49 protein-coding genes are annotated in these 57,203 nt (G+C 72.0%); 19 read left to right on the top strand and 30 right to left on the bottom strand.

Annotated features, from left to right (window positions below):
* Both ABZU32_RS24865 and ABZU32_RS24870 read left to right on the top strand, forming a co-directional pair.
* On the top strand, nt 1-1,089 hold a 1,089-nt coding region (locus tag ABZU32_RS24865), incomplete at its 5' end, for a MoxR family ATPase (RefSeq protein ID WP_354925514.1).
* Nucleotides 1,089-2,534, top strand: a complete 1,446-nt coding sequence (locus ABZU32_RS24870; protein ID WP_354925517.1) for a DUF58 domain-containing protein — start codon at nt 1,089-1,091, stop codon at nt 2,532-2,534. The genes ABZU32_RS24865 and ABZU32_RS24870, both read left to right, overlap by 1 nt.
* Before the next feature lie 143 nt (nt 2,535-2,677).
* Here ABZU32_RS24870 and ABZU32_RS24875 read toward each other — a convergent pair whose 3' ends face one another.
* A complete protein-coding gene (locus ABZU32_RS24875; protein ID WP_354925519.1) occupies nt 2,678-6,508 on the bottom strand; it encodes a protein kinase in 3,831 nt (1,276 codons plus the stop codon).
* Nucleotides 6,509-6,576: 68 nt separating this feature from the next.
* Between ABZU32_RS24875 and ABZU32_RS24880 the strand changes: the two genes are divergently transcribed.
* Together ABZU32_RS24880 and ABZU32_RS24885 are read left to right on the top strand one after the other, a co-directional pair.
* Nucleotides 6,577-9,393: a BTAD domain-containing putative transcriptional regulator gene (locus tag ABZU32_RS24880; protein WP_354925522.1), complete on the top strand. Its 2,817-nt coding sequence runs from the start codon at nt 6,577-6,579 to the stop codon at nt 9,391-9,393.
* A 233-nt stretch (nt 9,394-9,626) separates the two neighbouring features.
* A complete protein-coding gene (locus ABZU32_RS24885; RefSeq protein WP_354925525.1) occupies nt 9,627-10,229 on the top strand; it encodes a hypothetical protein in 603 nt (200 codons plus the stop codon).
* Nucleotides 10,230-10,442: 213 nt separating this feature from the next.
* Here the strand turns inward: ABZU32_RS24885 and ABZU32_RS24890 are convergent, their stop codons facing one another.
* Complete coding sequence (locus ABZU32_RS24890) at nt 10,443-10,958, bottom strand: XdhC family protein (protein WP_354925529.1); 516 nt, start codon at nt 10,956-10,958, stop codon at nt 10,443-10,445.
* A 21-nt stretch (nt 10,959-10,979) separates the two neighbouring features.
* On the opposite strand from ABZU32_RS24890, the gene ABZU32_RS24895 reads away from it, so the two are divergent.
* A complete protein-coding gene (locus ABZU32_RS24895; protein ID WP_354925531.1) occupies nt 10,980-11,132 on the top strand; it encodes a hypothetical protein in 153 nt (50 codons plus the stop codon).
* A gap of 209 nt (nt 11,133-11,341) precedes the next feature.
* Here the strand turns inward: ABZU32_RS24895 and ABZU32_RS24900 are convergent, their stop codons facing one another.
* Nucleotides 11,342-12,325, bottom strand: a complete 984-nt coding sequence (locus ABZU32_RS24900; RefSeq protein ID WP_354925534.1) for a nitrilase-related carbon-nitrogen hydrolase — start codon at nt 12,323-12,325, stop codon at nt 11,342-11,344.
* A 396-nt stretch (nt 12,326-12,721) separates the two neighbouring features.
* Between ABZU32_RS24900 and ABZU32_RS24905 the strand changes: the two genes are divergently transcribed.
* Both ABZU32_RS24905 and ABZU32_RS24910 read left to right on the top strand, forming a co-directional pair.
* A complete protein-coding gene (locus tag ABZU32_RS24905) occupies nt 12,722-13,147 on the top strand; it encodes a winged helix-turn-helix transcriptional regulator (protein WP_354925537.1) in 426 nt (141 codons plus the stop codon).
* Nucleotides 13,148-13,191: 44 nt separating this feature from the next.
* Nucleotides 13,192-13,650 carry an NUDIX domain-containing protein gene (locus tag ABZU32_RS24910; RefSeq protein ID WP_354925539.1) on the top strand — a complete coding sequence of 153 codons (459 nt, stop codon included), beginning with the start codon at nt 13,192-13,194 and terminating at the stop codon, nt 13,648-13,650.
* A 264-nt stretch (nt 13,651-13,914) separates the two neighbouring features.
* On the opposite strand, the gene ABZU32_RS24915 is transcribed toward ABZU32_RS24910, so the two are convergent.
* The gene (locus tag ABZU32_RS24915; RefSeq protein ID WP_354925542.1) at nt 13,915-15,597 is read right to left on the bottom strand and encodes a penicillin-binding transpeptidase domain-containing protein; all 1,683 of its coding nucleotides are present in this window, start codon (nt 15,595-15,597) and stop codon (nt 13,915-13,917) included.
* A 382-nt stretch (nt 15,598-15,979) separates the two neighbouring features.
* Nucleotides 15,980-16,687 (bottom strand): SDR family oxidoreductase, encoded by a 708-nt coding sequence (locus ABZU32_RS24920; RefSeq protein ID WP_354925545.1) that lies wholly within the window; start codon nt 16,685-16,687, stop codon nt 15,980-15,982.
* Nucleotides 16,688-16,746: 59 nt separating this feature from the next.
* Between ABZU32_RS24920 and ABZU32_RS24925 the strand changes: the two genes are divergently transcribed.
* Nucleotides 16,747-17,154, top strand: a complete 408-nt coding sequence (locus tag ABZU32_RS24925; RefSeq protein WP_354925547.1) for a MerR family transcriptional regulator — start codon at nt 16,747-16,749, stop codon at nt 17,152-17,154.
* A gap of 152 nt (nt 17,155-17,306) precedes the next feature.
* Here the strand turns inward: ABZU32_RS24925 and ABZU32_RS24930 are convergent, their stop codons facing one another.
* Entirely contained in the window at nt 17,307-20,690 is a 3,384-nt protein-coding gene (locus tag ABZU32_RS24930; RefSeq protein ID WP_354925549.1) for a hypothetical protein, read from the bottom strand.
* Nucleotides 20,687-21,094: a hypothetical protein gene (locus ABZU32_RS24935; protein ID WP_354925552.1), complete on the bottom strand. Its 408-nt coding sequence runs from the start codon at nt 21,092-21,094 to the stop codon at nt 20,687-20,689. The genes ABZU32_RS24930 and ABZU32_RS24935 overlap by 4 nt, the downstream gene beginning before the upstream one ends.
* 156 nt (nt 21,095-21,250) lie before the next feature.
* Between ABZU32_RS24935 and ABZU32_RS24940 the strand changes: the two genes are divergently transcribed.
* Complete coding sequence (locus tag ABZU32_RS24940) at nt 21,251-21,739, top strand: GNAT family N-acetyltransferase (protein ID WP_354925555.1); 489 nt, start codon at nt 21,251-21,253, stop codon at nt 21,737-21,739.
* Nucleotides 21,740-21,823: 84 nt separating this feature from the next.
* Here ABZU32_RS24940 and ABZU32_RS24945 read toward each other — a convergent pair whose 3' ends face one another.
* Together ABZU32_RS24945 and ABZU32_RS24950 are read right to left on the bottom strand one after the other, a co-directional pair.
* Nucleotides 21,824-22,048 (bottom strand): DUF397 domain-containing protein, encoded by a 225-nt coding sequence (locus ABZU32_RS24945; protein WP_354925557.1) that lies wholly within the window; start codon nt 22,046-22,048, stop codon nt 21,824-21,826.
* Entirely contained in the window at nt 22,030-22,857 is an 828-nt protein-coding gene (locus ABZU32_RS24950; RefSeq protein ID WP_354925560.1) for a helix-turn-helix transcriptional regulator, read from the bottom strand. Before ABZU32_RS24950 ends, ABZU32_RS24945 begins: the two co-directional genes overlap by 19 nt.
* Before the next feature lie 336 nt (nt 22,858-23,193).
* Here ABZU32_RS24950 and ABZU32_RS24955 point away from each other — a divergent pair, with 336 nt between their 5' ends.
* The 3 genes from ABZU32_RS24955 (at nt 23,194) to ABZU32_RS24965 (ending at nt 25,487) form a co-directional block, all read left to right on the top strand.
* Nucleotides 23,194-23,592, top strand: a complete 399-nt coding sequence (locus tag ABZU32_RS24955; RefSeq protein ID WP_354925759.1) for an ATP-binding protein — start codon at nt 23,194-23,196, stop codon at nt 23,590-23,592.
* Between the two features lie 285 nt (nt 23,593-23,877).
* Nucleotides 23,878-24,459: a TIGR03086 family metal-binding protein gene (locus ABZU32_RS24960; protein ID WP_354925563.1), complete on the top strand. Its 582-nt coding sequence runs from the start codon at nt 23,878-23,880 to the stop codon at nt 24,457-24,459.
* A 20-nt stretch (nt 24,460-24,479) separates the two neighbouring features.
* Nucleotides 24,480-25,487, top strand: a complete 1,008-nt coding sequence (locus ABZU32_RS24965) for a sigma-70 family RNA polymerase sigma factor (protein WP_354925566.1) — start codon at nt 24,480-24,482, stop codon at nt 25,485-25,487.
* 1 nt (nt 25,488) lies between these two features.
* On the opposite strand, the gene ABZU32_RS24970 is transcribed toward ABZU32_RS24965, so the two are convergent.
* Complete coding sequence (locus ABZU32_RS24970; RefSeq protein ID WP_354925569.1) at nt 25,489-26,478, bottom strand: stage II sporulation protein M; 990 nt, start codon at nt 26,476-26,478, stop codon at nt 25,489-25,491.
* Nucleotides 26,479-26,516: 38 nt separating this feature from the next.
* Here ABZU32_RS24970 and ABZU32_RS24975 point away from each other — a divergent pair, with 38 nt between their 5' ends.
* Entirely contained in the window at nt 26,517-27,407 is an 891-nt protein-coding gene (locus tag ABZU32_RS24975; RefSeq protein ID WP_354925572.1) for an RDD family protein, read from the top strand.
* A gap of 293 nt (nt 27,408-27,700) precedes the next feature.
* On the opposite strand, the gene ABZU32_RS24980 is transcribed toward ABZU32_RS24975, so the two are convergent.
* Genes ABZU32_RS24980 through ABZU32_RS25000 form a run of 5 tightly spaced genes read right to left on the bottom strand, consistent with a single transcriptional unit; the run spans nt 27,701 to nt 33,784 of the window.
* Nucleotides 27,701-28,663, bottom strand: a complete 963-nt coding sequence (locus ABZU32_RS24980; protein WP_354836988.1) for an ABC transporter permease — start codon at nt 28,661-28,663, stop codon at nt 27,701-27,703.
* A 3-nt stretch (nt 28,664-28,666) separates the two neighbouring features.
* Nucleotides 28,667-29,872: an ABC transporter permease subunit gene (locus ABZU32_RS24985; RefSeq protein WP_354925575.1), complete on the bottom strand. Its 1,206-nt coding sequence runs from the start codon at nt 29,870-29,872 to the stop codon at nt 28,667-28,669.
* Nucleotides 29,869-30,870 (bottom strand): dipeptide ABC transporter ATP-binding protein, encoded by a 1,002-nt coding sequence (locus ABZU32_RS24990; RefSeq protein ID WP_354925578.1) that lies wholly within the window; start codon nt 30,868-30,870, stop codon nt 29,869-29,871. Before ABZU32_RS24990 ends, ABZU32_RS24985 begins: the two co-directional genes overlap by 4 nt.
* Nucleotides 30,867-31,907: an ABC transporter ATP-binding protein gene (locus ABZU32_RS24995; RefSeq protein ID WP_354836994.1), complete on the bottom strand. Its 1,041-nt coding sequence runs from the start codon at nt 31,905-31,907 to the stop codon at nt 30,867-30,869. The genes ABZU32_RS24990 and ABZU32_RS24995 overlap by 4 nt, the downstream gene beginning before the upstream one ends.
* A 47-nt stretch (nt 31,908-31,954) precedes the next feature.
* Complete coding sequence (locus ABZU32_RS25000; RefSeq protein ID WP_354925581.1) at nt 31,955-33,784, bottom strand: ABC transporter substrate-binding protein; 1,830 nt, start codon at nt 33,782-33,784, stop codon at nt 31,955-31,957.
* A 431-nt stretch (nt 33,785-34,215) separates the two neighbouring features.
* Between ABZU32_RS25000 and ABZU32_RS25005 the strand changes: the two genes are divergently transcribed.
* Entirely contained in the window at nt 34,216-35,466 is a 1,251-nt protein-coding gene (locus ABZU32_RS25005) for a glutamate--cysteine ligase (protein WP_354925584.1), read from the top strand.
* Here ABZU32_RS25005 and ABZU32_RS25010 read toward each other — a convergent pair.
* A complete protein-coding gene (locus ABZU32_RS25010) occupies nt 35,436-36,704 on the bottom strand; it encodes an adenosylhomocysteinase (RefSeq protein ID WP_354925587.1) in 1,269 nt (422 codons plus the stop codon). The two genes, ABZU32_RS25005 and ABZU32_RS25010, sit on opposite strands and share 31 nt — an antisense overlap.
* 52 nt (nt 36,705-36,756) lie before the next feature.
* On the bottom strand, nt 36,757-38,184 hold the full coding sequence (ahcY, locus tag ABZU32_RS25015) for an adenosylhomocysteinase (protein WP_354925590.1): 1,428 nt from the start codon (nt 38,182-38,184) through the stop codon (nt 36,757-36,759).
* 113 nt (nt 38,185-38,297) lie between these two features.
* Between ahcY and ABZU32_RS25020 the strand changes: the two genes are divergently transcribed.
* Nucleotides 38,298-38,633 carry a MerR family DNA-binding transcriptional regulator gene (locus tag ABZU32_RS25020; RefSeq protein WP_354837004.1) on the top strand — a complete coding sequence of 112 codons (336 nt, stop codon included), beginning with the start codon at nt 38,298-38,300 and terminating at the stop codon, nt 38,631-38,633.
* Nucleotides 38,634-38,834: 201 nt separating this feature from the next.
* Nucleotides 38,835-39,638 carry a hypothetical protein gene (locus ABZU32_RS25025; protein ID WP_354925593.1) on the top strand — a complete coding sequence of 268 codons (804 nt, stop codon included), beginning with the start codon at nt 38,835-38,837 and terminating at the stop codon, nt 39,636-39,638.
* Between the two features lie 110 nt (nt 39,639-39,748).
* Here the strand turns inward: ABZU32_RS25025 and ABZU32_RS25030 are convergent, their stop codons facing one another.
* The 3 genes from ABZU32_RS25030 to ABZU32_RS25040 all read right to left on the bottom strand — a co-directional run bounded on the left by ABZU32_RS25030 (nt 39,749) and on the right by ABZU32_RS25040 (nt 42,155).
* Complete coding sequence (locus ABZU32_RS25030) at nt 39,749-40,483, bottom strand: response regulator transcription factor (RefSeq protein ID WP_354925596.1); 735 nt, start codon at nt 40,481-40,483, stop codon at nt 39,749-39,751.
* Nucleotides 40,480-41,718 carry a histidine kinase gene (locus ABZU32_RS25035; protein ID WP_354925599.1) on the bottom strand — a complete coding sequence of 413 codons (1,239 nt, stop codon included), beginning with the start codon at nt 41,716-41,718 and terminating at the stop codon, nt 40,480-40,482. Before ABZU32_RS25035 ends, ABZU32_RS25030 begins: the two co-directional genes overlap by 4 nt.
* A 149-nt stretch (nt 41,719-41,867) precedes the next feature.
* On the bottom strand, nt 41,868-42,155 hold the full coding sequence (locus tag ABZU32_RS25040) for a hypothetical protein (RefSeq protein ID WP_354925768.1): 288 nt from the start codon (nt 42,153-42,155) through the stop codon (nt 41,868-41,870).
* Between ABZU32_RS25040 and ABZU32_RS25045 the strand changes: the two genes are divergently transcribed.
* Entirely contained in the window at nt 42,103-42,315 is a 213-nt protein-coding gene (locus ABZU32_RS25045) for an ATP-binding protein (RefSeq protein ID WP_354925762.1), read from the top strand. The two genes, ABZU32_RS25040 and ABZU32_RS25045, sit on opposite strands and share 53 nt — an antisense overlap.
* Before the next feature lie 63 nt (nt 42,316-42,378).
* Here ABZU32_RS25045 and ABZU32_RS25050 read toward each other — a convergent pair whose 3' ends face one another.
* Complete coding sequence (locus tag ABZU32_RS25050) at nt 42,379-43,191, bottom strand: alpha/beta hydrolase (RefSeq protein WP_354925602.1); 813 nt, start codon at nt 43,189-43,191, stop codon at nt 42,379-42,381.
* 93 nt (nt 43,192-43,284) lie between these two features.
* Between ABZU32_RS25050 and ABZU32_RS25055 the strand changes: the two genes are divergently transcribed.
* Nucleotides 43,285-43,884 (top strand): TetR/AcrR family transcriptional regulator, encoded by a 600-nt coding sequence (locus ABZU32_RS25055; protein ID WP_354925605.1) that lies wholly within the window; start codon nt 43,285-43,287, stop codon nt 43,882-43,884.
* 65 nt (nt 43,885-43,949) lie between these two features.
* Here the strand turns inward: ABZU32_RS25055 and ABZU32_RS25060 are convergent, their stop codons facing one another.
* The 5 genes from ABZU32_RS25060 to ABZU32_RS25080 all read right to left on the bottom strand — a co-directional run bounded on the left by ABZU32_RS25060 (nt 43,950) and on the right by ABZU32_RS25080 (nt 48,211).
* The gene (locus tag ABZU32_RS25060) at nt 43,950-44,933 is read right to left on the bottom strand and encodes a cation diffusion facilitator family transporter (protein WP_354925608.1); all 984 of its coding nucleotides are present in this window, start codon (nt 44,931-44,933) and stop codon (nt 43,950-43,952) included.
* A 67-nt stretch (nt 44,934-45,000) separates the two neighbouring features.
* Nucleotides 45,001-46,122: an SIS domain-containing protein gene (locus tag ABZU32_RS25065; RefSeq protein ID WP_354925611.1), complete on the bottom strand. Its 1,122-nt coding sequence runs from the start codon at nt 46,120-46,122 to the stop codon at nt 45,001-45,003.
* Complete coding sequence (locus tag ABZU32_RS25070; protein ID WP_354837021.1) at nt 46,119-46,292, bottom strand: Trm112 family protein; 174 nt, start codon at nt 46,290-46,292, stop codon at nt 46,119-46,121. Before ABZU32_RS25070 ends, ABZU32_RS25065 begins: the two co-directional genes overlap by 4 nt.
* Nucleotides 46,289-47,662 (bottom strand): phosphomannomutase/phosphoglucomutase, encoded by a 1,374-nt coding sequence (locus ABZU32_RS25075; protein ID WP_354925614.1) that lies wholly within the window; start codon nt 47,660-47,662, stop codon nt 46,289-46,291. The genes ABZU32_RS25070 and ABZU32_RS25075 overlap by 4 nt, the downstream gene beginning before the upstream one ends.
* Nucleotides 47,663-47,842: 180 nt before the next feature.
* Nucleotides 47,843-48,211 (bottom strand): DUF3499 domain-containing protein, encoded by a 369-nt coding sequence (locus ABZU32_RS25080; RefSeq protein ID WP_354837025.1) that lies wholly within the window; start codon nt 48,209-48,211, stop codon nt 47,843-47,845.
* Between the two features lie 290 nt (nt 48,212-48,501).
* Between ABZU32_RS25080 and ABZU32_RS25085 the strand changes: the two genes are divergently transcribed.
* Complete coding sequence (locus ABZU32_RS25085) at nt 48,502-48,897, top strand: metallopeptidase family protein (RefSeq protein ID WP_354837601.1); 396 nt, start codon at nt 48,502-48,504, stop codon at nt 48,895-48,897.
* A gap of 132 nt (nt 48,898-49,029) precedes the next feature.
* On the opposite strand, the gene ABZU32_RS25090 is transcribed toward ABZU32_RS25085, so the two are convergent.
* The 4 genes from ABZU32_RS25090 to ABZU32_RS25105 all read right to left on the bottom strand — a co-directional run bounded on the left by ABZU32_RS25090 (nt 49,030) and on the right by ABZU32_RS25105 (nt 57,037).
* Nucleotides 49,030-50,499, bottom strand: coding sequence for a DUF5719 family protein (locus ABZU32_RS25090; RefSeq protein ID WP_354925617.1), 1,470 nt, complete (start codon nt 50,497-50,499; stop codon nt 49,030-49,032).
* Entirely contained in the window at nt 50,496-53,570 is a 3,075-nt protein-coding gene (locus ABZU32_RS25095; RefSeq protein WP_354925620.1) for a glycosyltransferase family 2 protein, read from the bottom strand. The genes ABZU32_RS25090 and ABZU32_RS25095 overlap by 4 nt, the downstream gene beginning before the upstream one ends.
* Nucleotides 53,571-53,852: 282 nt before the next feature.
* The gene (locus tag ABZU32_RS25100) at nt 53,853-54,095 is read right to left on the bottom strand and encodes a WhiB family transcriptional regulator (RefSeq protein WP_184889896.1); all 243 of its coding nucleotides are present in this window, start codon (nt 54,093-54,095) and stop codon (nt 53,853-53,855) included.
* A 278-nt stretch (nt 54,096-54,373) separates the two neighbouring features.
* Complete coding sequence (locus ABZU32_RS25105; protein ID WP_354925622.1) at nt 54,374-57,037, bottom strand: hypothetical protein; 2,664 nt, start codon at nt 57,035-57,037, stop codon at nt 54,374-54,376.
* Between the last annotated feature and the right edge of the window lie 166 nt (nt 57,038-57,203).

The raw sequence follows: 57,203 nt of genomic DNA on the forward strand, positions 1-57,203 counted from the left end.
CCCGCCGCCCCGCCCGCCGCCCCGGCTCCGGCCGGACCGCCCGCGCTCGGGCCGCCCGCGCCCGTCCCGGCGGGCGGCGGTGACGGCGAGCCCACCCGGCCCGGCGAGCTCACCCGGCCCGCCGGCGCCCACGCGCGCGCCGCCGGCGACCAGGCAAGGGACGCGCTCGGCGCGCTGCGCGCCGAGGTCGCCAAGGCGGTCGTGGGGCAGGACGCCGTGGTCACCGGGCTGGTCATCGCCCTGCTCTGCAAGGGCCATGTGCTGCTGGAAGGCGTCCCCGGCGTCGCCAAGACGCTCCTGGTGCGCACGCTGTCGGCCACGCTGGCGCTGGAGTTCAAGCGGGTGCAGTTCACCCCCGACCTGATGCCGGGCGACGTCACCGGCTCGCTGGTCTACGACGCCAAGACGGCGGAGTTCGCCTTCCGCGAGGGGCCGATCTTCACCAACCTGCTGCTCGCCGACGAGATCAACCGCACGCCGCCCAAGACCCAGGCCGCGCTACTGGAGGCGATGGAGGAGCGGCAGGTCAGCGTCGACGGCTCGCCCATGCGGCTGCCCGACCCGTTCGTGGTGGTCGCCACGCAGAACCCCGTCGAGTACGAGGGCACCTACCAACTGCCCGAGGCGCAGCTCGACCGGTTCCTGCTCAAGCTCACCGTGCCGCTGCCGCCCCGCGACCAGGAGATCGCGGTGCTCGAACGGCACGCGCTCGGCTTCGACCCCAAGGACCTCACGCACGTCAAGCAGGTCGCCTCGGCGGCCGACCTGGCCGCCGGACGGGCCGAGGTCGCCAAGGTGCACGTCGCGCCCGAGGTGCTCGGCTACGTCGTGGACCTGGCCCGGGCGACGCGGATGTCCCCGTCGCTCCAGCTCGGCGTGTCGCCGCGCGGCGCCACGGCCCTGCTGGCCGCCTCCCGCGCGTGGGCCTGGCTGTCCGGGCGTTCGTACGTCACCCCGGACGACGTCAAGGCGCTGGCCAAGCCGGCGCTGCGCCACCGCGTGCAACTCCGCCCGGAGGCCGAGCTGGAGGGGGCGACGCCCGACGGCCTGCTCGACGGCGTCCTGGCCTCGGTCCCGGTCCCCCGCTGATGGCGCTCACCGGCCGCGGGGGGCTGATCGCCGCGCTCGGCGCGGTCGTGGTGCTGTTCGCGCCGCGCCCCGGGTACGCCGTGCTCGGCCTGCTGCTGGTGCTCGGCGCCCTAATCGCCGTGGACCTGCTGCTGGCCGGGAGCGTCCGCCCGCTGAGTTTCCACCGCGGCGGCGAGCGGCTGGTGCGGCTCGGCGAGTCGGTGACCGTCGAACTGGTCGTGGCCAACCCCGGCCGCCGCCGCGTACGGGGCGCCCTGCGGGACGCCTGGCCGCCGTCGGCGGGGGCCGCGCCCCGTCACCTGCGCCTGGACGTCCCGGCCGGCGAGCGGCGCCGCCTGGTCACGACGCTGACGCCCGCGCGGCGCGGCGACCGCGAGGCCGTGACGGTCACCGTGCGCTCGCTCGGCCCCCTCGGCGTCGCCGCGCGGCAGGGGTCGCACCAGGTGCCGTGGTCGGTGCGCGTGCTGCCCCCCTTCCTCAGCCGCAAGCACCTGCCGGCGAAGCTGTCCAAGCTGCGCGCGCTGGAAGGGCAGCATCCCGCGCTGGTGCGCGGCCAGGGCACCGAGTTCGACTCCCTGCGCGAGTACGTCGTGGGCGACGACGTGCGCTCGATCGACTGGCGGGCCACGGCGCGCCGCTCGGACGTCGTTGTGCGCACCTGGCGTCCCGAACGCGACCGGCGGGTGCTGATCGTCCTGGACACCGGCCGCACCTCCGCCGGCCGCGTCGGCACCTCCCCTTTCCCCCAGCCGCCTCCCGGCGGCGCCCCGGCGTCACCGCCGAACAGGAACGGCGCCTCTCCGTTCCTGCGGCCGGACCGTGAGGGCTCCTCCGCGTACCCGCAGGGTGGGAGCGGCGCCCTGGTGACGCGGGGCGAGGCGGGATGGCCGCGCCTCGACTGGTCGATGGACGCGGCGCTGCTGCTGGCCGCGCTCGCCACCCGCGCCGGGGACCGCGTCGACTTCCTCGCCCACGACCGCGCCGTGCGGGCGTGGATGTCCGGCGCGTCGCGCACCGACTCGCTGGCGGCCCTGGTCAACGTGATGGCCCCCATCGAGCCTGAGCTGGTGGAGGCCGACTCGGCGAGCATGGTGGCGGCCGTGCTGTCGCGCGCCAAGCGGCGCTGCCTGGTGGTCCTGCTCACCGACCTCAACCCCGCGGCCATGGACGAGGGCTTGCTGCCGGTGCTTCCGCAGCTCGCCTCGCGCCACCTGGTGCTGGTCGCGGCGGTCTCCGACCCGCGCGTCGCCGAGATGGCGTCCGGGCGCGGCACGGCCGAGCTGGTCTACGACGCGGCGGCGGCCGAGCACCTGCGCGGGCAGCGCGCCCGGCTCACCGCGCTGCTGCGGCGCCAGGGCTGCGAGGTGGTCGACGCCGTCCCCGACGACCTCGCCCCGGCCCTGGCCGACGCCTACCTCTCCCTCAAGGCCGCCGGCCGCCTCTGACAGCGGCTCGCGACGGGGTGGAGCCACGCGGGGGTGCCGGCCGGGGGACCAGAGGCTCCGGGACCACCGGGGTGGCGAACCGCGCCCGGGGATCGCGCCGGGGTATCTCATCGCCCGGGGTATCTCATCGCCCGGGCACGGGCTCAGCCGCACACGTCGGTATAGGCGACCTCGCCGACCTGGCGCCGCCATTCCTGCGGCGCGGGTCCGCCCCCGGCCCGGGCGCAGACCTGCGACGCGATCCGGTCGCCGTCGAGGGGATACCACCTGACCACCCCGTCGGGCGTGGCGCTGACGAGCGTGCGGCCGTCCTCGCCGAAGGCCAGCGACGCCTGCCCCTGGAAGCCCTCTCCTGTCAGACCATCGAAGACCAGTCCCAGCGGCAGGCGGCTGGACACCTCCCACAACCTCACCCTGTCACCGGACCCGTACGTGGCGATCGTGCGGCCGTCGGGCGACCACACGGCGGTCGCGATCCCACCTTCGCCCGCCTCCGGGAACGCCTGGCCCGTGGGTGCGCGGAAGTCCGCGTCCCAGACCGACAGCCGGGTCGTCTCCACGCCGATGGCGACGCGACGGCCGTCCGGGCTGAACGCGTACGGCCCGGCCGCCAGGCTGCCCGTCCCGCCGGGCCGCGGGAGCCGGATCCGCCTGGCCGGATCGACGAGCGAGAGCTCGGTGTCGACCCCGGCCACCAGCAGCCTTCCGTCCGGGCGGTAGGCCATGCGCGCGGATCCCGCCACCTGCGGCACGACGACGGCCCGCCCGCGGCCGAGGTCCCACAGTTCGAGCGGTCCGGCGGGGCCGAGGTGGTCCGGCGCGACCGCGAGCGTGGCGCCGTCCGGGCTGAACGCCAGACCGGCGACGCCCTGGGCCTCGCGGTCCGCCACCGGGAAGGAGGTGGTCACCGACCCGTCGGAGGTGTCCACGATCACCACCCCGGCCCGCGCCGCCGCCGGGAGCGCGCCGCCCGGCCGGCGCTCTTCTCGGCCCCCCGTGCCGACGGGACCACGGGGAGCGACAGAACCTGTGGGAGGTGTGGTAGCGCTGGAGAGCTCGGCCGTCTCGGGTGCGCCGGGCGCACCGAGGCGGACGAGCCCTCCGATGGCCAACCTGCCGCCGTCCCGGCTGAAGGCGAGGGCGGGAAGCGTGTACGACGGGTTCTCCAGCGCGACGGGCCGGCCGATCGTCCGGCCGGCCCGGACGTCCCACAGCCGTACGGCCTCGCCGTCGTACAGGGCCAGCACCCGGCCTCCCGGCCCGAGCAGAGCCTTGCCGCCCTCAGAGGACCCGGGCAGGACCGGCCGGTCGAGCAGGGGCGCCAGGTCCAGCGTGGTCACCGCGCCATAGGACGACAGCACCCGCAGAGCGTGGTCGGTCTCGTCGAACCACAGGTCCGCGATCTCCACGCCCAGCTCCCGCTGCGCGACGATCTGGCCGTCCGCGAGCCGCAGGACGACCAGCTCGCGAGGCCCCCACAACGCCACGAAGCGGTCGCCGTACCCGAAGGCGATGTCGTCGCCCACCGGCCCGGCGCCGTCGGCCTTCAGCGGGGCGCCCGTGCGCGCCCGGCGCAGCAGGAGCTTCACGCCCCGCACCTCGGGAAGCGACTCGGTGACGGCCAGCGTCCGGCCGTCCTGGCCGAACTCGACGTCACGGACGTTCTTCTTCTCGGGCAGCCAGCCCGCCGGAACGCGGCGCCCTGTCTTCAGGTCCCACAGCTCGGCCCGCCCCCGCCCGGTCGAATGGACGACCCCGAGGGTGCCGTCGGCGTTCACGGCGTCCACTCCCGCACCGGAACCGGCGCGGACCTTCTCGTTCCGGGCGAGGTCCCACCACACCGCCGCCCCCGAACCGCCGCGGCCCTCCGGTACGGCGAGCAGGCGCCCGGTGGGATCGAAGCGCAGTTCGCCGAGGTCCCCCCGGGCGGCCCCACCGGCGAACCGGTTTCCGATCGCCGTGCCGGCGGCCAAGTCCCACAGGCGCACGCCGCCGTCGTCCTGGAGCGCCAGGACCTTCCCGTCTGGGCGCAGCGCCGCCTTCACCACCGACGTTCCGACGCCGGAGAACCGGCGGGCCGCCCGGCGGGCGCGCACGTCCCAGACCGTCACCTGACCGGCGCGGACGGCCACCAGCGTGCGCCCGCCGGGACCGCACGCGTACACCGTCCCGGCGGTGACGTCGGGGTCGGTGAAGGCGTCGATCACGGGTTGGGACCGCGAGTCGTGCAGCGCGCCGAGCGACTGGGGAAGCGCCGGAGCCAGCCTGTAGGCCGCCACGCTCATGAGCATCGCCAGCCGCGGATCGCGTTGCCGCAGGTCGGCGGCGCGCACCGCGAGCGATCGGGCACTCGCCTCGTCCCGCTCGCGGTTGGCGACGCGGCGCAGGTACTCCGCGAGGCCGCCGCCCGCGAGCGCGAGGACGAGCAGGACGGCGAGCGCCGCCGCGAGCATGCCGCGGCGCCGGGAGGTGCGCCTGGCCAGGGTGGCGGCGGCCTCCAGGTACTCGCGTTCCAGCGGGATCAGCGTGACGTGCCGGCGTCCGGCCGCCGCCCAGCGGAGCGCCCTGTCCAGCCCCGACCCGTGCAGCAGGTCGCCGGATTTGCGGCCGAGGCGGTCCCACGCCCGGGCGGCCTCGGTGAGCCGCCGGTGGACGGGCAGGCCGTCGCGGTCCTCGGCCACCCACTCACGCAGCCTCGGCCACGCCTGGATCAGCGCCGGGTGGGCCAGCGTGAACGCGGCGCCGGTCTCGACGACGAGCCCGGCGGCGCCGTACACGCCGAGCAGCGACGCGGCGGGGCCGTCGCCGGAGACGCCGGGCAGCTCCTCGCGCGGTACGTGCCTGATCGTCTCCTCGCCGTCCTCCGAGGCGCCCACCATCCGCAGGAACACCTCCGGCGCGACGGCGCGCTCTCCCTCGGAGAGCTCCTGGTAGAGCTCTTCGGCGAGCGTTCCGAGATCCGGCTCGCCGGCGCGTGCGGCGTCCGGTGGCCGCACCCCGGCCGCGACGACCCCACCGTCCGCGAGCAGCGGGTCCCCGTCCGAGCCGTCCACCGCCCCGCCCCAGCCAGAGGCGGGCCGGCCGCCGTCCGCGCCACCCGCGTCCCCCGAGCCGGAGAGAACGCCGGTACCGGCCGTTCCGCCCGTACCTTCCATGCTGCTCATGCCAGTCATGCCGGTCATGCCGCCCAGCAGGGTCAGTAGGAGAGCACGCGCCGAGGGCCGCGCCTCCGCCTCACGCGCCAGCGCGCCGGCCACCACGCTTCTGAGCGGGTCCGCCAGGACGCCGACGTCGGGCCGCAGGTCCAGCACCTTGGTGACGACGGCGAACGGATCGCGCTCGGGGACGGCGTCGTGGCCGGTCGCGGCGAACAGGACGGTCAGCCCAAAGGCCCAGATGTCGGCGGCGGCCGAGGCCTCGCGTCCGGCGAAGAGCTCGGGGGCCATGTAGTTCGGCGTGCCCATGATCGGACCAGTGGTCGTCCCCGGGGCTCCGAGCTGCCGGGCCACCCCGAAGTCGATCACCCGGGGGCCGTCGGGGCCGAGGATGATGTTGTCCGGTTTGAGGTCGCGGTGGACGATCCCGACCTGGTGGATGGCCGTGAGGGCGGTGGCGACGCCGATGGCCAGCCGCAGCAGCAGATCCCCCTCGTACGGCCCGGTGCGGCCGATCACCTGGCGCAGGTTCGGCCCGGCGACGTACTCGCTGACGATGAAGGGCTCCGGGACGTCGGTCCTGGCCTCGAGCACCCTGGCCGTGCAGAACGACGCCACCCGCTGTGCCGCCACCGCCTCCTTGGCCAGCCGGGCGCGCGAGGCGGGGTCGTCCAGCCGGGGCACCTTGACCGCGACGCGCTCTCCCTGCTCGCCGTAGGCCTCGTAGACGACCCCCTGGCCGCCCGCGCCGAGCCGTCCCGCCAGCCAGTAGCCGCCCAGCCGCTGCGGATCGGAGGGGGTGAGCGGCGACAGGGCCATCGGGTCCTCCCGTGGTATATGAAGGCTTGCGGTTACCGGACGTCTGACGCATCTCACCGGAGATTGTCATGGAATTTCGGATCATGGGGTCGTTACAGGTACAGGACGGCGCGCGGGACCGTACCCCGACGGCCCCCAAGCACCGGGACCTCCTGGCGGTCTTCGTCCTGAACGCGCGGCGCCCCATGACGCTCGCCCGGCTGCGGGGCCTGCTGTGGCCGCGGGAGGACGGCGACCGGTCCGACTCCCTGCTCCGGGGCTACATCGGCCGGCTCCGGCAGTCGCTCGGCAAGGACGTGATCACGACGACGTCCGGCACGTACATGCTGGCGATCGAGGAGGACCGGCTCGACGTCCACCGTTTCCGGCGGCTCGTGGAGCGAGGGCTGCGCTCCGCGCGGGAGGGCCAGGACGACCAGGCCCGATCCCACCTGCGCGAGGCGCTCGACCTGTGGCGGGGGCCCGTCCTGGAGGACGTCGACCCCGACGGGCACCGATGGGTGGAGACCACCGCCCTCCGCGAGGAGCTGGAAGAGCTCCGCCTGCTCGCCGTCGAACGGAGCGTCGACCTCGACCTCAAGGCCGGGCACCACCGCGAACTCGTCCCCGACCTGCGGCAGCTCACCAGATGGCATCCAACATGGCAGCGCTTCCACGGGCAGTACATGCTCGCGCTCTACCGCAGCGGCCGCCGCGTGGAGGCGCTGGAGGCCTACACCCGGCTGCGTGAGGCGCTCGACGAGGGGCACGCCCTCGAACCCGACCCCGCGCTGCAGCTCCTGTACCACCGGATGCTCCACGACGACGTCTCGCTGCACGTCTCCGCCGGGCCGCCCGTGCTGCTGCCCTACGACGTCGCCCACTTCACCGGCAGGCAGGACCTGCTGGAACGGCTCGACCGGCTGACCGCCGACCCGGCCGCGCCGGCCACGGTCGTCGTCCACGGCCAGGCGGGCGCGGGCAAGTCGGCGCTGGCCGTGCACGCCGCCTGGCGCGGGCGCGACCGCTTCGCCGACGGCGTCTTCTACGCCGACCTTCGCGGCGACCACGGCCGGCCGGTCGACCCCGGCGCGGTCCTTTCGGACTTCCTGCGCTGGCTCGGCTGCCCGGCGCAGGCCGTGCCCGCCACGCTGGAGCACCGCGCGCGGCTGTTCCGCGCCTACACCGCCGACCGGCGACTCCTGCTGCTGCTCGACAACGCCGCCGACGAGGGCCAGGTACGGCCGCTGCTGACCTCCTGCCCGGCGTTCGTCACCAGCCGGTCCGCGCTCGGCGGCCTCACCGACGCCGTGCGGCTCCCGGTGGACGTCCTCGGCGACGACGACGCGCTGGAGGTGCTGGAGGTGCTGATCGGCCCCGAGCGCGCGTCCGCCGAACGCCCCGCCATGGTGAGGCTCGGCCGCATCTGCGGCGGCCTGCCCATCGCCCTGCGCATCGCCGGAGCCCGGCTCGCCGCGCGCCCGGCGTGGACGGTGGAGCACCTCGTCGGGCTCCTCGACGACGAGCACCTACGGCTCGACCTGCTGCACTCGGGCGACCAGACCGTGCGGAGCGTGTACTCGATCGGCTACGAAGGGCTGCCCGACAAGGCCCGGCGCATGCTGCGGATGCTCGGGGCGATCTCCGCGCCCGACTTCGCCGACTGGGTCGCCGCGCACTTCGGTGGCGAGGCCGAGACCCTGGTCGACGCGGGCCTGCTGGAGACCCACGCCATCGACGTGGCCGGCCAGGTCCGCTACCGGATGCACGACCTGACCCGGCTGTACGCGCGCGAGCAGCTGATCGCCCAGAGCGGCGAGAACGCCGTCCGCGACACGCTCATCGGGCTGCTGAGCGTCGTCATGACCAGAGTCCAGGCATCCCGGTTCCCCCTCCTGTCCACCGGCCCGGCCGACCAGCCCCTCCCGGCCACCCCCCTCCAGGGCCTGTCAGGCGACCCTCTCCCCGGCCGGCCGGGCCATCCCCTCCCGGCCCGCCCGGGTTCGCGCTCGCAGACCTTCGTCACCACCGACATCCGCACGTCGGTGACCTGGCTGCTCGCCGAGCGCGACTTCCTCACCGGCCTCGTGGAGGACCTTCACAAGGCCGGGCTGTGGGACGGCGCCCGGCGGCTCGCCCACCTGCTCGTGCCGTTCCTCGAACGCCACCGGTTCCTCGACGCCTGGCGCCACATCGGCGAGCTCGCCCTGGACGCGGCACGCCAGGCCGGCGACCCCCGCGCCGAGGCGCTGGTGCTGCGCGACCTCGGCGACCTGCACCGGGCCGAGCACCGATGGGATCGCGCCCACGAGCGGCTCCGGCTCGCGCTCAGCATGTTCCTGCGCGCGGGCGCCGCCAAGGACATCGCGCACACCAGGCGCCGGCTCGGCCAGGTCCTGCTGGAGCTGGGCAGGCCCGCGGACGCGGAGCGCAACCTCACCGCCTGCCTCGCCACCTTCGACGGCCACCCCTCCGATGGCGAGAACGGCAGAGGGGCGGCGGAGGCGCACCGCGCGCTGGGCATCGTGCTGCACCGCACCGGCCGGCTGGACGAGGCGGCGGCACACCTGTCCACGGCGGTGTCCCTGCTGTCCGGCCTGCGCGACCGGCACGGCCAGGCCGACGCACTGCTCGACCTGGCCTCGGTGCGGATGTCGCAGGAGCTCGTCTCCGAGGCCAGGACCCTGGGGGAACAGGCACGGGGCATCGCCGTCCGGCTCGGCGACCGGCTCCTCGACGCCGCCGCGCTGACCACCCTCGCCGAGGTCAACCTGGCCGAGGGCGCCGTGGACCGGGCCGGGGAACTGGCCGGCGAGGCGCTGGAGATCTTCCAGAGCGTCGCGGACGACCGCGGCCGATCCAGAGCCCTGGACATCCTCCGCCGAACGGGCAACCCTCACCGCTGACCCATCCACGCCCTCATCCGACGACGGCGCCCACCGGACCTTCGCCGGGGTGCCGGGCACGTAGGCGGGCGCGGCGGCCAGGGGGCGTCAGCGGGCACGGCGGCCGCTGGAGTGAGCGAGAGCAGCGGCGTCAGCCGGCCCGGCGGCCATGGTGGGGTGAGCGGAAGCTCAACATTTCCTCAACACGGGCCGACCTACCTTCCTCTCACACCGGCACGAGAGAGGAACCCGACATGATCACCATCCCCACCCGTCTGCGCACCGGTATCGCCGCCCTCGCCCTCCTGGGCGCCGGCTCGGCGATGACGCTGGCCGTCACCCCGGCCGCCGACGCGGCCGCCGGCCCCGGGACCACCACGATCACGCTCGCCGCGCCCGCGCTCACCGGCATGGCCAACAGCACCAGCACGGCCGGGGCCTCGGAGGCCGGCACGGCCGCGGCGACGAGCAGGGCCACCGCGGCCGCGCCCGCGAGCGTTCTGAAGAGCGTCCGGCGCAACTGCGGCTGGGTCACCTGCTCCTGGTACATGTCCAAGAAGGTCACCAGGAACCTCAAGGACATGATGGGAGCGGGCACCACGTTCACGACCGGAGCCGCCTACATGATCTGCAGCAAGATCTCCCACCCCATGGGGATCGCGGTCTGCGCGGCGGCCATCCTCACCAAGGGCGCCTCGGCCGCCTACCACATCACGGCCGCCGCCAACCGGGGCGGATGCGTCGTCACCCGCGTCAACGCGGCGTACCTGGTCTCCGGCATCCCCCCGCTCACCTTCGCCAAGGGCGTCACCTTCGACGACGTCCCGCTGAGCAACAAGTACTGCGACGCCCGCTGACGTCGAGCCGCCGGCGGGGGCCGGCAGCGGGTACCCCGAAGGTGGGGCGGGTGGCCACGGCCACCCGCCCTACCGCCGTTCCGGCACCGATCGTCAACAGCCGTGCACGTTCAGAAGGCGAAGCCGACGCCGTCCCCGCCAACCTCACCCCCGCCTACCCCTCCCGCAAAGCCGCCGGCCGCCGCTGACGCTTTCCTCAGAGGAAGGACCCGGTCAGAAGGCGAAGCCGCCGGGGCGGTCGTTGCGGTCGGCGAGCAGGCCTGCCAGCGTGGAGATCGCGATCTCCGGCGGCGTCTTCGAGCCGATGTTGAGGCCGATGGGCCGGTGCACGCGGGCGATCTCCCCGGGCGGTACGCCGAGCGCGGCCAGCGCCGCCACGTGCGGCGCGGTGTGGCGCGGGCTGCCCATCACGCCGATCCACCGGCAGGGGAAGGCGAGCAGTTCGTGCAGCACCGCGCCCAGCTCGGGACGGTCGTGGTCGGTGAGCACCACGTCGGCGGTCCCGTCGAGCCAGGCGGGCACCTTGGTCACCACCTCGGCACCGGGAATGCCGTCGGCCGCGACGCGCTCGGCGCGCTCGGGGTCGGGCTCCAGCAGGACGCCACTGAACCCGATGTCGGCCCCGTACCGGAGCAGGTGCCCGGCGACCGGCGAGGCGAACACGGCGACCAGGACTCGCTCGCCCGCCCGCGACGCCTCCCACGGCGCGGGAGCGGACCCATGCGCCATGGCGCACGCCGCGTCCTCACCGTGACCGTGGCCATGGACGTGGTCATGGACGTGGTCATGGACGTGGTCACCATGGTCGGGATGCCGACCGTGAGCCGTATGGTCGTGACCGTTGCCGGTTTGATCGTCGTCGTGATCGTGGGAGTCGGCCATGACCGCAGTCTCGCACGGTGACTTCAAAACCGGTCTTCCAGGAGACGACGGCCGGGCCCTCATCGATGAAGCGCCGTCCGGACATGACCCCGGCAGGCCGGCCACCCATGGCCGTTGGAATGACCAGCCCCTTTTCCGACCTGTCCAGTCGCGACCGGCACGGCGAGGCCAAAACCGGCATGCGGCGTCGCACCTGCGGTGTGCGCAGGTGCGACACGGGTGGGAACGCCTCAGTGCGCCTCAGTGGAGCGGTCGTCCTGGACCGTCCGAGCGTTCTGGTCCGGCACCTGAGCATCGCGCTCGTGAAGGTGGGCCGCCGGAGTGCGGTCGATCCGCAGGCTGAGCAGTTCCGGGCGGCTGTAGTGACCGCGCGCGTCCATCAGACGCTTACGCTGATCGATCAGCGCGAAGTCCAGGTCGGCGATGACCTCCCCCTCGCCTGATGTGAGGGGCTCTCCGATGATGCGTCCCTCGGGATCGACGATCGCGGTGAAGAAGCCCCCGGAAAGTGCGGGACCGCCGGTGTCCTCGGCGATTCGTCCCACCTGGTCCTTGTCGAGCCAGGCGGTTGCACATACCACGAAACAGCCCGCTTCCAGGGCATGCTGGCGGATGTTCACCTCGATCTGCTCCGCGAACAGCGGGCCACCGAAGGAACCGGGATACATCGCGGCGTGGATCTGCTCGCCGTCGGCGATCAGAGCGTAACGCGCGAGCGGCTGGTAGTGCTCCCAGCAGGCGAGCTGGCCGACCCGTCCGACGGCTGCGTCCACCGCGCGCAGGCCGGAAGCATCACCCTGGCCCCAGACCAGCCGTTCATGATAGGTCGGCGTGATCTTCCGGCGGCGCTGGATCAGCGTGCCATCCGCGTCGAACAGCAGTTGCGTGTTGTAGATGGTCCCGCCGTCGCGCTCGTTGACGCCGATCGAGACGACCATGTGGGCCTCCCTCGCCGCCTGGGCGATCGCGTCGGTCTCGGCGGACGGCACGGTCACCGACTCCTCGAGCAGGCGCAGGGACTCCTTGGCCATGGCGTAGGGCGATTGCACAAAGGAGAAGTAGGGATAGTAGGGAATGACGGTCTCAGGGAAGACCGCGTACTGGACACGCTTCTCTCCCAGTTCGCGGATCTTCTGGACGACCTTCTCAACGGTGCCCGCCCGGCTGTAGAGCACGGGGCTGATCTGGACTGCGGCGGCTTTGACGATGGTCATTGAGATTCCTTGCGATATGCGGACATGTCGCAACGGACGTGCCCGCGCCTGTCCATGCGGACAGGGCCCGGCATGGCGCCGGGGGTCGGTCGATGGTGTTGGGGTGGCGCCGCCGGCGGAGGCGACCGCGACCGACGCCTCTTCCGCGGCGACGAACAGATTCGTTCCCTGCTCATCCGGTCTTTACGTGGCCCCCTTGACGGCGAGGACAGGCTGAGATGGGTCCCACGTCCGCGCCAGACGGCGATCATGACTCGAACGGTTTGATATCGAGACCGCGATGCGACCCTACTAGCGGGACGGTTTGGATAGCAAACCGTGGCTTGATACGCTTAAGCCATGGTTGAGTCCCCGGTGATCCCTGGAAGACCGTGTTCGATAGCGGCCACGCTTCACGTGGCCGGCGACCGTTGGTCGTTGCTGGCCATGCGTGAGATCCTTTTCGGCAATCGGCGGTTCAGTCAGATCGCCCGCAACACCGGGGCACCACGCGATCGGCTGGCCGTCCGGCTCAAGTCCTTGGTCGCCGAGGGCATCCTTGAGAAGCGCGAATATCAGGCCACCCGGTTCGAGTATCACTTCACCGATGCGGGCAAAGACCTTCTCACTGTGCTCATCAGCCTCATGACCTGGGGCGACCGCTGGGTGGCCGACGATCCGCCCATGATCCTGGAGCACCACGGACACCGGATTCAGCCGGCCATGGTGTGCCGCACCTGTGGGCAGGGGGTCGGCGGAAACGACCTGCACCTGGTGTCCCACGCACCCGGCTGGACGATGAGCGGCCCCGACACTCACAAGGACACCCTCCAGCCGTCCTGACACGCCCCTTCGGCGGGTGTGCGAGTCGGCGGAGAAGGAGCGGTGTGAAGAGGCTGGTCGTGCGGGCCTGGCGGGCGCTTCGGCCTGTCCAGTGGCGGGTGATGTGGTTCACCCACGCGAAGTTCATGGTCGGCGTCACCGGGGTCGTGCGCGACGCCGAGGGCAGGGTGCTCCTGGTGCGGCACCGGTTCTGGCCGGAGGGCCGCCAGTGGGGCCTGCCGGGCGGCTATGCCAGGAAGTCCGAGACCTTCGAGGACACCCTGGTCCGCGAGGTCCGCGAGGAGACCGGACTGGACATCCGGGTGCGGCGCCTCATGCTGCTCAAGAGCGGCTACCGGCTGCGGGCGGAGGTCGCCTTCGAGGCCGACCTCACGGGCGGCTCGATCAGCCTCGACTCCTTCGAGATCATCGAAGCCGGCTGGTTCGCCCCCGACGACCTGCCCCCCGGCCTCCAGGAACCCCACCGCCTCCTCATCAACGGCACTCCACCCCCTAACGTCTGACCTCTCCAACCGTCGTCAGCACCTCATCTAAGACATCTGAGACGTGTCCCTGGACAACCGACATCGCCACACCATCACCAGAACGCCCCCGCCCTATCCGCAACGCCGGCAAGGCGGAGCACACGCCGCCCTCTTCCCCGCAGCCCACACCACCGCCGCCGAACGACAACGGTGTGCTGCTTCGGCGCCGGGTCGGCGGGATGGTGGTCGGCGAACACGGCGCCGTCGTACGGCGCGCAGGCGGCGAGCGTTCCGTATACAGCGCTAGAGGGCCTTGAGGAACTTGGCGGCGATGGGGGCGGCCGTGGCGCCGCCGCTGCCGCCGTTCTGGACGAACACCGCGAAGGCCAGCGAATCGCGATAGCCGATGAACCACGCGTGCGGGGACGCGCCCTGGACCTCGGCGGTGCCGGTCTTGCCGAAGGTCCCGGCGGGCAGCCCGGCCCGCGCGGCGGTGCCCTGGGTGACGACGGCGCTCATCATGGTGCGGAGCCCAGCGGCGATGCCCGGGTCCAGCGGCACCGGGGCCGGTGACCCGGCGGGCGGGGAGCCGGTCATGACGGCGGGCCTCCACGTGCCGCTCGCGACGGCGGCGGCGACCTCGGCCATGCAGAGCGGGCTGCCCTGCACCGAGTTCTGCCCGATGGCGTCGGCGCCCAGGTCGTCCAACGCCGTGTACGGCCGGATGCGGCAGGTGCTCAGCCCCGGCTTCTCGCGGAAACCGAACCGGTCGGCGGCCTCGGCCCGCAGGCGGTCGTCGCGCAGCCGCTCGTACGCCTGCCGGACGAACGTCGTGTTGCACGAGAACGCGAAGGCCATGGTCAGCGTCACGGTGCCGCGGTCGGCGCCGCCGTCGTTGTGGAAGCTGCGGGCGTTCGGGATGGTGTAGGTGCCCGGGCACGCCACCTGCGCGTCCGGCGCGAGTCCCGAACGGAGCAGCGCCGCGGCGGTCACCACCTTGAACGACGACCCCGGCGGGTACAGGCCGTTGAACGCCCGTTTCCCACCGAGTGTGTCGGCCACGGCCCGCACCTGCCCGCTCTGCGCGTCCAGCGCGACGATCGCCGCCGGCCGGCCGACGCCGTCCAGGGCCCGCGCCGCGGCCTTCTGCACCGGCTCGGAGATGGTCGTCCGCGTCGCCTGCGACGCCGCGTCCGGGGTGGCCAGCAGCACCTTCCCGGACGGGACCTCCTCGATGGCCAGGCGGACCGTGGTGGCACTCAGCCCGGGGAAGTAGTCCCCCGCCCTGCTGTCCGCGGGGAACGACCTGCCCTCACGGGTGAGCGCGGCCGGCCGGGCCACCTTGGTCTCCTTCAGCCGCAGCGCGCCGCCATCCTTGAGCGAGGGGTGCAGCGTCTCGGGACCCCAGACCACCTTCCACGCCCCGTCGCGCCGCGCCAGGCGAAGCACCGAGGCGAAGTCCCACCGGCCGAGGCCGGTCACCTGGCGGGTCCCCTGGAACGGCACCTCCGCGGCGTCGGCGCCCTGGAGGCGCGGCGTGCCCGGGGTCAGGGCGAGCGAGGCGATGTGGAGCTCGGCGCTGAACCGCCGGTGCCGGTCGGCGAAGTCCGCCGGAGGATCGGCCACCAGCCCGGCCATGGCGGCGAAGTCCCCGGCCTGCCAGGCGGCGAAATACCGGGCCGCCACCACGTCCGGGCCCTCCTGCGAGACGGGGGGCGCCGGGGCGGACGAAGCAGGGACCGGCGGGTCGGACGGCGCGGCCGTCACCAGAGGGTCGGGCACCTCAGGGACCGACGTGGCGGAATTCTCAGGCGCGGGCTCGGATGTGGAGGGCGTCAGCCCGGCGCTGTGCGTGGGCAGCGGGGACCGTCGCCCGCTGTTCCGCGACGCCTCCAGCGAGTCGGGGGTGGTGAGCATCGCGACCACGCCGAAGACGACGATCAGCACCACCGCCCCGACCATGACCAGCGGCCACCGAGTACGCATGCGCCTCCACCACCGGCATCCAAGGGCCTGAGAACGGGAAAACGATCACAAAAACCATATCTCGCCCAACCGACAATTCCGCCCCCATCACCCCAGGTCAGGCCCCTAACCCCCATTACCTCCCGACCATCCCACTCGAGCCCCGCGCAGTGGGAGGCCGGCGACTCGGTCGCGACCACCTGCGGCGGGGTGGTCCCGATGCGCGAGTGCCGCGACGCGTCCCAACTCGCCGCCTTCATCGAGGACTCGCCCCGACCAGCGCGCCCGCCACGAACTCCGGCGGGCGAGTACGGCTCCACGTACGGCTGCGGCCTGATGTACAGGCCGCGGCCTGGAAGTCATGGTCGCGGGCGCCGCGACCATGACTTCCAGAACCCCCAGGTCAGACAGAAAGGGCCGCCGCCGCTTCCCGGTAGATGACATCCGGGTCCTGCGACAGCCACGCCTTCACCTGGCGGCTCCAGTCGTCGGCGAGCACCTCGGGCCGGTCCCCTTCGATGCCGTCCAGGGCCGCCGCGACGATCACCTCGGGGGCGCTCTTGTCGCCCTCGTACCAGGCCATCATGTCGGTGTCCGCGGCGCCCAAGTGCAGGCCCGTCACCAGGGTGCGCTGACCGGCCAGTTCCAGGCGGACGTTGTTGGTGAGCGCCCACTCGGCCGCCTTGGCCGCGTGGTAGGCACCCGCACCGTCGACGGCGAGCCACGAGATCGCGGACAGCACGTTGAGGATCGCGCCGTCGGCCAACTGGGGCGCGAAGGCGCGGATCACGTTGAGGGCGCCGTAGAAGTGCGTGTCCATCTCGCGGCGGATCAGGTCCAGGTCCCCGGTGACCAGGTTCGCCCCGGTCGAGATTCCCGCGTTGTTGATGACGATCTTGACATCGGATGCCGCCGCCGCGGCGGCGGCGATCGACGCCGGATCGGTGACGTCGAGGCGCAGCGGGACGACCCCTGGCACGTCGATGAGCTCCGGGCGGCGGGCGGTCGCGTACACCTTGCCGGCGCCGCGGTCGAGAAGGGAAAGGGCGAACTGCCGGCCCAGGCCGCGGTTGGCGCCGGTGACCAGCACGTGTGCTCCATTGATCTGCATATCGGATAACGTAAAACCTGACGTTGACGTCAGAGGCAAGTCTTGTGACGGAGGTCACGGTGCGTATCGGAGATTTGGCGGCGCAGTCAGGCGTCAGCGTGCGGGCCCTGCGCTACTACGAGGAGCAAGGGCTGCTGGAGGCGAACCGGAGCGGCTCCGGGCAGCGCCACTACCCCGAGTCCGCGGCCGACCGGGTCCAGCTGATCCAGACGCTCTACGCGGCCGGCCTGTCCAGCCGGACCATCGCCGAGCTGCTGCCCTGTGTCGAGGCCAAGGTCAACACTCCGGAGTCGCGGGCCCTGCTGACCGCCGAACGTGATCGCATCGACGCCCAGATCGCCGCGTTGACCCGTACCCGTGACCACCTCGACGCGGTCATCCTGCTCTGCGGAAGCCCGGACAGCGGCTGTGCGTGGATCCCCGACCAGGACATCGCCGCGCAGGCGAACCACTCCGCGACGCCGTGATCGCGCCGGCACGCGCCACCGGTGCGGAACGGGCCGGCCTGGGCGGCATCCGGTCGCACAGCCTGCGTGCCGGAGGCGCGACCGGCGCCTGTCTCGGGCAGGGCGGATCCGATGCTGATCGGTCGCCATGGTCGTTGGTCAGTGGGCTCTCGTCAGTTCTCGGATTCGGCGGGCGGTTTCTTCATCCAGCCGGGGACGTCTTGACCGGTGAGCGCGCGGAGCTCCTCGGCCACTCCGGCGGGGTCCCCCCCATAGCCACGACGCAGGAGATCGACGATCATGCCGATGATGCCTTGGTGGTACTCGGGTAACTCTTGCGCGACGACGAACGCCTCGATCAAGGGGGCCGTCGCCTCGCGAAATCGTTCAGCTTCAACCAGTACATACCCCAGGACAGTGACGCTCTGTGTGTAGCCGAGCAAGTAGGCATCTCGGTTGAGCGTGGCCAGCTCTCGGCTTAGGAGGACGGCCTCCTCGGCCAAGAGCACCGCCTCGCTGCGCCGCCCCACCTGCGCCAGCAGGAACGCGTGGTTGTTCACCGAGGCGGCCAGTTCGGGCAGGTAGGCGTCCCGGTTGAGCGCGGCCAGCTCCCGAAACAGGCCGACGGCCTCCTCGGACAGGGGCACCGCCTCGCTGCGCCGCCCCATCTCCGCCAGCAGGTTCGCGTGGTTGTTCACCGAGGTACCAAGGTTGGACAGGTAGGCGTCCCGGTTGAGCGCGGCCAACTCCCGGCGTAGCAGGACGGCCTCCTCGGCCAAGAGCACCGCCTCACTGCGCCGCCCCACCTCCGCCAGCAGGCCCGCGTGGTCGTTCACCGACATCGCCAGGTCCGGTAGGTAGGCGTCCCGGTTGAGCGCGGCCAACTCCCGGCGTAGCAGGACGGCCTCCTCGGACAGGGGCACCGCCTCGCTGCGCCGCCCCACCTCCGCCAACCGGAGCGCGTGGTTGTTCACCGATATCGCCAGGTTGGGCAGGTACGCGTCCCGGTTGACCGCGGCCAGCTCCTGGTACAGGCCCACGGCCTCCTCAGACAGGGGCACCGCCTCGCTGCGCCGCCCCACCTCCGCCAGCAGGCGCGCGTGATTGTTCACCGAGGCGGCCAGGTTGGGCAGGTAGGCATCCCGGTTGAGCGCGACCAGCTCCTGGTACAGGCCGACCGCCTCCTCAGACAGGGGCACCGCCTCGCTGCGCCGCCCCACCTCCGCCAGCAGGCCCGCGTGGTTGTTCACCGCACCCGCCAGGTTGGGCAGGTAGGCGTCCCGGTTGAGCGCGGCCAGCTCCCGACGTAGGAGGACGGCCTCCTCGGACAGGGGCACCGCCTCACTGCGCCGCCCCACCTCCGCCAACCGGCTCGCGTGGTTGTTCACCGCACCGGCCAAGTTGGGCAGGTAGGCCTCCCGGTTGACCGCGGCCAGCTCCCGAAACAGGCCGACGGCCTCCTCAGATAGGGACACCGCCTCGCTGCGCCGCCCCACCTGCGCCAGCGGGCCCGCGTGGTTGTTCACGGACATCGCCAGGTCGGGCAGGTAGACGTCCCGGTTGACCGCGGCCAGCTCCCGAAACAGGCCGACGGCCTCCTCGGACAGGGACACCGCCTCGCTGCGCCGCCCCAGCTCCGCCAGCAGGCCCGCGTGGTTGTTCACCGAGGCGGCCAGGTCGGGCAGGTAGGCCTCCCGGTCGAGCGTGACCAGCTCCCGGCGTAGGAGGACGGCCTCCTCGGACAGGGGCACCGCCTCGCTACGCCGCCCCACCCTCACCAAATGGAGCGCGTGGTCGCTCACCGAGCCGGCCAGGTCCGGCAGGTAGGCGCTGGGGTCGGCCGCGGCGAGGTGGCGCCAAAGCTTGATCGCGTGGTGGCTTTCGGTCAGCGCGCGGGCATGCACGCCGGCGTAGGACAGGTGGAGGGCCAGTGTGTCGTGGATGTGGGCGCGGGTGGCGGGGTCAGTGGTGGCGGCCAGCCGGTGTTCGGCCAGTCGCTCGGTGACCGCGGCGATGCCGATGTCAAGGTCGATGTGCCGGTGCGCGGGCAGGACGGCTTCGATCGCCTCCAGCAGGTCCAGGGGGATGCCCTTGAGGCGGGTCAAGGCGGTCAGGGCCGCTCCACCGGCATGCAGGGCCAGGCGCGGGTGGGCGGTCAGCAGCGGATACAGCCGGCCTTTGGCCAGGTGCGGCCACCGCCGGGCGACCTCGATCAGCACGGTCAGTCCTTGGCGGGTCCACACCGCCACCCCGTCGTCTTCCACGGGCTGATCGCCAGGCCGCCCGGGCAGGGCGAGCAGGCGAGCCGGCGCCTTCTCGGCCCAGGGATCGCAGGGGAACCGGTGCGAGTGGCCGGGAGTGGACAGCGCGATGTAGTCCTCGCCCAGCCGGTCCGGATACAACGGCTCCAGCACCGTGACCCCGTCGCTGCCTGACTTATCCTCGCCGGTGTGCCCGGCGGGCGGGTAGCACGTGGCGTGGTCCTTGAGAAGTTGCCCGGGATGCTCCCGCGACTCGATCATGGCCTGTTCCAGGGCGGCCTTGCCGTTGTCGTAGTCGAGACGGCCGGTCAGGGTGGCGGTGTAGACGACCTGACCCATCGCATCCGGCGAGGTCGCCAATGGCTTCTCGCGGGACGGGGCGGACATCGCCTCCCAATGGTCGCGCTCACGGGCCAGCAGCAACTCCGACACCTGCACCGGGCCGGCCGGCGGGTCCTGGCCGCGGTCATGGGCCAGGACCGCGGCCAGAGCGGCCATGTGCACCGTCAGCACCAACTCGTAGGCCTCGTGGTCGGCCAGCGCGCGCGGGGGATCGACGTCCCTGCCGGTCGGCACCGCCAGCAGATCGGCGAACCGGTCCCGGGCGGCCTCGAACAACCCGGCGCGGGTGGTGCGCGCATCGGCCTCCAGCGGCCCCAACTCCCACCGGTCGGGCACCAGGTTCAGATCACGCCCGATCCGGTACTCCAGTGACTGCCACCAGGTGCCGGCCGGACGGGCCAGCAGCAGCACGCGCACCGGCACCTGCTGGCTGGTCCGGGTATCGGCCAGCAGCGCCAGCAGATCCGCGGTGTCCCACCGTTCGGCGTAGTCCGCCACCACCAGCACCCCGGCCGCTCCGTCGAAAGTCGGAACATCCAGCACCTCGGGCGCTGAACGGTCACGCCGGTGATGGGCCGCCAGCACCACCCACCCCTGGCGCCGCCACAGGTCCGCCACCTGCCCGGCCAGCCGGGTCTTGCCCTGCCCACCCGGTCCATGGATCAGACCGACCGCCACCTGCTCGCCCGTGCCGTCCCGCCACCGGTACAACCGTCCCAACTCGGTGTCACGGCCGGTGAAGGAGATCAGCTGATTGGCCGCTCGTAACAGCACACTGGGCTGTGCCCGCGCTTGGCGCACCGTCGGCGGCGCAGGCTGGGCGGGCCAGACCGCCAGCCGGTACCGCTCACCGCCCTGGTAGATGATCTGATTCCCCGCGGCCTGATAGATCCGCGCGAACCCCGACGCGGTCGCCTGCTGGCTCACCGACGGGCGTTGTCGTCCTACGGTCATCGCTCGTCGCTGGTCCGGTCACGTCCGGCCTGATCCACCCGGCTGCCACGCCCGGTGGCCTTGGCCTGCTGCCGAACCCCCGGCCGCGCTTGCCCATCAGCGTTATCCCCGCCGGTTGCGGTTGGCCAGAGCCGCCCTGCCGGTCTGTCGGTGAGGTCGCGGCCGGCCTGATACACCTGACCGCCCCCGGTGGCTTCGGCCTGCTGCCGTACCACTCCAGCACGCCGGTCGGCGACCATCCCGTACACCGCCACCCCCAACCCGGCCAGCGCGACGAACACCCCGATCACGCTGGCCAGCTTGTCGGCCGCATCCAGCCCTACTCTGGCGAAGTACACACCCAGCCCCGCCGCGGCGGCCACCGCGACCGCCGCCCCGCCCCATATCAGTGCACGCTGTGCCATACCCGCCATCATGGATCACCCGCCAAGATCACGCCCAGTGATTGGGGCGCAACGCACCGAAACATCCCCTATCGTCCCGAAATACATCAGCCGCGAACCGAAGCCTGCGGATAAACCCAGTTGCGGCCCCTACCTGGGTGACCCATGCTGGCGGCCATGCTGATCCGAGAGGCGATGCCGTACGACTGGCCCAAGATGTGGGCCTTCATGGAGGGCATCGTGCGTGCGGGTGAGACCTTCTCCTGGGATCGGGGCACCACCGAATCCGAGGCCCGTCAAATGTGGTTCCCGAAGCCGCCGGGCCGCACCTTCGTCGCCGTGGACGCGGATGGAACCGTCCTGGGCACGGCCAACAGCGTCCGCAACCACCGTGGCGGCGCCGCGCACATCGCCAGCGCGAGCTTCATGGTCGCCCCGGACCACTCCGGCCGGGGCGTCGGCCGGGCACTCGGCGAGCATGTCCTGGAGCAGGCACGCAAGGACGGCTTTCGAGCGATGCAGTTCAACGCCGTTGTGGAGACCAACACCCGAGCGGTGGCGCTGTGGAGGTCACTCGGCTTCGAAGTGATGACCACCCTCCCCGACGGCTTCCACCATCCGACTCACGGCTACGTAGGACTGCACATCATGTACCGGCAGCTTTGAGTCACTGCGGCGCCGTCCTACGGCGCCCCGCGCGCCTTTCTCGCGCGCACGCGGGCTCACCGTCACACCAAGAGTCGCCGGGGTTCAGCGGGTGAGACGGTCGTTCTTGACGCTGTTCAGAAACGCCGACCATTCGCCCGGGCTGAAGAGCAACGCCGGACCATTGGCGTTCTTGCTGTCCCGCACGCCGATGATCCTAGGCAGACCAGTGGCGACCTCGACGCAGTTGCCGCCATTCTCACCACTGCGGGAACTCTTTCTCCATGTGGCCTTGGTCAGGTCGACACCGATCAGGTCTGCTGCTTCCATTGGTCTCGCGCTTCCTTGATCATTTCGAGGGATTGACCAGGGCGGTACGCCTCCGCCCGTATCTTGTCATATCTCGCCCAGATCAAGGCGACGAACCTGTGCTCGGTCGACACCTCGCCCTCCCCGGCGGAGTCCACGGAGACCGCTGTGGGGGCGTCGGGCAGTTCGGCGATGATGAAACTCGACTGCCATCCCGTTGTGCAGGTGTTGTCATACGGCACCAGTTGCACCGTCACGTTCTGGCGCTGGGCGATCGTCGCGAGGTGATCAAGCTGCGCGTGCATGACCAGCGGTCCGCCGATGGGGCGGCGAAGTACCCACTCATCGATATGCACCCACAGGGTGGGCGGTTGATCGCTGTCGAAAACCGTCTTGCGGCGCATGCGAGCGCCGACTTGTTGCTCGACCTGTTCATCCGAGGTGGCCAGCCCGCCCCGGAAGATGGCACGCGCATACTCCTCTGTCTGCAGGAGACCTGGGACGAGCAGGGGATCCCAGCTTCGTAGCACGCGTGCGCGCGGTTCGATCTCATCAGTCCAGCGGAGGTACCAGCCCGGACCTGAAGGAGAGGTGATGTTGCGACAAAGGCGAACGAAACGATCACCTGTGCCGAATACCCGATCACATCCGGCAGCGAAGTCCGGTTTTGGGGTTCTGTCACCTTTTTCGATATGCGCCACAAGCGACGCCGAGCAATCGAGATTCTTACCCAGTCGGGCCTGGGTGAGGCCTGCTTGTCTGCGCACCCGAGCCAGCTCCCTGCCGAAGCGCTGAACCGGCGTCAAACGTGGATCAAGGTCGTTGTCCACGCGCTCCCCTCACTCGTGCTCCTTGCAGCGTGACAGCTACTTGACAGATCTTGACAACTTCCTCCTCCATGTGGGCGAATTCGGGTCTCGACTGTCCTCTATTTTCTCCACAATTCATGCCGCCACACAGGCAATCTGAAAGCGGCGGCGATTTTCGTCGATACGAATATGACAGCAATCGGACGAACCGACCATCCATGGCCAAGGCAGCGTGACAGACGCACGTCTTAAATGTGCGGGGATCTCTTCAGAGACGGTGGTGAATGTGGGCGCCAAGAAGGTGCGGCACTCGAATGACGCGGCCGAGCGGGTCTGGGAGGTCGTGCAGTGAGGACCATGGGTGGGCTGCTCGGCAGGGTCGAGGTCCTGGGGCTGAGCAGTTCGGTGAAGATCGCGCGGGATTATGTGCGTTCGGTGCTGCACGTGGCCGGGCGGCGGGATCTGGACGAGGTGGGGGTCCTGGTCAGTGAGGTGGTCACGAATGCCGTGCGGCATTCGGAGTCGGGGCGCCGGCCGGGCGGCGTGGTGGCGGTCCGGGTGTACGACGACGGCGAGACGGTACGGGTCGAGGTGACCGACGAGGGATCGCCCGGCGGCATACCGATGGTCCCGATTCAGGCCGAGCCGTTCAGCGAGAGCGGCCGTGGATTGTGGCTGGTCCGGGAGTTGTCCACGTCGTGGGGATGGAGCCAGAACGCCGAAGGCCACACGGTCTGGTTCGAGCTCCGGCCATGACGCGCTGACTCGGTGCGGCAGATGTCCCGGCAACGGCGGCCGTCGCGTACCGGGGTCGGTCATCGGCCGGTGACAGGTTCCTCAAGCCGGGGCGGCGGCGCGGTGACCTCCCCCGGCCGAATCGCCGCTCCATTCACGTGCGCGCCGCCGCGCTTCGCGGATGAATGTCGCCGCCGCGATTCCTTTTCCGGTGGCGGGAGGTCTACCTGTTGTGGGCCGAGGATCATCCGCGACCGCGGGGAGCGAGGCCTGGTTCGCCGAGGACTGTGAGAGAGGATCGAAACGATGGGAAGCAAGCAGGAGCCCGTGGCCACCCGGCAGCTGAGCCGGGCCTTCGCCAGCACCCGGGCCGTGCTGGCCAAGGTCGGACCCGGCCGGTTGGACGGCCCGACGCCGTGCGTGTCGTGGGACGTGCGCGCGCTGATCAACCATTTCGTCGGCTCGGCCCGGTGGGGCGCTTCCGCCGTCCTGGGCGCCGGTTATGAGGCCACCGACGAGGACTACGCGGCCGGCGACTTCCTCGCCCACTATGACGATGGCATCGACCTCGCGCTGGCCGCTTTCGGGGCCGACGGCGTTCTGGATAAGAGGATCGAGCTGGCGTTCGGCGAGTTCTCCGGCGCGGACCTGATGAGTATGGTGGTCAGGGACCAGTTCGTCCATGGATGGGACCTCGCGCGCGCCATCGGGCACCACACCGACCTTGATCCCGAGCTCGCAGGCGAGCTCCTCGTCCAGGCCCGGGTCGACATCCTCGACGCCTACCGTGGGCCTGAGGGAGAGGCCATCTTCGGGCCCATCGTCGAGGCTCCTGCCGACGCGTGCGCGGCCGACCGGCTGGCCGCCTTCCTCGGCCGCTCCCTATGACCGGAGAGTGATCGTGACCTGTGGCGGAATCTGACCAGGAGACCGTCGTGCCCGACGTGCCCGACGGTGAGGCGTTCGTCAGGGACGCCGAGCCGTTCCGGCGGGAACTGCTGGCGCACTGCTACCGCATGCTCGGCTCGGTGGACGATGCCACCGATGTGGTCCAGGAGACCTATCTGCGTGCCTGGCGTTCCTACGGCGCGTTCGAGGGCCGGTCATCGGTGCGCACCTGGCTCTACCAGATCGCCACCAACGCCTGCCTGACCGCGCTGGGGCATCACAGCAGGCGAGTGCTTCCTTCCGGCCTCGGCGGTCCGGAACCGGACCCCGAGGCCGCCCCGGAACCGGCCGGACCCGATGTCAGCTGGATTCAACCGGTCCCCGACGCACTCGTCGGCCCTGAGACGGCCGACCCCGCGTCCATCGTCCTCGCGCGGGAGGACCTGCGACTGGCGCTGGTCGCCGGCCTGCAGTACCTGTCCGGGACGCAACGGGCCGTGCTCTTACTGCGGGATGTGCTGTCCTTTCCCGCCGCCGAGGTCGCCGTCATGCTGGGCACCACCACAGCGGCGGTCAAGAGCGCGCTGCAACGCGCCCGCGCCCGGCTCCGGGACCTGGCCCCCGCGGCCGGCGAGATCATCCCGCCCACCGAACCGGGTGCCCGTGCGCTGCTCGACCAGTACGTCGCGGCCTTCCAGAACGCCGACGCGCCGGCCCTGGAACGGCTGCTGCGCCGGGACGCCACCCTGGAGGCGACGCCCTTCAAGACCTGGTTCGCCGGCCGCGCGACCTGCGTGCCCTATCTCCGTACCCGGATTCTCGGATCGCCCGGTGACTGGCTCATGCTGCCGACCGGCGCCAACGGGCAGCCCGCCGCGGTGGCCTACACCCGTGACGGACACGGCGCCTACCAGGCGTACGGCATCGTGGTGCTCACCGTCACCGGCGCGGGCATCAGCCAGATCATCTCGTTCCACCAACCGGGCCTGGTCGCCACCTTCGGCTTCCCGCCGACCGTCGTCCGCTGAGTCAGGTTGAGGGGGCCACGTCGGGGGTGCGTTCGAGGTCGCCGGATTCGCCGGCGTGGAGGGCGCGGCGGCCGAAGTACACCACGTACGCCAGGAAGGCGGCCTCGGCGAGCACCCCGATGCCGATGCGTGCCCAGGTGGGCAGCGGCGACGGGGTCACCAGGGCCTCGATCAGCCCGGACACCAGCAGCACCACGACCAGGCCGAGGGCGACGCTGACGACGGCGCGTCCTTGTTCGGCGAGCGCCTCCGCGCGCTTCCGCGGACCGGGGTCGATGGCCGTCCATCCGAGCCGCATGCCGACGGCGGCGGCGAGGAAGACGGCGGTGAGCTCCAGCAACCCGTGCGGGGTGATCAGGCCGAAGAAGATGTCCAGCCGGTCGCGTGAGGCCATGAGGCCGGCGGAGATGCCGACGTTGGCGGCGTTCTGCCACAGGATGTACGGGATGGGGATGCCGAGGAGGACCGACATCGCGATGACCTGCATCGACACCCATGCGTTGTTGATCCACACCTGACCGGCGAACGCCCCGGCCGGGTGCTCGGAGTAGTAGTCGGCGAAGTCGTGCTCGACGAGCTGCTTGATCTGTTCGGGTCCGGCGATGGCGGCCTGGACGTCGGCGTTGCGCGCGACCCAGAAGCCGAGCACGACCGAGACCGCCAGGAAGACCGCGGCCGAGCCGGCCCACCACCAGCGGGCACGGTAGGCGACCACGGGGAAGGAGACGGTGAAGAACCGGATGAACTCCCGCCAGGCGGGGGTGTGGGCGCCGGTGACGGCCGAGCGCGCCCGTGCGACCAGCGCCGACAGCCGGCCCACGAGGAGCTGGTCGGAGCCGGACCTGACGATGGACAGGTGGGTCGCCACGCGCTGGTAGAGGTCGACCAGTTCGTCGACCTCGGGGCCGGTCAGCGAGCCGCGGTGCCGCACCAGGGTCTCGAGCCGGTCCCACGTCGGCTTGTGCACGGAGACGAACGCGTCGATGTCCACGCACGAAAGCCTATTGGCCCGGTGGATAGGGTGGGGGCGTGGCAGATGTGGTGACCGGTGAGGCCGTCGTCGTCGAGGTGCGGGTGGCCCAGCTGCCGAGCCGCGCGGTGGCCCTGTTGATCGACATGCTGCTGCAGTTCGCGGCCATCGTCGGGCTGTCCCTGCTGCTCGGCATGCTGTCGGTGGTCACCGAGGAGGCCTTCGCGATCGCGCTGACGATCCTGCTGACCGCCCTGGTCATCGTCGGCTACCCGGTCATCTTCGAGACGCTGAGCCGCGGGCGCAGCCTGGGCAAGCTGGCGCTCGGGCTCCGGGTGGTGAGCGACGACGGCGGCCCCGAGCGGTTCCGGCAGGCGATGTTCCGCGGTCTGGCCGGGCTGCTGGAGTTCTGGCTGCTGTTCGGGGCGCCCGCGCTGATCGGCTCGCTGGTCAGCGAGCGCGGCAAGCGGCTCGGCGACGTCTTCGCGGGCACCATCGTGATCTCCGAACGGGCCCCGCGCCAGGCGCCGCCACCTGAGATGCCGCCCCAGCTCGCCGCCTGGGCCACGACGCTGGAGCTGTCGCGGCTGCCGGAGGCGCTCGCCGCCACCGCCCGGCAGTACCTGTCGCGCTGGCACCAGCTGTCCCCCGCCGTCCGCCACGAGATGGGGGTGCGCATCGCCGGGCAGTTCTCCTCGTTCGTCTCGCCGCCGCCCCCGCCCGCCGCGCCGCCCTACGCCTACCTCGCCGCCGTTCTGGCCGAGCGCCGCCGCCGCACGCAGGCGCGGCTCGCCCTCCAGGCGCGGCAGGCGCGGGCGTCGTCGTCCGCTTCCCCCTTCGCCGGCGTGCCGGGAGCGGCGCCCGTTTCCGGGACGTATCCGGCGCCGTTTTCTCCGCCCTCACCTGCGGCGACACCACCGACGGCCAGCGGTTTCATCCCTCCCGCCTAGATTTCGCGCCTTCTGCCGCATACATGCCCGAACAGGGGGCACAGGGACGTCCAGCGGGCCACTGGGGCATTGGTCCGCTACGTGGGAAACGGGTGTGGCCGGCGCGCATGGGAGAGGACGCGCCGGCCACGCCCATGTCATCCCCCGGTTCACCTGGGAGCCCCGGCAGGCGTACGCCCGTTCGCGGAAGTCCCGGCCGCGCAGCCCTTTCTCGCCGGGAGTTCCCGCCCGCACGCCCCTTTCTCCCCGGGAGTTCCGCCCGCACACCCCTTTCCACTGACCGCCCCCGAGGGTCAGGCGAGCCGGACGCGGGCGTCCAGGAGGGCGTAGGCGACGTCGACCAGGAGGTTGGCGACGACCACGGCCGCCGCCGTGATGAGCACCACTCCCATGATCACCGGCAGGTCGCTGCTCACGAACGCCTGCACGACCGCCTGGCCGACGCCGCCGAGCCCGAAGACCGACTCGGTGACGACCACTCCGCCGATGAGCGTGCCGACGTCCACGCCGAGCTGTGACACCACCGGCGTCAGCGCCGAGCGCAGGCCGTGCCGGACGACGACCCGCCGCTCGGGGACGCCCTTGGCGCGCGCCGTCCTGATGTAGTCCTCTCCGAGCACGTCGAGCATCGAGCCCCGCGTGAGCCGCAGGTAGGTCGCGGCCTGCACGGTGGCGAGCGTGACCCAGGGCAGGATCAGGTGCCGCGCCCACTCGGCCGGGTTCTGGGAGAAGTCCACGTAGGAGTCCGGCGGGAAGATCGGCAGGCCAGCCTTGGTGAGCTGGAAGAACAGCAGGTAGAGCAGCAGCAGCCCGATGACGAACGTCGGCATCGAGACGCCGGCGAGCGCCAGGAACGTCATGGCCCGGTCGAGCGGCGAGCGGGCCCGGGTGGCGCTGAGCACGCCCGCGCTGACGCCCACCAGGAACCACAGCACCGCGCCGCCGAGCACCAGGGAGAGGGTCGGCGGGAGGTCGGCGGCGACGAGCGTGCCGACCGACTCGCCGTTGAAGTAGGACTTGCCGAGATCGCCGTGCAGGAGGCGGCCCATGTACTGGCCGTACTGCACCAGGACGGGCTGGTCGAGGCCGAGGTCGCGCCGGATGAGCTCGACCTGTTCCGGGGTGGCCTGCCGGCCGGCCAGCGTGCGTGCCGGGTCGCCGGGGGCCACGAAGAACATGAAGAACGTCCCGAGCGTGACCAGCCACAGGACGATCGCGCCGAGGATCACCCGGCGGATGAGGAAGCGGCGGAACATCGGTCAGCCCCCTGTGGAGTCGTCGTGCGCGCCGGGCTCTCGCCCGTCCGGACCGTCCCTGCCGGGCTCTCGCCGGCCCGGACCGTCCCCGCCGGGCTCTCGCCGACCCGGACCGTCCCCGCCGGGCTCTCGCCGGCCCGGACCGTCCCCGCCGGGCTCTCGCCGGCCCGGACCGTCCCCATCGGTGCCGGTCACGGGGCCGTCGGACGCGGCCGCGCGGGCTCCGGAGGCGGGGGCGGAGCGCCTGTCGCGGGCGCGCCGGCGCAGCAGGCCCCTGCGCCGGCTGAACAGGCGCTCGGTGCGCGGGTCGATGGCGTCGCGGACGCCGTCGCCGAGCAGGTTGAACGCCAGCGTGGCGACCAGCAGCGTGCCCGCGGGGAAGGTGAGGTACCACCAGGCCACCCGGTAGAACCCCTGCGCCTCGCTGAGCAGGTTGCCCCAGGACGGCGTGGGCGGGACGATGCCGAGCCCGAGGTAGGACAGCGTCGACTCGAACACGATGGCGGCGGGCACCAGCAGCGTGACCAGCACGATCACCGGGGCGAGCAGGTTCGGCAGGATGTCGACGACCATGACGCGCGCGTCGCTCGCGCCGAGCGACCTGGCCGCCTCGACGTACTCCCGTTCCTTGATCGAGAGTGTCTGCCCGCGCACGATCCGGGCGATCGCCGCCCAGGAGTAGAACGCGATCACCCCGACCGTGGCGGTCAAGGACGGACCGGCGATGGACACCACCGCGATGGCGAAGATCAGGTACGGGAAGGAGAGCACGACGTCCATGAGGCGCGACAGCAGCGTGTCCACGACGCCGCCGTAGAAGCCGGCGAGCAGCCCGACGGCGACGCCGAGCAAGGCCGCGAGCCCGGTGGACAGCACGCCGACGACCAGCGACACCCGTGCCCCGTACAGCACGCGGATGAACAGGTCGCGGCCGAGCCGGTCGGTGCCGAACCAGAACGTGCCGTTCGGCGCCACCGGAAGTCCCTGGTCGGTGATGCCGATGTCGCGGAACTGGTCGTCGGGCCCGTGGCCGCTCCACTGGGCGATCAGCGGCGCCGCCGCGGCGAGCACGAGCAGGAGCAGCACCACGACCGCCGAGGCCAGGGCGACCTTGTCGGTGCGGATGCGGGCCCAGGCCAGGGCCCACGGGCTGCGCCCGGCGATGGTCCTGCCGGGCACCACCCCGGGCCGTATCTCGGTGAGCGTCACCTCGTCCCCCTTTCTCCCGCCGGCGGGGCTCCGCCGATCGGGTAGTGGCAGGCCGTCAGGTGGCCGCCGCCCTCCAGCGGGGGCTGTCGTTCCGCGCAGAGGTCCCCGGCGCGCGGGCAGCGGGGATGGAAGCGGCAGCCGGACGGCGGGTCGATCGGCGAGGGCACGTCGCCGGTGAGGATGACCCGGCCGCGCCGGTCGGCGGCGTCGGGGTCGGCGACGGCCGTGGCGGACAACAGCGCGTCGGCGTAGGGGTGGCGGGGATGCTCGTACAGCTCGTCGGCCTCGGCCAGCTCCACGACCCGGCCGAGGTACATCACGGCGATGCGGTCGCTGACGTGCCGCACCACCGACAGGTCGTGGGCGATGAACAGGTACGTCAGGCCGAACTCGTCCTGCAGGTCCTTGAGCAGGTTGAGGATCTGCGCCTGGATCGACACGTCGAGCGCCGACACCGGCTCGTCGCAGATGATCAGCCGGGGGCGCAGGGCCAGGGCGCGGGCGACGCCGATGCGCTGGCGCTGCCCGCCGGAGAACTCGGCCGGGAAGCGGTTGTAGTGCTCGGGGTTGAGCCCGACCCGTTCCATCAGCTCGCCGACCGCGCGCCGTCGTTCCTTGGCGGTGCCGATGCCGTGGATGACCAGCGGGTCGGCGATGATCGAGCCGACGCGCCTGCGCGGGTTGAGCGAGCCGTAGGGGTCCTGGAACATGACCTGGATGTCGCGGCGGAACGGCCGCATCGCGCCGCGCGGCAGGTTGGTGATGTCCTGGCCGTCGAAGACGACCTTGCCGGAGGTGACCGGGTACAGCCCGGCGATGCAGCGGGCCAGCGTGGACTTGCCGCAGCCGGTCTCGCCGACCAGGCCCAGCGTCTCACCGGGCGCGAGGGTGAGGCTCACCCCGTCGACCGCGTGCACCTGCCCGACCCTGCGGCGCAGCACGGCGCCCTCGTGGATGGGGAAGTGCTTGACCAGGTCGTCGACTTCGAGGAGGTTCACGCCGCTCCCCCGTTCTCCGCGCGGGCGGCGCGCAGCCGCACGGCCTCCGCCTGTTCGCCGAGCCCGACGGCCTCGTGCGGCAGCCAGCAGGCCGAGGCGTGGTCGCCGTCGCCGGTCACGCGGGCCAGCGGCGGCGGCTCGGCGGAGCAGACCGGCATGGCGTAGCGGCAGCGCGGGTGGAACGCGCACCCGGGCGGCACGGCGATCATGCTCGGCGGCTGCCCGGGGATCGGCCGCAGCCGGCCCTTGCGCACCCCCGTGCTGCCGGGGATGGACTCCAGCAGGCCCTTGGTGTACGGGTGGTGCGGCCGGTAGTAGATCGTCCGCCGGTCGGCCCGCTCCACCGGGAGCCCCGCGTACATGACCATGACCTCGTCGGCGACGCCCGCCACCACGCCGAGGTCGTGGGTGATCAGCACCAGCGCGATGTCGAACTCCCGCTGCAGGCGCGTGATCAGGTCGAGGATCTGCGCCTGGACGGTGGCGTCCAGCGCGGTGGTGGGCTCGTCCGCGACCACCAGGCGCGGGTTGAGCGCGAGCGCCATCGCGATCATCGCGCGTTGCCGCATGCCGCCGGAGAACTGGTGCGGGTAGTCGTCCACCCTGCGGTCCGGGCGCGGGATGCCGACCAGCCCCAGCAGTTCGACCGCGCGCCGCCGGGCCTCGGCGCGGCCCACGCCGGCGTCGTGGACGCGGATCAGCTCGGCGATCTGCCAGCCGACCTTGTACAGCGGGTGCAGGCTGGTCAGGGGGTCCTGGAACACGACGCTGATCGCCGACCCGCGGATCCGGCGCAGCCGCTCCTCTCCCAGCGTGAGCAGGTCGACGCCCTCGAACAGGGCGCTGCCGGTGATGTCGGCCTCGGGCAGCAGGCCGAGGATGGCCTGCGTGCTCACCGTCTTGCCGCTCCCGGACTCCCCGACGATCGCCAGCGTCCGTCCCGGCTCGACGCTGAACGACAGCCCGCGGACGGCCCGCACGAGGCCGTCCGCGGTCGGGAAGCCGACCGTGAGGTCCTTGACTTCCAGAAGGCTCATCTACCGGTCCTTCGTCCGATTATTGCGATCACGACGTCGCGCCCGCATCACGGGCTCGGCGGGTCGAGCCAGAGGTTGGTGACGTCGTAGAGCTGGAAGGAGGGCAGGTAGAGGGCGTTCTTGACCCGCTTGGCGTGGTAGATCGGCGTGTTCTGGTTCTGGAAGGGCACGATCACCGCGTCCGCCATGACCTGCTGGTCCACCTGGTGCCACAGACCCGCCGACTTCGCCGCGTCGGGCTCGGCGAGCGCCTGCTTGATCAGGTCGTCCACCCGGGGGTTGCTGTAGCAGCCGTAGTTGGAGGTGCCGGGGGTGCAGTTGGTCTGGAACAGCGGCTGGGCGACCGCCCGCCCGTTGTTGCCGTACCAGTCGGGCACCCAGCCGGGGGCTGAGATGTCCCACTTGCTGCCCTTGGCGAGGGACACGTTCTGCAGGAAGGCGCCGTAGTAGTCGCCCTGCCGCACCGGCAGGCCCTTGACCGTGATGCCGCATTTCTGCAGGTCGGCGGAGTAGGACTGGAAGACGGCCGGGTGGTTGCCCGCGTTGCGGTAGGCCCCGGTCAGGGTGAGCCCGTTCGGGTAGCCGGCCTCGGCGAGCATCTGCTTGCACTTGGCCGGGTCGCCCGCGTCGCCCGGCGTCGGGTAGGGGTTGTACTCCTGGTAGCCGATGTTGCCCGGCGGGATGGCGGTGTGCAGAGGCGTGTTGAGCTCCTTGCCGCCGTAGATCTTGCCGATGGCCACCTTGCTGATCGCGTACTCGATGGCCTGGCGCACCTTGAGCTTGCCCATGGCGCCGCCGGCGTTCTTGCTCTGCTGGTTGAACACCAGGTAGGGGTTGGTGATGGCCCCGGGGAAGACCTTGTAGTTCGCGTCGCCGGAGGAGGCCAGGCGGGGCAGCTGCGCCGTCGGCACCGGCAGGTCCCACGACAGGTCGGCGGTGCCCGCCTCCAGTTGCTGCTGCACGCTGTCGGGCTCGGTGACGCCCTCCTTGACCTCGATCGCGTCGACGTACTGGTGGCGGATCGGGTCGGCCTCCTGCTTCCAGGCCGGGTTGCGCTCCAGCCTGATCTCCTTCGTCGCCACGTACTTGACGATCTTGTAGGGCCCGTCGGAGACGACGTGCCGGCGGAAGTCCGCGTCGTCGGGCAGGTACTGGTCGTACTCCTGCGGCGCCGCCGAGGCGAAGTTGAGCGACAGGATGTTCAGGAAGTCGCTGGCCGGCTGGACGAGCGTGAACACCAGCGTCTTGTCGTCCTTGGCCTGGACCCCGGGGATGTCGTGGGAGTTCTGGAAGTCGGCCAGCGCCTTCGGCGTGGGCTTGTCCTTCTCGAACGCCTTGGCGTAGGCGGAGCAGTACTCCGCCATGCCCTTGATCGTGCTGGTGTAGTACCCGGGCGCTCCCGAGCCGGCCACCGGGTTGCACAGCCGCTTGAAGCCGCGCAGGTAGTCCTGGGCGGTGACGGCGCGTGGCGGCGTGGTGTCCCACTGGACGCCGTCGCGCAGCTTGACGGTGTAGGTGAGCAGGTCCTTGCTGAGCCCGCCGTTCGCCGTGGTGGGGATCTCGGCGGCGACGTCGGGCACGACCTCCAGGGCCTTCTTCAGGTCGGCCTGGGCGGCCAGCGAGAACAGCTGGCGGGCGTAGGCGCGCAGGAGCCCGTTGGTCACGGTGTAGTAGGTGCTGGTCGGGTCGAGGTGGTCGACGTCGCCGCCGCCGACCAGCCGCAGCGTCCCGCCCTGGACGGGCTTGCCGGCCGGCTGCTGGGCGCCGGCGGACTTTCCGGCGCCGGTGCCGCCGGTGCCGCTGTCGGTCGCGCAGGCGGAGGCGAGCAGCGTCGCCGCCGCCGCGACCGCGATGGTGAGATGGCGCGATCTGGCCATCTGCCCTCCTGGGTGCCGAGATGGGGATCCTGGTGGCCGGTCGCAGGGCGGGCGCGCGGTAGGCTGGCGCCCTGCCTTGCGGCTGGGATGGGTGCTCGGGGATGAGGCGCTTGGTGCAGATCGAGGGCCGCTCTGATTGAAGGAACCCACTTTCCGGGCCGGCTGTCGAGGCCGGTTACGCAACCGATGGCGATGAGCGATCCATAAGTGATGCCGGTTCGGTCGTGAAATATCAGCGAATTGCGACACAATCGCCGAACAACCCGCTCATAGCCCTCTGAGCTGCGCGAACGTCGCGGTAGCGGCTGCATTCAAAGGTGCTCCCAGGGATGGGAAGCAGGAAGTAAACCCGGTTTCCGGACTATTGGTACGGGCATCGGTACATTTGAACGTCTGCTTCCTCCGGGGATGCACCCGAATGAGGTGGAGCAGTGAAACCGACGCCGTCCACGACCTCGCGCCGGAACATCCCGCCCCCCTTGCTGACCATGGGCATGGAGGAGGAGTTCCTGCTGATCGACCCGCGCAGCGGGCGCCTGCGGCCCGCCGCGGGACAGGTGCTGCGCCGCCTCGGCGGGCTGGCCGCCTGCCGGGTCGTGCCGGAGCTGACCAGGTGCCAGGTCGAGACCAACAGCGCCGTCCACACCGACCTGCGGGCGCTCGCCGCCGACCTGCTGCGGCTGCGCGCCCTCGTCTCCGCCGCCGCGTCGGACGCGGGAGCCGCGCTGTCGGCGTGCGGGACGTGCCTGGTCGGCTGCGGCGGCATGCCCCCGCTCAGCGCCGCACCGCGCTACCGGCGCATGTACGAGCAGTTCCGCGCCCTGCTGTACGGCCAGGGGGTGTGCGGGTGCCACGTCCACGTCGGCGTCGCCGACCGCGAGGAGGCCGTGGGGGTCAGCAACCACGTGCGGCCCTGGCTGCCGCTCCTGCAGGCGCTGACCGCCAACTCCCCCATCACCGACGGCGAGGACACCGGCTACGCGAGCTGGCGGGCGATGTTGTGGGCGCGCTGGCCGAGCGCCGGTCCCCCGCCGTACTTCCTGTCGGCCGGCCACTATGACGGCCTGCTGCGGGGTCTGCGGGCCAGCGGGGCGATCCTCGACCGGGGCATGGTGTACTGGCTGATCAGGCTCTCCCACCACCTGCCGACCCTGGAGTTCCGGTCGGCCGACACCTGCGCCACGGTGGAGGAGGCCGTCCTGCTGGCCGCGCTGGTCCGGGCCCTGGCCGCGACCGCGCTCGTCGAGGTGCGCCGGGGCGTCCCGGGCCCGCCGGTCGACCACACGCTGTTGTGCGCCGCGTACTGGCGCTCGGCCCGCGACGGCATGGAGGGCGCGGTCTACGACCCGATCACCGGCCGGGTCGTCCCGGCGTGGACGCTCGCCGAACGGCTGGTGGAGACCGTGCGCCCGGCCCTGGCGGCGGCCGGCGACCTCGCGCCGGTCACGGCCGCGCTGCGCCGCATGCGGCGCAGCGGCTCGGGCGCGGAACGCCAGCGGGCCGCCCACCGCCGCCGCGGCCAGGTCGGCGACGTCGCCGAGCTGCTCGTCCGGCAGACCACGCAGGTGCCGGAGCTGTTCGGCGGGCCGCCCTCACCGGCCCGGGCGGTGACCGGGACGCGCGCCGGCGTCGGCGGCTCGCTCGTCCCTCTTCAGGAGCCGACCCGCCAGGAGCTGAGGTAGTCGGCCTGGACGGCGGTGAGCGCGTCGATCTCGATGCCGGCCGCGCCGAGCTTGAGCCGCGCCACCTCGGTGTCGATCTCCGCCGGCACGTCGTACACCCCCGGGGCGAGCCGGGACCGCTCTCCGGCCAGCCAGGCGACGGCGAGCGCCTGGGCGGAGAACGACATGTCCATGACAGCGGCGGGATGCCCCTCGGCGGCCGTCAGGTTGACCAGACGGCCCTCGGCGAGCAGCAGCAGGCGCCTGCCGTCGGAGAGGACGTACTCGTCGGTGTAGGGCCGTACGCCGAAGTTCACGTCCTGCGCCATGCCCTCCAGGGCCCGCACGTCGATCTCGACGTCGAAGTGGCCGGCGTTGGCCAGGATGGCGCCGTCCCGCATCTCGGCCAGGTGCTCGCCCCGGATGACGTCGCGGTTGCCGGTGACGGTGATGAACAGGTCGCCCGCCCTGGCCGCGTCGGCCATCGGCAGCACCTCATACCCCTGCAGGGCGGCGTCCAGGGCCTTGACCGGGTCGATCTCGGTGACGATGACCCGCGCCCCCTGGCCCCTGGCCCGCTCGGCGACGCCGCGCCCGCAGTAGCCGAACCCGGCGACGACGACCGTGCGCCCCGCGAGCAGGACGTTGGTGGCCCGCATGATGCCGTCGAGCGTGGACTGGCCGGTGCCGTAGCGGTTGTCGAACATCCGCTTGGTGCGGGTGTCGTTGACGGCGACCATCGGGAAGCGCAGCGCCTGCTCGGCCGCCATCTGCCGCAGCCGGATGATGCCGGTCGTGGTCTCCTCGCAGCCGCCCGAGACGCCTTCCAGCAGCTCGACGCGCTCGGTGTGCAGGATGTTGACCAGGTCGCAGCCGTCGTCCAGCACCAGGTCGGGGGCGATGTCCAGCGCCTCGTGGATGTGCCGGTAGTAGGTCTCGCGGTCCACCCCGGCCCGGGCGTGCACCTCCACCCCGTAGGAGGCGAGCGCCGCCGCGACGTCGTTCTGCGTGGACAGCGGGTTGGAGGCCGCCAGCGCGATCTCGGCCCCGCCCGCCTTGAGCGCGCCGACGAGCACCGCCGTCTCGGCGGTCACGTGCAGGCACGCGGCGACCTTCAGCCCCTCCAGAGGGCGGGTCTGGCTGAAGCGCGCCCCGATGGCGCGCAGCACGGGCATGGAGCGCAGCGCCCAGTCGATGCGCCGCTCCCCCGCCTCGGCGAGCGGCGCGTCCGCGACGTCCACGGTCCCCCCTGTGCTCATGTGGCGAAGGGTCCCCGCGCGGACCGCGCGGGGACCCTGCCATGATCGTCGATCAGTAGCGGTAGTGGTCCGGCTTGTACGGGCCCTCGATGTCCACGCCGATGTACTCGGCCTGGGCCTTGCTCAGCGTGGTGAGCTTGACGCCGAGCGCGTCGAGGTGGAGCCGCGCGACCTTCTCGTCCAGGTGCTTGGGCAGGACGTAGACGCCGATCGGGTACTGCTCGGTCTTGGTGAACAGCTCGATCTGCGCGATCACCTGGTTGGTGAAGGAGTTGGACATCACGAAGCTCGGGTGGCCGGTGGCGCAGCCGAGGTTCATCAGGCGGCCCTCGGCCAGCACGATGATCTGGTGCCCGTCGGGGAAGGTCCAGGTGTGGACCTGCGGCTTGACCTCGGTCTTCACGATGCCGGGGGTCTTCGCCAGGCCGGCCATGTCGATCTCGTTGTCGAAGTGGCCGATGTTGGAGACGATCGCGTTGTGCTTCATCCGGCCCATGTGGCCGGCCGTGATGATGTCGAAGTTGCCGGTGGTGGTCACGAAGATGTCGGCGATGCCGACGACGTCCTCCAGCGTGGTGACCTGGAAGCCGTCCATCGCGGCCTGGAGGGCGCAGATGGGGTCGATCTCGGTGACGATGACCCGGGCGCCCTGGCCGCGCAGCGCGTCGGCGCAGCCCTTGCCCACGTCGCCGTAGCCGCAGACCACGGCGACCTTGCCGCCGATGAGGACGTCGGTGGCGCGGTTGAGGCCGTCGATGACGCTGTGGCGGCAGCCGTACTTGTTGTCGAACTTGCTCTTGGTGACCGAGTCGTTGACGTTGATCGCCGGGAAGAGCAGCGTGCCGGCCTTGAACATCTCGTACAGGCGGTGGACGCCGGTGGTGGTCTCCTCGGTGACGCCCTTGATGCCCGCGGCGACCGTGGTCCACCGGCCCTCGTCGGTCACCGTGCGGCGCAGGAGGTCGAGGATGATCTTCCACTCCTCGGGGTCCTCCTCGGCGGGCGAGGGGACGGCGCCGGCCTTCTCGTACTCGGCGCCCTTGTGCACCAGCAGGGTGGCGTCGCCGCCGTCGTCCAGGATCATGTTCGGGCCGGTGCCGTCGGGCCAGCGCAGCGCCTGGTCGGTGCACCACCAGTACTCCTCCAGCGTCTCGCCCTTCCAGGCGAACACCGGCACGCCCTTGGGGGCGTCGGTGGTGCCCTCGGGGCCGACGACGACCGCGGCGGCGGCGTGGTCCTGGGTGGAGAAGATGTTGCAGCTCACCCAGCGCACGTCGGCGCCGAGCGCGACCAGCGTCTCGATCAGCACGGCGGTCTGGATGGTCATGTGGAGGGAGCCCATGATCTTGGCTCCGGCCAGCGGGCGAGTCTCGGCGTACTCGCGGCGGACCGCCATCAGGCCCGGCATCTCATGCTCGGCGAGCTGGATCTCTCTGCGGCCGAAATCGGCCAGCGCAAGGTCGGCGACCTTGAAGTCCATGGTGTCTTCCCCTCAACCCGGTCATTGTGCGTCTCTGCGAGTTTAAGAGCCCCGCGGACCCCAACGCATCCCCAGATCTGCGAACCTGACACAATTATGTGAGAATTGGCCCCATGCGCATCACCGAGGCGGCGAAACGACTGGGAATGTCCCCGCGGATGCTCCGTTACCGCGAGGCGCTCGGCCTGCTGCCGCCGACCCGCGAGAAGGGCTCCCACCGCCGCTTCGGCCCCGAGGAGCTGGCGGCCGTCACCCAGGCGATGGACCTGGAGCGGCGCTTCGACGTCTCCCCCGCCGAACTGGCCTTCGGCCTGCGCGTGCTCAGCGAGCCCGCCGTCGCCCAGGCCGTCCGCGACCTCGGCCTGCGCGTCGGCCGCATCCAGGCCCCTCGCAGGGCCCTCGACTTCGAAAAGGAGAAGGCCCTCCGCCTGCTACGCCACGGCCGCTGACCAGCTGGAGACCTCGCACTCACCCGGCATCTGCCCACGGTCGGACACGCGCGTCCGTCTGAGGTCGCACACCCGCTCGCGCCCGCCCGTCAAGATGCGACCCGAGCCGGACGCGCGCCCACTGCCTCGCCCAGCACCATGCTGCTGTGCCCCGACATACCGGTCCGGGCGTACCGACACGGACAAGACGGGCAGCAATCCATGAGCATTGATCTTCGCGGGCACTTCACGCGGTGGCGGCAGACCGGCGCGGACCGGCGGGCCGCCAACGCCGCTGCCAATCTGGACCGCCAACCCCCGTTCCCCGGCCGGTGGGTGAGCGCCATCTCGCTGATCGCCGGTCCCATCCTGATCATGACCGGGACTCTGTTGCGTTCCCAGTTCTACTACTTCGTCCCTTATCAGCTCGTCGCCTACACCCAGCACCCCGCCCTCATCACCGCCGCCTACGCCTGCTTCGCCGGCGGGTTCGTGCTGCTGTGGCCGGCGGTCATGACGCTGGCACAGCGGATCGCCGTCACCGCCCCGCTGTGGGGACTGTGGGGCGGTTGCCTGGTGATCGTCGGCCTGTTCACCAGGACCTTCCAGTTCGGCACCGATCACCTGGCCTTCCACCTGACCGACAGCCTCGGCCTGCAGACCATGCTCAAGGGCATCGACGGCTACTACGTGGCATGGCGGGACACCGTCTGGCATCCGTTCAGGTCCATGTCCGGGCCGGCCTTCTTCGGTTGGGTCGTGCTGGCCATCGGCGCCTACCGCTCCGGCGCCCTGGGGCTGGGCCGTTCGATCGCACTCGGCCTGATGTCAGCGCTCGCGCTCGGGACGCTCAAAGGCACCGAACCGCAGTCCTTCATCGCCGTGGGCGGCCTCTGCGTCGCCTTCATCCCCCTGGGCATCTCGCTGCTGCGCGGCGGCCCCCCACCGACCAGGCGCGCCATGATCTGGGTCGTCGCCCTCATCGCCGTGCACATCCTCATGTCGGCCTTTGGTCCGAGAGGATGACGATCCGGACCAGTGCTACGCCGATGAGCCGGGAACCCACCTCACCGGTACCGGCATCCGCACCCGATGAACGTGCGGAGGCGTGCCCTCGTTCGGAGAAGGGCGGACCGTCACCGGCGGCCGTCCGGGTTGGTGATGAGGCCGCCTTCGTAGGCGGCGATGACGAGCTGGGCACGGTCCCTGGCCCCCAGTTTGGCCAGGAGACGGCCGACATGGGTCTTGACCGTGCCGATGGTGAGGCACAGGTGCTCGGCGATCTCGGCGTTGGACATGCCCCTGCCGATGAGGGTGAGCACCTCGCGCTCGCGCCGGGTGACCTCGTCGAGGCCCCGCACGACCTGTGCGGGATGAGAGCCCTGCAGGAACTCGGTGATGAGCCGGCGGGTGACGGTGGGCGCGAGCAGCGCCTCACCGGAGGCGACGACCCGGATGGCGGCCAGCAGTTCGGCCGCCGTGGCGCTCTTGAGCATGAAGCCGCTCGCACCCGCCCGCAGCGACGCGTAGACGTATTCGTCCAGGTCGAACGTGGTGAGGATCAGTACGAGCACGCCGGAGCAGGCGGGGTCGGCGCAGATACGCCGGGTCGCCTCGATGCCGTCCATGTCCGGCATGCGCACGTCCATCAGGACGACGTCGGGCCGGTGCCGGCGGGCCAGGCGCACGGCTTCGGCGCCCGTGCCCGCCTCGCCTACGGCGGCCAGCCCTGGTGCGGCGTCGATGAGGACCTTGAGGCTGTCGCGGATCAGGATCTGGTCCTCGACCAGCAGGACCCGGACGGGCGGGGACGAGTCGTGCGGAGCGGCGCCGATGCTCGCGTCGTCGATGCCCGTGTCGTCGATGCTCATGCCGCGGCGCCGTCCGGGGCGTAGGGCAGTCGAGCCGACACGCGAAAGCCTCCTTCGGGCCGGGGCCCCGAATCGAACGTGCCTCCGTACATCTTCGTCCGTTCCCGCATGCCGATCAGGCCGTGTCCGCCGTGCTGTCCGTGTCCGCCGTGTCCGCCGTGGCCGCCGTGGCCCGCCCGCGGCGGCCGGCCGTGGCGGGGACCGTCGTCGACGACCTCGATCACGGCCTCCCGCCCGTCGACGTCCACGGTGACCGCGCAGCGGGCCGGCCCCACGTGGGTGACGACGTTGGTCAGAGCCTGCTGCACGATCCGGTACACCGACACCGCGACGGCGGCGGGCAAGGCGGCCTCCTCACGGACGGTCAGCTCCACCTCGACTCCGGCCGAGCGGGCGTGGGCGGCCAGCCCGGGCAGGTCCGCCATGCCGGGCGCGGGCACGGGGTCCTGCTGAGGATCGCCGTCGGACCGCAGCAGGCCGAGCACCCGGTGGATCTCGGTGAGCGTGCTGCGGCTGGTCTCCTCGATGACGGCCAGCGCGGCGCGGACCTCCTGCGGGCGGGCGTCGGCGACGTGGTTGGCGACGGTGGCCTTGACGGCGATCAGGCTCATGCTGTGGCCGATGATGTCGTGCAGTTCCCTGGCGATGCGCCTGCGCTCGTCGGTCACCGCGGCGTCGGCGAGGTGGCGGACGAGGCGGGCGGTCGTGTCCCGCTTCCAGCGCACGACCGTTCCGAGGGCCCACGCGACGGTCAAGAGCACACCGATCGTACCGATCTCGATCGGCCAGGCCGCAGGCATCTCGCTGGGCGTCGCCGCTAGCGCGAGACCGGGGAACACCTGCACGTAGTAGACCAGGATCGCGGTCACCGCGGCGGACACGCAGACCGCCAGGCCCGCCGCCGACCAGACGATCGAGGCGGTCGCTGCCACCAGGTACAGCACGAGCGCGGTCGGCACGAAGGTCAGCCAGATCGCGCCCGCCGCGACGGCGCCGGCAATGGTCACCCCCGTGCCCGCCGCGCACGCGACGGCGAGCATGGCCCGCGGCCGGCGCCGCCGGAGGGCGATCGGAAAGCTCAGGACCGCCGCCACCGGCCAGGCCGACCACCCGGACCACGGTGACGACGGCCCCGGCGGATCGACGATGGCGTATCGGATGAGCAGCGCGACAACGACCGCCACCACCGCGTCGGTGAGGCCCCTTCCACCGCGCCGCCATCCAGCCCATTCCATGATGGGACGGTATCGCCTCATCTGATCATGTGGCATCCGCCCACGGCTGGAAATCCGCATCCGTTCGACGGGGGCCGAGCGAGTCCTCGGGAGAACGCCGGCCGGGTGGGGTCGCATCCAGCGCGCGAAGGAGAGGACCTCGGCCCGGATCAGGCGTGGTCGGCCGGAGCGGGGGCGGCCGGCTCGGAGGCGGAGGGGTCGACCGGGGAGCGGGGGGCCTCGTCCTTGCGGTAGAGATCGGGCTCCAGGTAGATGACCGTACCACCGCGTCTGATCAGCCGGTCACAGGTGGCCCCACAGGTCGGGATCGTCGCTGAGCGGTTCGACGCGCAGGTCGGCGACGAGCGGCCGCACCGCACGGGCCAGATCGGCCGATCGGCGGGCATGGTGAGGCTGCGCGTGTACGACAACGGTCGAAGGGTTCGGGTCGAGGTCACCGACGAAGGCTCCGACCGCACCATCCCCCAGGTTCCCGCCCAAGTGGGCCCGTTCAGTGAAGGCGGACGTGGCCTGTGGCTGGTCCGGGAGTTGCCCACGGCATGGGGGTGGCGGCAGGAAGGGCAAGGGCGAACAGTCTGGTTCGACCTGGAACCCTGACGTGTTTCCTCCGGATCGTGCCGACGCCGCCTGCCAGAGGACAGTGGGTTCGGCCGGGCAGGGTCACATGGCCATGGCGTCGGTCAGGGTGACGGCGAACTCGGCGGGACAGGACCAGTAGCCGAGGTGGTCCCCGGGGAAATCGATCACCTGCTGGTTCCATCGGGCCGCGAGCACGACGGCCGGCTGGTAGGGGAAGTGGGCACGGGAGTCGCGGCCTCCCGCGAGGACTATGCGAGCGTGCTGCGCGTCGAGCGCGGCGAGGTCCGGGCGGTGGCTGGGAGCGTTGGGGACTTCTTGGGTCAGAACGGTGTGCGCGACTCCGGCCATGCGGCCGAGCAGCTCCGGGTCGAGATCGGCCGGCCACCGAGCCTCGCCCATCCCGATACCGGTCATGAACTGCCGCATCGCCGCGTCCGCGCCCTGGCTCTGATGGGTGGCGACGACATCCTCGAAGAAGGCTCGCCACCGCGGGGCGTCCGGCAGCACCTCCAGGAGGGGAGGTTCGTGCGCCACGAGTCTGCTGACCTGCTTGGGATACCGGCCGATGAGAGCGAGTCCGATGACGGCTCCCGCGCTGGTGCCGAACACGCGGGCCGGTCCCCCGGCGACGCCGTCGATCAGATGGCGCGCGTCTTCGACGTGCGTCTCGATCCACCCTGCCGGCTCCTCGTGGGCGGGGCTGCGGGAGAAGCCCCTGCGGTCGTAACTGATGACCATGTAGCGGTCGGCGAGCCGATCGGCCATGGCATCGAAGAGGCCGGCGTCGCCGTTGCTCCCGGGGATCAGCAAGAGCGCGGGACCTGAGCCACGGACCTCATAGTGGATGCGGGCGCCGGCTAGATCCAGGACGCCGTTCTCGTGCGTGGCCATCATGCCTCCGGTTCGGGTGCGCCAGATAAGATGCGGACTGCATCTAACGTACGCCGTTCTCGGTAAGATGCGCAACGCATCTAAAAGGAGTGTGAGATGAGCCGACGACGAGGAGAACGGCTGGAGCGGGCCATCCTCGATGCCACCTGGGAGCTGCTGACTCAGATGGGATACGCCAAACTGACGATGGAGGCCGTGGCCGCCAGAGCGGGCACCAGCCGGCCGGTGATCCACCGCCGTTGGCCCACCCGAGCGCAACTCGCGCTCGCGGCCCTCGACCACGCCGCACCCGTGGACACCGAGCCACCGGACACCGGCGGGCTGCGGACCGACCTGCTCGCCATGATGGAGCATGTCGCCCGGCTACTCGGCTCTGTGCACGGCGAGGTCCTGGCCGGCATGGCCGTCGAGACCGCCCGTGATCCGGAAGCCGCCCGCGCTTTACGCGCCCGGCTGGCCTCCAGGGCTCAGGGAGGGCAGGTCGCGACCATCGTCCGGCGTGCGATCGAGCGGGACGAGATCCCCGCCGTCCGTCTGCCTTCGCGAGTGGTCAAACTTCCGTTCGACCTCGTTCGCAACGAGGTCGTGCTGTACGGTCTGCCACCGAGTGAGGACGCGATCACGGAAATCGTCGATTTCATCGTCATCCCCGCGATACTTCACGCCCCGGCGTCCGAGCGTGTCCAGGCCGGTTAGCCGGCTTCACGTTCGCGCCGAGGCGTGCGAAAAGCGCGCGGCGGGACGGCGGGACAGGTCGCCGGTCAGGCGCGGTCCGCCTTGGCGGGGGCGGCCGGCTCGGAGGCGGAGGGGTCCAGGGGGGAGCGGGGGGCCTCCTCCTTGCGGTAGAGGTCGGGCTCCAGGTAGATCATCTTGGCGATCGGCACGGCCTCCCGGACGCGCCGCTCGGCCTCGTCGATGCCCTTGGCCACGTCGGCCGCCGTGTCGTCGTGCTCCACGGCGATCTTGGCGGCGACCAGCAGTTCCTCGGGACCCATGTGCAGGGTGCGCAGGTGGATGACCCGGCTGACCTCGGGGGCGCTCTCGAGCGCGTCGCAGATGCGGTCTTCGATCTCGGGGGCGGCGCTCTCGCCGATGAGCAGCGACTTGGTCTCGACGGCCAGGACGACCGCGATGACCGCGAGCAGCAGGCCGATCATGAGCGTGCCCACGCCGTCCCACACGCCGTTGCCGGTGACCACGGCCATGGCCACGCCGAACAGCGCGAACAGCAGGCCGAGCAGCGCGCCGAGGTCCTCAAGGAGCACGACGGGAAGCTCGGGGGCCTTGGCGCGGCGGATGAACGTGAACCACGACTGCTCGCCCTTGAGCGGCAGCGACTCCATGATCGCGGTGCGGAAGGAGAACCCCTCGGCGGCGATCGCGAAGATCAGGACGCCGAACGCCCAGATCGGCGACTCGACGTCATGCGGGTGGGCGATCTTCTCGATGCCCTCGTACAGCGAGAACACCGCGCCGATCGTGAACAGCACGACCGCGACCACGAAGGCGTAGAAGTAGCGCTCACGGCCGTAGCCGAACGGGTGCTTGCGGTTCTCGCGCTTCCGGGACCGCCGGTTGCCGAGCAGCAGCAGCGCCTGATTGCCGGAGTCGGCGACCGAGTGCACCGACTCGGCGAGCATCGACGACGACCCCGTGAACAGGAACGCCACGAACTTCGATGCCGCGATCGCCAGGTTCGCCCCCAGCGCCGCGATGATCGCCTTGGTACCGCCGCCCGCGCTCACCCGCAGTCTCCACCCATCCCGTCGAAACCGTGCACCTACCCGCCCGGTGAAGCGGTCATCGCAGATCTTATGGGGTAACTCGGGCTTTAAGTTCCGCGACGGTCGCCACCTGGGCCGGATCGACACCGTACCCCAGGGCCAGGTAAACAGTCCCGTAGTCGACCAGCCCCACCAGCGAGGCCAGCCTTTCCAGGGGATGGACGCCCTCGGCGGTGATCTCGGTGACCGGAACACCCCTCTGCTCGGCCATGCGCACCGCCAGGACGCGCTTCTTGCTCACCTGCGGATGCTCATCCATATCGCGCAGCACGACTAGCCGCAGAGCCAGGGAGGCGCCGTCGCCGAAGATGTCGCGCTCGGCGAGCGGGCCCTCGACCACCGCCACCTGGTCGTGGACCGCGCCGGGAATCTCACCGTGGATCGCGGGATACTTGGCGTTCTTGGCGAGCTGCGACACCAGCCGGTGCGCGACCGCGCCGGTCACCGGCGAGGTGCCCCACACCATGGGGATGGTGCCGGCGAGCTCCATCGCCAGGGTCTTGCCCGGGTTGATGAACGACTCGCTGGACGGGCGGCAGCGGTGGGCGATGTCCTCAAGGCGCGCGGCGGCGGCCTCCACCACCTCCGGACCGGCCTCGACCAGCCCGAGCTCCGCCGCGACGGCGACCAGCGGCATGGTCAGCGCCCACAGGCTCGCCCTGTCGGGCGGGAAGGCGCCGGCCACCGGGGCGATCGGCACGTGCAGCCCGGACGCCTGCTCGGCGATCGCCGCCAGCGGCGAGCGCGGGCGGCTCACCGTCAGCAGGCGGCAGCCGCGGCGGACGGCCTCCAGCGCGAGCGTCCGGGTCTCCTCGGTGGCGCCGGAGGACGACACCGCGATGACCAGGTCGGCGGCGCCCACCCAGCCCGGCAGCCGGTAAGAGCTGACGGTCACGATGGGGATCGGCACCCCGCCCCCGCACACGGCGGCGAGCATGTCGCCCGCCAGGGCGGAGGAGCCCATGCCCGCCACGACGACCGCCCGGGGCCGGTCGCCGCGCGACAGCCGCGAGACGCCGGCCTCCAGCGCCGTGCGGTGCGAGGTGCGCACCTGCGCGCCGGAGGAGGCGATCGCCGGAAGCATGCCCGACGGGTCGCCCTCGGTCAGGAACGCCGCGTCGTCCAGCCGCTCGGGCTCGAAGGAGCTCACGCCTTGCGCGCCTCGTCCACCAGAAGCACGGGGATGTCGTCGCGGACGGGATAGACCAGCCCGCAGGTCTCGGAGCTGCACGCCAGCTCGTCGCTCTCAGGAACGGCGTTCAGCGGCGATTTGCACGCGGGGCAGGCCAGGATGTCCAGCAGCCAGTCATCGATCTTCACGGTGCACTCCTCACGACGGCGAGGACCTCGTCCCGGACCGCCGCCATCAGCTTCTCGTCGGCCGCCTCGGCGTTCAACCGGAGAAGCGGCTCTGTGTTGGACGGACGAAGATTGAACCACCAGTCGGGCCCCGACACGGTCAGCCCGTCGAGCTCGTCCACCGACGCGCCGTCGCGGCCGGCGAACGCCGCGCGCACCCGGGCCGTCGCGGCGGCCTGGTCGGGGACGGTGCTGTTGATCTCGCCGGAGGCGGCGTAGCGGGCGTAGCGCTCGAGGAGCTCCGACAGCGGGCGCCGCTGCTCGCCGAGCGCGGCCAGCACGTGCAGCGCGGCCAGCATGCCGGAGTCGGCGAACCAGAAGTCGCGGAAGTAGTAGTGCGCGGAGTGCTCGCCGCCGAAGACCGCGCCGGTGCGGGCCATCTCGGCCTTGATGTAGGAGTGGCCGACGCGGGTGCGCACCGGGACGCCGCCGTGCTCGGCGATGATCTCGGGCACGGCCCTGGAGGTGATCAGGTTGTGGATCACCGTGGCGCCCGGGTGCCTGGCGAGCTCGCGGGCCGCGACCAGGGCGGTGATCGCCGAGGGCGGCACCGACTCTCCGCGCTCGTCGACGACCCAGCACCGGTCGGCGTCGCCGTCGAAGGCCAGGCCGAGGTCCGCGCCCTTGTCCAGGACGGCCTTCTGCAGGTCGCGCAGGTTGTCGGGCTCGATCGGGTTGGCCTCGTGGTTGGGGAAGGTGCCGTCGAGCTCGAAGTACAGCGGGGTCAGCTCGACCGGCAGGCCGTCGAGCACCGCCGGGACGGTGTGCCCGCCCATGCCGTTGCCGGCGTCCACGACGACCTTCAGCGGCCGGACGCCCGACAGGTCGACCAGCCCGCGCAGGTGGGCGGCGTACCCGGCCAGCAGGTCGCGCGAGGTGAGCTTCCCGGCGGCCGGGACGGAGGCGGCGCCGGCGCCTCGCCCGGCGGCGAGGATCTCGGCGGCGCGGTCGCGCACGGCGGTCAGGCCGGTGTCGGCGCCCACCGGGACGGCGCCCGCCCGGCAGAGCTTCATGCCGTTGTAGCGGGCCGGGTTGTGGCTGGCGGTGAACATCGCGCCGGGCAGGCCGAGGCTGCCGCTGGCGTAGTACAGCAGATCGGTGGAGCCGAGGCCGGCGTCGACCACGTCGGCGCCCCGGCCGGTGACCCCCCGGGCGAAGGCGGCCGACAGCGGGAGGGAGGAGGGGCGCATGTCGCGGGCGACGACCACGGCGGCGGCGCCGACGACCTCGGCGAAGGCCGCGCCCACGGCCTCGGCGGCCGCCTCGTCGAGCTCATCCGGCACGACGCCGCGGATGTCGTACGCCTTGAAGATCTTGGCGAGGTCGCCCACTGCCGCTCCGCACCTAGTCATGTCTTTTCGGTCGAGCCTACTGCGTCCCATGGTGGTCTTCGACGAACCTGAGAGCCCCGGAGCGACCCCGCCGGACCCGGGTGACCCGTGAGTGACGGGCGCAACACCGGTCGCGGTCCTGGCGTCCTCGTGGCGGCGCGGGAGGCCGCGGGGGGAGCCTCAGCGCTCGAGGTTCTGCTGCTGCGCCGAGCGCAGCACCCTCAGGTGGCCGCGGCGGCCCACCTCGACCCCCTGCCCGACCGGCTCGCCCGAGGACGGCGTGGGGCGCGCGGCCTCGCGCACGGCGTTGGCCAGGGCCTCCAGGTCGTCGGTGGTCGGCTGACCGGCCTCCGACGGCAGCCGGACGACCTCCCACCCGCGGGGGGCGGTCAGCCGCTCCGCGTGGTCCGCGCACAGGTCGTAGCAGTGTGGTTCGACGTACGTCGCCAGCGGGCCGAGCACGGCGGTCGAGTCGGCGTAGACGTACGTGAGTGTGAAGACGGCAGGCTGCCTGCAGGCGGTACGGGAACAGCTGCGGACGGGGCTCACGGAGGGACCGTATCCGGTCCGCGTTCACATTGCCACCACCCGGCAGCTCTTAACGAGCGTGTCGCCACATTTCGGACACTTACCCGCCGTTTACGGGCGTCATATCGCCACCTGGCATGTCCTTGGGAAACGGCACGCTCCGGTGCCCGTCCGGGGATACGCCACCCGGACGCACAGGGAGTCGGCACGGGATCCGGGAGGCACGATCTAGGCTTGGCTATGTGAGTCCGGACCCTGGCGGCACGCCCCGCCCCAACGGCCCGCGGCGGCGCGATCGGCACGGCCGCGGCATGCGAGGTCCGCTCGCCCCGTCGCACGTGCCCATCGCGCGCTCCCGGAGCGAGCGCTTCGACGATTTCGTGCTGGACGCCGTCGACCGGCTCAAGCCGAAATGGGGCGGCCAGCTCTCGGCGGTCGAGTTCGCGGTGGAGGACGTGCCCCCCGCCGACGAGCTCGTCGACGGGCCGGGCCGGCTGTCCTCCGACCCCATCCCCTTCGGCCGGGCCGAGCCCGCCGTCGCCGGCTCCCCGGCGGTCGTGGTGGTCTACCGCCGCCCGCTGGAGGCCCGCGCCCGCGACCGCGACACGCTGGGCGCGCTCGTGCACGACGTGGTCGTCGAGCAGGTGGCCAGCCTCCTCGGCCTGTCCCCCGAGACCGTCGACCCCGGCTACGACGACCGCCACTGACCACCGCCCCGGGCGACCGAGGGCCACGACAGAGCCCTGCGACCGGGCCCCGCGACCGGGCGCCGGCCCGGACGGGTGCCGGCCCTGACGGGTGCTGTCCCGGACGGCGTCATCGGCGGGCGCCGCGAGGCGTCAGTCGCCGCCGGTGGAAGGCGGAGCCGGGCGGTCGGGCAGGACCACGTCGGAGGACTCCTGGACCGGCGGGGCGATCACCCAGGTGCGCGCCAGTGCGAGAGGCTGGGCGGTGAGCAGCAACCCGTCGGGGGTGCGCTCGTCCAGCACCCTGCCCCCGTACACCGGTCCCGACTTCGGCTGCGGCGTCACCACGACGCTGAAGTCGCCGCCGCCCGGCGGGGCGAGCTTGATCTCCTTGGTGCGCGCGGCGGGGATCTCGACGTCCACCGGAGGGGGCGCGGCGCCGCGCTTGGGCAGCACCTGGACGCGCACCTCGGCCCGCGCGCCGGGCGCCGAGAGGATCAGGCGGGACGAGACGTCCTTGCCGCCCCGGTTGTCGGCCACCACGCTGCCGAACTCGATGGCCGGGGCCCCCGCCGTGAACGCGACGTCCGGTTTGCTCCCCGTGCCGGTGGCCATGACCCCGGCCACGATCGGGACGTCCGCGGTGAGCACCATCGCCGCCGGCTGGCCGCCGATGCCCGTGGACACGTCGAGCGAGGCGGTGGACCCGGCGGGCACGTCCAGCGACTCGCGGTTCTTCATGGCGAAGAAGGCGTCGGCGGTCAGGGCTTTGACGTGCACGACGGTGTCGGTCTCGCCGGGGGCCGTGACGTACAGCTCGCGCCGGCCGCCGCCGCCCGGGATGCCCGGGACCACGACCGTCCTGGCCGGCGCCGCCGCGGCGGGAAGCCAGTCGGCGCCCTTGCCCTTGCCGAGCACCGCCCGCGCCGAGGCGGCCACCCGGCCGCTGATGGTGCGCACCTCGATGGCCATGACCAGCGGCGAGGGCGCGAGGTCGCGCAGGTGCACGGTGCGGTGCTCGCCCGGCTTGAGCACCAGGCTGTTGCCGCGGTCGCTCACGACCGGACCCTCGCCGGCGTAGACCAGGACCTCGGCGATGGCGTCGGCGGCGTCGGCGTTGGCCAGGTAGAGCACCACGTCGGCGGCGGCGGGGCCGGGGCCGACGAACCACGCCCCCGCGCCGGGCTCGGCGCACCGCACCCCGGCCAGGCCGCGCGCCGTGCCCTTGAGCCGCCGGGTGGTCTGCGCGGCCTCCAGGCCGGCGGCCATCGCGCCGCTGCCGGAGACCTCCAACGGGCCGGACTTGGCCGGCGCCTCACGCTGCCACAGCACGCCGGGCCCTTCGAGCCGCGTGACGGAGGGGGCCTTGCCACCGGGCTCGGTGACCTCCGCGACCGTGGCCACCCCGTCGCCCTTGCCGCCCGGCGGGGTGATCGCGCTGACGCGCGCGCCCGCCGGGTCGGGGCAGACGGTGGAGACCGACTCCACGGCGACCCTGCCGGGCGGAGGGACCGGGACGGGCGCGACGCCCTGGCGGGTGACGAACGCCACGCCGAACAGGGCCCCGAGGGCTATCAGCACCAGCGCGAGGAACCCGAACCGGTTCTCGATCAGCGCCCTCACCGGACCAGCACCTCCTGGGGTTCGCGCTCGACCGCGGGCTCGGCGTACTCCTCGACGGTCTCGGCGCCGCGGGCGCCGGGCGAGGCCAGGATGAGGACCAGGACGACCAGGGCGAGCTGCGCCCACAGCCATACGTCGTGCCAGAAGGCTCCGTAGGCCACGGTGACGCGTCCACCGGCGGCGGGGGCCTCGAAACCCTGCGCCCACCCGTCGACGGTGCGCGCCGCGAGCGAGGCGCCGCCGGCGGCGGCCGTCCACCCTCCGGCGGGCTCGGCCAGCACCAGGACGCGCTGGGCGGGCCCGGGCGGGACGGTGACCGTCATCCCGCCGCCGGGCGTGCCGGTGTACTCGACCGGGGTGCGCCGGCCGTCGGGCGCCATCAGGTAGGCCCGCCCGAGCGGCTGGACCATCCGCCACAGCCCGCCGTCCGGCGAGAGGTTCATCCGCGCGAGCGCCGGGTCGGCGTCCAGAGAGCGGCGGACCCCGGCGTCCACGGGACCGGGGACGACGACGAAGCGGACCCCGTAGGCGGCCAGCGCGACGGCGTCGTCCCCGCCGCGGCCGGAGATGACGCCCGCCAGGACGTCCGACAGCCGGCGGCGCGTGGTGGCGGGGACCGGGAGCTCGGTCTCGCCGATCAGCGGGGTGCGCCCGCGCAGGATGGTGAAGCTCAGCAGGCCGCCCGCGCCCGAGCGGAGCACGACCGTGCTCTCGCCCCGCGTCGAGGCCGCCGCGACGAAGTCGGTGATCACGCTGGGCACGCCGCGCCGCAGCGGCCCGCCCACGCCGTCCTTGACCCACAGGCCCGCCACCAGGACGGGTGAGACACAGGCCACCATGACCATGAGGACGGCGACCACGCGGCGCAGTCCGCCCGCCCGGTGCAGCTCGATGACGCGGTGGCCGGTGAGCGCGGCGGCGACGATGAGACCGGTGGCGGCGAAGGCCAGCGGCACGCCCGGCCAGGCGGGGGCGCCGTCGACCGGGACGCGGGCCGCCACGGTGGCCACCAGGACGCCGAAGACGGTGACGCCCCAGCCGACGACCACCACCATTTGGTGGCGGCGGAACAGCAGGGCGGCCAGCGCGGCGGCGATCAGACCGCCGGTCACCCAGATCGGCGGCACTCCGGGGCCGCCCGGGCTGAGCAGCAGCAGGGCCGCCGGCGGCAGCCGGGGGTCGACCAGGCCGGGCCGGTGCAGGCCCGCTTCGAGCAGGACGCGCCCGGGGTCGGCGGCGAGCTGCAGCAGCCACGGGAACAGCAGCACGATGGGCACGGCCATCGCGATGCCGAGCGAGAGGCCCACCCCGCGCCTCACCCCGCCGAACGAGACCGCGGCCAGGCCGCCGAGCACCGCGACCAGGACGTACACCAGGGGGGCGAACGCGGTGCCCACCGCGAGCAACAGGCCGAGCGCCCACGCGGCCCGGCGCGCACTGCGGCGCTCGCCCGTGATGACCCTGGCGGCGAAGGCGGCGTAGGCGGGGAGCAGGACGAAGACCATCGCCGTGCCGAGCCGCCCGGCCGCGACGGCGCCGGTCGCCACCGGCAGCAGCGCGTAGGAGGCGGCCAGCCAGACCCGGGCCAGCGGATGGGAGATCATCGACCGGGTCGCGACGTACGCCGACAGGCCGGCGAGCGGAACGCAGCCGAGCAGCAGCACCGAGACCGCCAGCCACGTCTTGCCGAAGAAGAGCGTCGACAGGGCGGCCAGGACGGCCACGTACGGCGGGGCCCAGCCGTCGGAGCCAAGGCCCGCGGCGTGGTAGCCGGAGGTGTAGAACGCCCACAGGTCGGAGGCGCCGCCCGCGACCGGCACGAGCGCGCCCCCGCCGAGCAGGCCGCCGTACAGCAGCGACCGCTCGGCGGCCACCGTGACGGCCACCAGCGCGAGGCACAGCAGCACGCCGGGGTTGCCGAAGACACGCTGCATCAGCCCGGCGTCGGTCAGCAGCTCTTCGCCGTCGTCCTCGCGGGACGGCTCGGAGATCACCGCGTGGTGGCGGCCCGCGGAGTCGATCGGCCCCGACCCCGACAGGTAGCCCTGCACCATGTCGGTCAGCCGGCGAAACGCCATGCCCGACGGCGTGAACAGCCGTTTGACCTTGGGGTATCCCTGTTTCCTGCCCTGCCTCCTAGCTTTGCGCGCCCTGAGCAGGCGGCGCGGGCCGCCGATGACGGAGGCGAACGCCGCCACCTCGTCCAGGGCGTTGGCCGGCTGCTTGGCCAGCAACAGCAACAGGGTGCGGAACAGCGAGACGACGAGGTTGCGCGCCATTGACCACAGCATCGACCGGAACGGCAGGTTCGCCATGATCACGAACATGGCGTTGCGCCGGTCGAGCCTGCGCGGGTGGACGTCGCTCACCGCCATGCGCCGCCTGCGCCGCGTCGCCGCCTCGGCGTGCCAGGCGACCGCGTCGGTGACGCACAGCACGCGGTGGCCGGCGGCGGTGGCGCGCCAGCACAGGTCGAGGTCGTCGCGGAACATGGGCAGCGCGGCGTCGAGCCCGCCGAGCCGGTCCCACACGTCGCGGCGGATGAGCATGCCGGCCGTGGACACCGCCAGCACCTCGTGCACGCCGTCGTGCTGGCCCTGGTCGTACTCGCGCGGCTCCAGCCCGGTGTCGCGGCGGCCGGAACGGTCGACGGTCACGCCTATCTCGAGCAGGATGCGGCGGTCGAGCCAGTCGCGCAGCTTGGGGCCGAGAATGGTGGCCTTCTTGTCCGCCGCGGCGGCCCAGAGCAGGGCCTCCAGTGCCCGCCTGTCGGGCACGCAGTCGTCGTGCAGCAGCCAGATCCACTCTTCGCCGCCGGTGCGCGGCAGGCGTTCGAGTACCGCCGCGACCGCCTCGCCGAACCCGGTGGAGCGGGGCATGGTGAGGACGGCGTTCGGGCCGAACGCCTCGGTGAGCATCTTGGCGCCGCCGTCGCGGCTGCCGTTGTCCACGCCGACGACCCGGTCGAGGGGGCGCGTCTGGTGCAGAACCCCCTGCAGCGTCTCTTTCAACCAGCGTGCGCCGTCATGGGAGACGACGATCGCTGTGACCGATGGACGCGGCGGTTGCACGGAGAGGGTGTCCTTGGGGGCTCGTGTGGCTTTGCGCCGATCACGATACGGCACCTCGGGTACGCGGAGTCCGCCAGTCCGTCAATCCGGTCGGCGCCCGTCGCTTTCAGGCATACCAGCGCCGGCGCCACGGCGTCCGCCCCGCCGACCACGTCCCCTCGCCCGGTCGGCGGCTGTGGGCTCCCCTGCCCACGGCCGGCGGCCGTGACCGTGATCTCGCGGCGTCGCTCGTGACGTCGTCACCACCGGCGGCGCCGAAGGATCGGCGCCCGCCGGGCCGGCTCAGCCGGCCTCTCGCTTGATCCTGCGCCGTTCCCGCTCGGACAATCCCCCCCAGATGCCGAACCTCTCGTCATGCTGCAAGGCGTACTCAAGGCACTCGGCCCGCACTTCGCAGGACCGGCACACCTTCTTCGCCTCGCGCGTGGAACCGCCCTTCTCTGGAAAAAACGCCTCCGGATCCGTCTGCGCGCACAGGGCGCGCTCTTGCCATCCCAGCTCTTCCGCGCCGAGCATCTGTGCCATGACCAGATCGGTCACTGCACACCTCCTGCTGATAGCCCGCCCGCCCCGCAACGGAGCCCCCCTTTTGAACACCTTCCTCAATACCCAGCATGTGAAAGGCGTAACTACACAGTTGTAATTACACGCGTGTGCCGCGTGTGGCGTCAAGCGGCATGCCAGTATCCGGGGAAAGACCAGCTCACCCCGGTATGCGAGCATCGGTGGCATCCGCGAGCCGCGTCCGTGACGCCGATCCGGCGTGTGCGGCGGCCTTCCGCGATTCCCGATCTTCTATGCCCTCAGCGGTCGGGACCGTACCAGCGCGACCCCTGATCGGACCCTTGCCCTGTCTGATCTCTACCCTCGCTTTCCTCCGGCCTTGCCTGGGAGGACCTGTCGGGGGCGTAGATGGCGGTCGGGTCGATCGGCTCGTCGCGCCGGGCCAACGCGGGGGACGGCGGCATCGGCGCGTTCAGCGGGTCGTTCTGGAAGGCCTTCGGGTCGAAGCGCACGGTCTTCTCCGCGGGCTCCTCCCAGGCGGCCTGGCTCGGTCGGCCCCCCTGGTAGGACGCCTGCTCGTGCTGCGGCCGGTCCTGGCCGGGCGAGTAGGGCTGGTCCTGGGCCGGCCGGTACCCCTGCGCGTCGGCCGGCGGCTGCGTACCGTAACCCCCGGAGTCCGCCGGAGACGGCGCGCCATAGCCTCCCGGGTCCGCCGGAGACTGCGGGTGACCGAAAGGGCCGCCGTAGGTGGGGGTGTAGTCGGGTGAGCGCACCGGCTGCGTGCCGGTGTACTCCGAACCGCTTCCCTGGCCGCCGCCGAGGTCGGACGACGAGGTCCCCCCGGGGCCGCCCTGCGCCTGCTGGTAGCTCTGGGCCTGCTGGTAGGCCTGCGCGATCTGCTGCTGGCGCGGGTCGCCCGCCGCCTCGGCGTACAGCGGGGACGGCTCGGCCGCACGCCCGAAGTCGCCGGAGGAGTAGCCGCCGTAGGACTCCCCGCCCGCTCCCGCCTGCCCGTAGGAGTTCGGCTGCGTCGTCGCCTGCCCGTAGGAAGAGGAGGAGGACGACGAGGACGAGGACGACGCGTCGAGCGGAGCGGCCTGCGAGCCGGTCTGGCCGTACGAGGGCGACTGGTCGAGCGGGCTGGACTGCGGACCCGTCTGCCCGTACGACGACGGCTGGTCCAGCGGGCTCGGCTGCGCACCGGTCTGGCCGTAGGAGGACGACGACGGCTGGTCCAGCGGACTGGACTGCGGACCCGTCTGGCCATAGGACGACGACTGGTCCAGCGGGCTCGGCTGGCCGTACGAGGGCGACTGGTCGAGCGGGCTGGACTGCGGACCCGTCTGCCCGTACGACGGCTGGTCCAGCGGGTTCGGCTGCGGGCTGGTCTGACCGTACGACGGCTGGTCCAACGGGTTCGGCTGCGGGCTGGTCTGACCGTACGCCGGCTGGTCCAGCGGGTTCGGCTGCGCGCCGGTCTGACCGTACGCCGGCTGGTCCAACGGGTTCGGCTGCGCGCCGGTCTGACCGTACGCCGGCTGGTCCAGCGGGCTCGACTGCGGACCCGTCTGACCGTACGACGACGGCTGGTCCGGCGAGCCGTTCTGGCCGTAGCCGCCCCCCGTACTCTGCGACTGCTGGCCGTAGGTCGGAGACAGGTCGAAGGCGGGCGGGGTCTCGTTGGCGTGCAGGGCCTGGCGGGCGCCGGTGGTGAAGGCGTCCGGGTTGGTGAAGCTCCCGCCCGCCGCCGGCGGGGCGTAGGGAGAAGGCGTCTGCGCGTAGAGGTCGGCGGCCGGCGGGTTCTGTACGGACGGCTGCTGCGGGTACGGGGAGGAGGGCGGCTGCCCGAAGGCCCCGCCGCCCGGCTGCTCGTACGACCCCGGCGACTGCGGCTCGTAGCCTCCAGCGCCCGGCTTGTCGTAGGACCCGGAGGACTGCGGCTCGTACCCGCCGCCGGAGGTCCGCGGCTGCTCATACGACCCGGACGGCTGCGGCTCATAGGAGCCGGACGGCTGCGGCTCGTAGGACCCGGGCGACTGCGGCTCGTAGGCGCCCGGCGTCTGCGCGCGCTGCGCGTCCGGCTGCCCGTAGGGGTCGGCGGACGCCTGCGCCGGCGCGTACGGGTCGACCGGCTGGGAGGGCTGCACGGAGTACAGGCCGGGCGGAGGGGGCAGCGCCGGCTGGTAGGCGGCCTGGCCGTTGTACGGGCCGCCCTGCTGCCCGGCCTGCTCGGGATGACCCGGCTGGGAGCCCTGCTGCTGAGGACCGGCCTGCTGAGGCGCGGGCTGCTGCTGGGGATGGCCGGGCTGCTCGGCGCCCTGCCCCTGGGGCGGGCCCGCCTGCTCGCGGAATCCGTGCCCCGGCTGTCCCGGGTACCCGTGCTCGGGCTGCCCCTGGAACGCGGGCTGCGACTGCTCGTGGAACCCGTGCCGGCCCTGCTCCGGGAACCCGTGCTGCGGCTGTCCCTGGAACCCGTGCTGAGGCTGCTCCTGGAAGCCGTGCTGGGGGCCCGGCTGCCCGAGGTGTCCCTGGGGCGCGAAGCCGGGGGCGCCGAACGCCTCCTGACGGGGCCTGGACGCCGCGGGGGCGGCCGATGGGAGCACCGACATCGCGTACACCAGCCCGACCACGGTCAGAGCGAGGGCGGGCAGGCCGGTCAACAAGTATTCGATCACTCCGAGACCGCCGCCCGCGCCACCGATGAGCACGCCGATCAGGGCGATCGCCCCGAACACGGCGGACACCGCGAGCGCGATGACGGCGACGAGGTTGACCAGACGGGCGCGGGGGGTGGGCGGCCCGAAGCGGGTGACCAGGACGACCGCGCCGAGCGCGAGGGCCACGTTGACCGGCGAGTCCAGTCTGAGCAGCGAGGAGGCCGCCCTGACGCCGAAGGGCAGGCCAGAGCCGAGGAACAGGCTCTCCACCCCGACCAGGACCTGTGCGCAGACCGTCACAACCATGATCCAGGCCGCAGGCTCGCGGAGCCGTCCGGGCTCTACTTTGACCACAACTACCCCCCAATTGGGTCCATACGGCAACCGCAGTTTTGCACATCTCCGCACTTTGGGGGCACGAGACCCAAGAACCTCATTGATCACATAAGACCATCTTGTCCGGTTTTTTCGG

Source organism: Sphaerisporangium sp. NPDC005288, from assembly GCF_040607475.1.
GTDB classification, from domain to species: domain Bacteria; phylum Actinomycetota; class Actinomycetes; order Streptosporangiales; family Streptosporangiaceae; genus Sphaerisporangium; species Sphaerisporangium rhizosphaerae.

What these genes read in the sequence shown, in the direction of transcription:
- ABZU32_RS24870 (WP_354925517.1), top strand. Translation starts at nt 1,089, where the DNA reads ATGGCGCTCACCGGCCGCGGGGGGCTGATCGCCGCGCTCGGCGCGGTC.
- ABZU32_RS24875 (WP_354925519.1), bottom strand. Translation starts at nt 6,508, where the DNA reads ATGGCCCTGTCGCCGCTCACCCCCTCCGATCCGCAGCGGCTGGGCGGC.
- ABZU32_RS24880 (WP_354925522.1), top strand. Translation starts at nt 6,577, where the DNA reads ATGGAATTTCGGATCATGGGGTCGTTACAGGTACAGGACGGCGCGCGG.
- ABZU32_RS24885 (WP_354925525.1), top strand. Translation starts at nt 9,627, where the DNA reads ATGATCACCATCCCCACCCGTCTGCGCACCGGTATCGCCGCCCTCGCC.
- ABZU32_RS24890 (WP_354925529.1), bottom strand. Translation starts at nt 10,958, where the DNA reads ATGGCGCATGGGTCCGCTCCCGCGCCGTGGGAGGCGTCGCGGGCGGGC.
- ABZU32_RS24900 (WP_354925534.1), bottom strand. Translation starts at nt 12,325, where the DNA reads ATGACCATCGTCAAAGCCGCCGCAGTCCAGATCAGCCCCGTGCTCTAC.
- ABZU32_RS24915 (WP_354925542.1), bottom strand. Translation starts at nt 15,597, where the DNA reads ATGCGTACTCGGTGGCCGCTGGTCATGGTCGGGGCGGTGGTGCTGATC.
- ABZU32_RS24920 (WP_354925545.1), bottom strand. Translation starts at nt 16,687, where the DNA reads ATGCAGATCAATGGAGCACACGTGCTGGTCACCGGCGCCAACCGCGGC.
- ABZU32_RS24930 (WP_354925549.1), bottom strand. Translation starts at nt 20,690, where the DNA reads ATGACCGTAGGACGACAACGCCCGTCGGTGAGCCAGCAGGCGACCGCG.
- ABZU32_RS24935 (WP_354925552.1), bottom strand. Translation starts at nt 21,094, where the DNA reads ATGGCACAGCGTGCACTGATATGGGGCGGGGCGGCGGTCGCGGTGGCC.
- ABZU32_RS24940 (WP_354925555.1), top strand. Translation starts at nt 21,251, where the DNA reads ATGCTGATCCGAGAGGCGATGCCGTACGACTGGCCCAAGATGTGGGCC.
- ABZU32_RS24945 (WP_354925557.1), bottom strand. Translation starts at nt 22,048, where the DNA reads ATGGAAGCAGCAGACCTGATCGGTGTCGACCTGACCAAGGCCACATGG.
- ABZU32_RS24955 (WP_354925759.1), top strand. Translation starts at nt 23,194, where the DNA reads ATGGGTGGGCTGCTCGGCAGGGTCGAGGTCCTGGGGCTGAGCAGTTCG.
- ABZU32_RS24960 (WP_354925563.1), top strand. Translation starts at nt 23,878, where the DNA reads ATGGGAAGCAAGCAGGAGCCCGTGGCCACCCGGCAGCTGAGCCGGGCC.
- ABZU32_RS24980 (WP_354836988.1), bottom strand. Translation starts at nt 28,663, where the DNA reads ATGTTCCGCCGCTTCCTCATCCGCCGGGTGATCCTCGGCGCGATCGTC.
- ABZU32_RS24995 (WP_354836994.1), bottom strand. Translation starts at nt 31,907, where the DNA reads ATGAGCCTTCTGGAAGTCAAGGACCTCACGGTCGGCTTCCCGACCGCG.
- ABZU32_RS25000 (WP_354925581.1), bottom strand. Translation starts at nt 33,784, where the DNA reads ATGGCCAGATCGCGCCATCTCACCATCGCGGTCGCGGCGGCGGCGACG.
- ABZU32_RS25010 (WP_354925587.1), bottom strand. Translation starts at nt 36,704, where the DNA reads ATGAGCACAGGGGGGACCGTGGACGTCGCGGACGCGCCGCTCGCCGAG.
- ahcY (WP_354925590.1), bottom strand. Translation starts at nt 38,184, where the DNA reads ATGGACTTCAAGGTCGCCGACCTTGCGCTGGCCGATTTCGGCCGCAGA.
- ABZU32_RS25020 (WP_354837004.1), top strand. Translation starts at nt 38,298, where the DNA reads ATGCGCATCACCGAGGCGGCGAAACGACTGGGAATGTCCCCGCGGATG.
- ABZU32_RS25025 (WP_354925593.1), top strand. Translation starts at nt 38,835, where the DNA reads ATGAGCATTGATCTTCGCGGGCACTTCACGCGGTGGCGGCAGACCGGC.
- ABZU32_RS25030 (WP_354925596.1), bottom strand. Translation starts at nt 40,483, where the DNA reads ATGAGCATCGACGACACGGGCATCGACGACGCGAGCATCGGCGCCGCT.
- ABZU32_RS25035 (WP_354925599.1), bottom strand. Translation starts at nt 41,718, where the DNA reads ATGGAATGGGCTGGATGGCGGCGCGGTGGAAGGGGCCTCACCGACGCG.
- ABZU32_RS25045 (WP_354925762.1), top strand. Translation starts at nt 42,103, where the DNA reads ATGGTGAGGCTGCGCGTGTACGACAACGGTCGAAGGGTTCGGGTCGAG.
- ABZU32_RS25050 (WP_354925602.1), bottom strand. Translation starts at nt 43,191, where the DNA reads ATGATGGCCACGCACGAGAACGGCGTCCTGGATCTAGCCGGCGCCCGC.
- ABZU32_RS25055 (WP_354925605.1), top strand. Translation starts at nt 43,285, where the DNA reads ATGAGCCGACGACGAGGAGAACGGCTGGAGCGGGCCATCCTCGATGCC.
- ABZU32_RS25085 (WP_354837601.1), top strand. Translation starts at nt 48,502, where the DNA reads ATGCGAGGTCCGCTCGCCCCGTCGCACGTGCCCATCGCGCGCTCCCGG.
- ABZU32_RS25100 (WP_184889896.1), bottom strand. Translation starts at nt 54,095, where the DNA reads ATGGCACAGATGCTCGGCGCGGAAGAGCTGGGATGGCAAGAGCGCGCC.
- ABZU32_RS25105 (WP_354925622.1), bottom strand. Translation starts at nt 57,037, where the DNA reads ATGGTTGTGACGGTCTGCGCACAGGTCCTGGTCGGGGTGGAGAGCCTG.